This is a genomic window from Actimicrobium antarcticum (assembly GCF_039536745.1).
In the GTDB taxonomy this organism is placed as follows: Bacteria; Pseudomonadota; Gammaproteobacteria; order Burkholderiales; family Burkholderiaceae_D; genus Actimicrobium; species Actimicrobium antarcticum.
The window spans coordinates 57,672-113,870 of sequence record NZ_BAAAZE010000010.1 but is presented as its reverse complement, the minus strand read 5'-3'; the positions used below and the strand labels follow the sequence as shown (position 1 = coordinate 113,870).

Genomic DNA, 56,199 nt, shown 5'->3' with positions numbered 1-56,199 from the left:
TCAGAAACCGCAATGATCGCAATCCGGGCAATTCACACCGCAATTAAAAAAACGGGCACCTCGCGGTGCCCGTTTTTTTATGCAGATTTTTAGGCAAAACGTGTCAGGACTTTTGTCGCCGACGCACTCGCCACCAGCACCAGCTTCAGGCTGGCCCGCGTCATCCCCACAAATAATTTGCGGATCGTGCGTTCATCCAGTTCCTGGAAATCGATCTCGGTAAAAATCACCGCCGGCGCCGACTGACCCTTGAAGCGATACACCGATTCAGCCAGCAAGCCGCCTTTGCGAAACACCGGATTACCCAGCAAATCGTAGGCCCCCGTGAACGAGTGCAGCGCATGCTGACCCAGGTGGTCGAGCTTTAGGATGGTGGATTTTTCGCGTCCCTTGAATGACAGCAGCACGATATCGTTGCGCGCAAATCCGGCCGACAGGCAATGTGTCACGGCTTCCTTGGTGGCTTCCAGCAGAGCGTCCTGATCACCGTCGGCATACGTGAATTGCGTCAGACCTGCACTGACAAACGGACTGGCTGCGATTGCCGGTGCATGGCCGTCGGTGATGGCGTCGAGCAGATCGACAATTTCACGCGGGTTGCGGTAGTTGGTGTTGACCCGCAGCGTGACCCAGTCTGGCAGATCGACCGGGGCGCGTCCGTACAGGTTCTGCATCGGATCTTCCAGCCACAACACGCGGCCCGGTGCGCGCACCAGTTTCAGTACCGCATCGCGCCAGTCCTCCGAAAAATCCTGTCCCTCGTCGATGATGACCACGTCGTGCTGCCAATGTGCTGGCACGTCACCGTGATCGAATACGGTTTCCATGCTTTGCCAGGTGTTCGGGTTGCTGTAATCAGGCGTCGAGCCGGCTTCGCGGCCGTAGGCATCGCACAGCATGTGGAAGTTGGCGACGCGGCCTTGCGGGCCAAGCAGGGCGCGCATGTGGTCGGCCAGCGGCCGGTTGTAGCAGACGTACAGCGGATGCAGACCGGCTGCAACGGCGGCGCGGAATTCGGCCATCGCCAGTTGGGTCTTGCCGCTGCCTGCAGTGCCGATCACGCGCAGGCGAAATGGCGTGAATTCGATTTGCCGCGCCCAGGTCGCCAGCCCGTCGGCCAGTCGCGTCACCAGCGCATCGGCGCGTCCGACCATGGCGCTGGGGTCCGGAATCAGGCGCAGCGTGTCATTGAAAAAACGGCTGACCGCTGCGCGCTGCGGCGTGGCGTCGGACAGCGGCAGCAATTGACGGATGACCGGGATCAGCCGGTCGGCATTGCTGGCGTCGACGATGCGCGTTGGGTCCAGCCCGGCCAGCGCGGGTTGCGTCACGCGGTAATCGGGGCAGTACAGCAAGTAATCGATGTCCAGCGTGCCACCAGTCTGGGCAAAGCGGCTGCGCAAGGTGCCGATGGTGCGGATCAGTGCGAGGTGGACTTTTTCTGTGCGGCCGGGATAGCGCTTGATCAGGCCATCGTCGGTCTCTGTCAGAAAACCGGATTTTTGTTCGATCACCAGCACCCGGCCGTTGGGGGCGACCACGATGAAATCGATTTCGCCATAGACCGAATAACGGTCTTCGATATTGGTCCAGTGCACGCCATGAAAAATCAGATAGTCGGTATCAAGGCCATCGGCGAAACGTGTCAGCGTGGCGATTTCCCGGGAGGCGGCGCCAGTGGTCGCCAGTTCGCGCCAGCCGGAAGGAACGATATTGGTCATTGAAATCAACACGATCTGCAAGAAAGTGAATCGGAAAAAGCAATCGGAAAAGCGATCCGATTGTAGGCGATTTAATCTCGCGTGATGCTCGCTCAGGTCGTAGGGTCAGGGTAAATGCAGGCAGGTTTGGTTTCCTAGTCCGAGGCAACTTGCCCGGGGAGTTCGCATTTCAGCCGGTATTCAGATGCTGTCTGATGGCGTCGGGCTGGATGCCGGGCTTGATGTCGAGTTCGATACCGAAGCACCAAATTGTTACAGGCGCGGGGCAACGTTTGCCGCGTGAAAATTCGTCCCGTCAGCTTGCGCAGTTCGCTACAGATCAACGCCACGTTTGCCGTAGCCGCGCACATCAGTCACTGGTCCGGCGCCAGTGGTGCCGTACCGAAGCCAATGTTCAGGAAAGGCAGGTGCGCGATCGCCACCTGCAACAGCAACCAGAGCGCGAGGGCGCCCCATAGCCACCGGTTGGCGAACAGTCCGGTGAATGCACTCGCAATATCCGGGCGCGCAGTAAAACAGGTGATCAGGCTGGTCAATCCCAGCACCATGTAGCCGGCGGTGCGGGCCGTGGTCAGGTCGCCCGTGCCGGAGATCAATCTGCCCGGCAGATAGAAATCCATCGTCAGCAAGCTTGCTACCGCAATCACGAGGTCGATCTGAATTACGCTAGACCACATGCAGACATCGATCAGCCGGTCGTTCACATGCCGCGGCGTGCGGGCCATTTAATCATCGGTGCTGGGGTCTACACCCATTGCGAGCGCGGGGGGCGATTCGGTGATGAGCTTGCGCCGCACGGGCTGCGTGGCCAGCAGCGGCAGCACCACGGTTGCCGCCGTCGGTGGCTTTCAGCCTGATCACTCCGGCTTCCACCAGGCCCGGAAAAACGGTCAGCACCTCGCCCATGTTCGAGGGCAGCTGGTAGCGCAAAACCTTGTGGATGTTGTCGAGGATGGCGCGCCCTTCGCGCATCGCGACGACGATGGTGGCGAAGTTGTCGTCGGCCTGTAATGCGTCGAATATGCGCAGCTTGTACCCAGGCGCGAAGCCGGCATAGGCCGACGTGCTGCGTACCGTCACGGCCAAAGCAGCGTCGCCATGCACATTGGATTTGTCAGGTGTCAGCGGCTGCAGGCTACCGTCAGCGCCGCGTCGTCCGCTTTGGCTACCTGCTCATGGCCGATGACGCTATCGAGCAGCATGGCCGCAGCGCTCACGATGACGCCTGTTGGTCAACCGGTGCGCACTGCAACCCGCCAGGCAATCAGTGGCCGGCCGATCAGGGATACTGGAACCGCGCGGGCGTTCGACTAAGAGATTCCGGTCATTTTTTGCGAGGCGGCGTGCGGCTTCGGTTGCGCTGAAACCCGTAGCAGGATGTGGCCCAAGTGCTGCCAGTCAGCTGGAGTGCCAACGGTCGGTTGCGTAATACGCTTGAAGCATGTTCGTTTTTGCGCAGAATGAGCAAGTGCAGCGCGCCAACTTTGCGGAAATCTCCCTCGCAATGCTGAACCCGGTTTCGCCGCAATTGCAGCTTTCATTGATGCTCATGGCGGTCTCCTGATGGTGTTTGTGGTCATTCCTGTCGAAACCCGCCCGACCCATAAGATTCACGCGCTATTTGCCTTGGCGGCATCCATCCAGAAAATCTCCCACACGTGGCCGTCCGGGTCTTGTATCGAGCGGCCAAACATGAACCCGTGGTCTTGTTTGGGATTGGGGTCGGCTTGTCCACCGGCTGCTGCGGCACGGGCTATGGTGGCATCAACCTCGTCGCGGAGATCGACGTTCAGCGCGATCAACGTCGCGCTGGTCGCATGCGTATCTGCAATTGGCCTGGACGTGAAGATGCGATATTTTTCATGCGTCAACAGCATCACGTGAATCGTGTCGGAAAACACCATGCAGCAGGACGTTGCGTCCGAGAAGACTGCATTTTTGGTGCCGCCAAGTGCTTCGTAAAAAGCAGTCGACCCGGCGAGATTGGCAACGGGCAGATTGACAAATATCATTTTTGGCATGGAAGTCTCCGATGTGCAGCATGACTAACGTTAAGTGACGTGAGCTTGGCAAAGTCGGCCATCGATAAAGCAGAGAGCTAGCTGGCGCGCTCGCCGGGAGTGCCAAGATTACGCGTTTTTGCCTCGCTGAACACCATCGCTTTTTCGACGCAGATCGTCTATGCGTTGGGTGCCAGACGCCGCAGCTTCGCCCTTTTATGGGCGTTTGCAACGCGTAATCGCAAGCGACCAGTCGTTATCGGCAGCAACAGAATGTGCGATTTGGCTGGTTCACGCAACGTACTCGCAGTTCAGCGCGGTAAGGTCGCCAACGAAATACAACTTGCTGTCGTTCTCGATCTGGCATCGGGTTAGCATCCTCATGGTGCCGCGGCGTGCCGCCATGCCAACAAACGGTGATCCTGACAATTTACGCCATCAGCACCAGCCGCAAAACACCCGCCACCACCAGCAAGGCCAGAATGCAGCCGGCCCAGATCCCGGCCATCCAGAGTAATCGTGCTGACAGCCGGGCCTGATGCGCACCCGGCGGTGGCGGTACGATATCGGGCCATTTGAGCTTGGGCAGCTTCACGAGTGATACCCGTCTGCATTGACCTTGCCGCGAAATACCCAGTAAGCCCAGCCGGTGTAGGCAAGGATTAACGGGACGACGATGGCGGTGCCGAACAGCATGAACACCTGGCTGCTTGGCTCTGTCGCTGCGTCCCAGATTGTGACTGCGCCCGGAATCACATACGGAAAGACACTGATGCCAATTCCAATGAAGCACAGAAAGAAAACGAATAACGTCAGCAGGAATGGCGCCAGTTCGCGGCCCGACTTCAGGCTGCGTGCGAAGGCATAACTTGCCATGGCGACCAGAATCGGTATCGGTGCGACCAGCAAGATGTTGGGGTAGGTCAGCCAGCGGTCGAAATAATTTCCTTTCAAAAATGGCGTGACCAGGCTCACGACAATCACCGCCAACAGCGTGATGGCACCCAGTCGCCAGGCATGGCGCACGGCTTGCTGTTGCAACGCACCTTCGGTTTTGAGGATCAGCCAGGTACTGCCGATCAGCGCATAGGCCACCACGACCCCAACGCCGGTGAGCAGCGAAAACGGCGTCAGCCAATCCCACCAGCCGCCCGCGTAAGCGCGTCCGCTAATGCTCACGCCCTGCAGCAGCGCACCCAGCACCACTCCCTGCGACAGCGCCGCAAGAAATGAGCCGCCGGTAAATGCCGCATCCCAGAAAGCCCGATGGGCCGGATCACGCCAGCGGAATTCAAACGCAACCCCGCGAAAGATCAGTGCCAGCAGCATGGCGATGATCGGTGCGTACAACGCCGACAGGATCAGGCCGTAGGCTAGCGGAAATGCCGCCAGTAGGCCGCCGCCACCAAGTACCAGCCAGGTCTCGTTGCCATCCCAGAGCGGCGCGATGCTGTTCATTGCCGTATCGCGGTCATGCCCCACCGCGAAGCTCGGAAAAAGTATGCCAATACCCAGATCGAAGCCGTCCATCACGACGTAGACAAAGACAGCGAACACGATGATGCAGGCCCAAATGATAGTGAGGTCGAGGGTCATGATTGATGGCTCCCCTGGGGCGACGCAATAGCCGGCATGATCGCCGCTGCCGGCGTGATGCCAGCGGTACGTACCGGGATATGGGGCGGTTCCGGTTCATGCGCGCCTGGCGGTTTGGCCATCAGTTTCAGGATGTAGACGATGCCGGCGCCAAAGACCGCAAAGTAGACCAGCACGAACGCCACGAGTGATGCCGCCACTGCCGGGGCCGCCAGCGGCGACGCCGAGTCGACCGTACGGAGCAGCCCGGTAATGGTCCAGGGCTGGCGACCAACCTCGGTCGTGACCCAGCCGGCCAGGACCGCGATCAGTCCGGACGGTGCCATCAGCAAGGCGAACCGGTGCAGCCCGGTCCAGTGGTACAGCTTGCCGCGCGCCCTCGCGTACAGGCTCAGCAGTCCGAGTCCTGCCATCAGAAAGCCCAGGCCAACCATGATGCGAAATGACCAGAAGACGATACCGACCGGTGGTTGATTTTCTTTCGGGATGGTATCGAGCCCGGCCAGCGGCGCATTGATATCGTGCTTCAGGATCAGCGAGGACAGTTTGGGGATTTCGATGGCGTAGTCGACGCGGTTCCGGGCGCTATTGGGAATGCCGAACAGGATCAATGGCGCACCATTGGCGTGGCTTTGGTAGTGGCCCTCCATGGCCATGACTTTGACAGGCTGGTGTTCCAGCGTATTGATGCCGTGCATGTCGCCGAGTACGACCTGCATCGGCGCGAAGATCGCTGCCATCCACATCGCCATCGAAAACATGATGCGCGAACGCGGGTTCTCGCGATCCTTCAACAGGTGCCAGGCGCCGACGCCGCCGACCAGAAAAGCCGTCGTCAAATAGGCCGCCGAGACGGTATGCATCAACCGGTACGGGAAGCTGGGGTTGAAGATGATGGCCAGCCAGCTGCCCGCAGAAATGAACTGGCCATTGGCATTGAGTGCATAGCCGGTCGGCGTTTGCATCCAGCTGTTGACCGAGAGGATCCAGAATGCCGAGACAAACGTACCCAGCGCGACCATCAGCGTGGCCGTGAAATGGAGGCGTTTGCCGACCCGCTGCATGCCGAACAACATCACGCCGAGAAAGCCTGCTTCCAGAAAGAACGCCGTCAGTACTTCATACGCCATCAGCGGCCCGATGATCGGTCCCGCCTTGTCAGAAAAAACGGCCCAGTTGGTACCAAACTGGTATGACATCACGATGCCCGAGACCACGCCCATCGAAAACACCAGTGCAAAAATCTTGACCCAGTAGCGAAACAGATCGAGGTAGGCCTCGCGACCGGTCTTGAGCCAGAGACCCTCCAGTACAGCGAGGTAACTGGCCAGGCCGATGGTAATTGCCGGGAACAGGAAGTGAAAGCTGACGGTAAAGGCAAACTGTAGACGTGCAAGCAGCAGTGCTTCGGGTAACACAAACATGATGTTCCTTTGACGGGTCAGGAAACCGGCAGCGCCGACGTCGCGGTCGATGCAGTGCGAGTTCCATGATATCGGTAGTGGTGCTGACCAGTAACACCGGCGGAAGATCGGTCAAGACCACCAATTGACGCGGTGTCGCAGGGTTGCGGAGCACGGTCCGCCCAGGTGAAGATACTCGCCTTCCTGGTTGCGTGGCGAATTCATTGCTGGTTAATTAATCGAATTCGGGGATCAAGTCGCGTTGACGTCCAACCGTTCATGCAATCGGACGTCTTTGTCAAGAATGCAGAAATTGTGGTTAAAAAATATTTCCCGTAAAACTAGCAAAAGTAATTAATTGGATAGAATGTTTGTCGTTGAGCAAGCATTTCCTGCGGAAACATGCTTGCCACAAGCCAAATTCCAGTCACTGCGGATCCAGGGCGGGTACTGACTCACTTGGGGCAGTCAATGCACATCACTTGGAATTGGCAAGATTACCTGGACGACGGTACCAGAATCTGAAGACGCACAACGCCGAAGCCCGCTGCGGCGTGCACATCATCGACCTGCGCAGCGGCGATATCGTCCACTGGATTCGTATCGAAGGAATGATCGATGAACTCTACGACGTCATGTCAATACCCGGTGTGCGCTGCCCGATGGCGCTGGATTTCAAGACCGATGAAATCCGCCGCGTCATCAGCATCGATGAGTAGCGCCCGGGCCGCGCCGCCGCGCATCGCCTGCGTGCACCCTGCATGAACCTGGCGCAGATCGCCGCTTACCGGCAGACACTTCAACCGCGACGTGCACTTTGCGACGATGTCGGCCTCGGCGGTCAACACGCCGGCCGTGAACAATTACGCTGCTGGGTCGTGCTCATGGAATGCAATGGCCACGAGACCCCGTACCTGCATCCGGATGGCAGCATCAGTGGCGTGTATTACGTCTGCTTGCCGGACGTGATGGACGCTGCCGACACCACCCACGCCGGCTGGATCGAATTCGGTCAACCCGATCCGAGCTTCTCTACACGCAGTCTGGTGCCGACGCTGCCGGTACGCCCGCAAGCCGGACCGATGCTGCTGTTCCTGTCGTACTTCTGGCACCGCACGATTCCGTTTCAAAGCGATCAGCCACGCTTGAGCATTGCCTTCGACCTGTGCCTGTCGGGGCGCGGCTGACACATGCGGCAGCACTTGTTCACACCTTGTTTTTTCGGGAGCCACGCCGATGTCGCATGACGACTGTTTTGCTGAACTGAAGCGTTTTACCGACCGTGCTGGCCTTCAGCGAAGCGGCCTTTTTTGCCGAGGAACGGCTGCCGCAATTCGCCGACTATCTGCGCCAGCGCTTCGACCTCGCCGCGCAGCGCACGCATATTCAGACCAGCATGCCGCCATTGCCGGCAATGGCCGTGCCGATCGATCTGCTGTTCTCCGACTTCATGCACGGGCCCAACGACATCCTGCAAATTCTGGGAACCTGCCTGTCCGGCATGGCAGCGCCGAGCTCGATTTTCAGCTACTCGGCCTCGACCTCGTTTCCGTCGTATGCGTTGCTGGAATTGCTGGTGCCGCAATTGAATCAGGGCAGGCTGCCGCGCATGCTGCTGGAGTTCGTGCCGCAGGAAAAACGCGCTGCCACCGAAGCCTTCGTGGCTGTCAGTCGCTTCGACCTGATCCACATGACCGAGTAAAAGCGCCGTGCGCAAAACAGCACCGCGTGGATCAAGATCCAGCCACTGGATTTGCGTGCGTATCCGCGCACGGTGTTTCACTGAGGCCGAACCGACATTTTTACCCGGGCTTTGGGCCGCGAACAAAATTTTGATGGCTGGGTTTTTCAATCCGGCCTGCGGGCTGCTGCGCCTGAAATAATAAATAACTGTGTGAAGCAGAGCGAATATGAAAAATAATTATTCGGGCGGCATTAGTCTGTTTAATTATTAAAAAGTTCAATACGAACAAGTAAATTATTCGATACGCTGGAATATGTCGTTTCATTCTTGTTCGCTGTGAGCTAATTTTATCCATGCTAAGATAATCAATGAATTTAAATTAATCGGATTAAATTCAATAGTTATTTGCTTGATGTAAATAATTATCCCTTTTAATTAAATAAGGCAACAATGAAAAAATTATTAATCGTCACTGCTGTTGCAGCATCTTCTTTCGCAGCGCCACAGGCATTCGCTCAAACCAGGAACTTCGAAGGATTCAGCGCCGGCATCAACGCCAATTACGCAAAATCCCGCGCCACGTTCAATTCTGGCGGCCAATCTGCCAGTACCGAAGACAAGTCCTCCAACGGCAGCATCCAGGGAAGTTACGGATTGCCGCTGAATGACAAGTTCGTCTTGGGCGTTGGCGCAAATGCAGGGCTGGGCGACCTCGACGCCGGTGCATCCAATGGTATTTCGGTCAAGGCAAAAGATATGTATTCGGTCTATCTGGAGCCGGGCTACCGCGTCACCGACACCACTCTCGTGTATGGCAAAGTGGCCTACCAGAGCATGAAAGGTGAAATCGCCGGTGCCGGCGGATCGGCCAGCGATACATTCAATGGTTATGGCGTGGGCGTTGGTGTGCGTTCAATGATTAGCAAGAATGTCTATTGGCAGGCCGAAATCACCGAAGTCGATTACCGTTCAAAATCATTGAATGGGGTTGATGTTGAACCGAAACAAACGCTGGGAACGGTAGGCGTTGGTTATCAGTTTTAATTGACTGGTATTTAAAAAGTAAAAAGCCGCATGATGTTCATGCGGCTTTTTTTAATGATCGGATTTTGTGTTGGCAGGCAATGTCATTATGTCGGCAATGCTGGTTTGTATCGATGAAAAATCAAATCCCGGTCTATCCGGTCAAGCCGTTTTGACTTGCGCTTCCAGATCAAGTTTCAAGTTTCGTAGGTTGGGCTGCGAAGCCCAACATGCGTCAGGTTGCGGTGCGGCTTTCGATAGTTGCCACGGTTTGTGCCTGGTCACGACGGTGCGCGAACCGTTTTAGTTGGCCATGACCGTACAGGAAGATTGACGCATGCTGGGCTTTGCAGCCCAGCCTACGAGGTTTCAAGCCGCCTTCACCTGCGCTTCCAGTTCAAGTTTCAAGCCTTCCGGCAGGCGCAATTGCCGCGCCAGCTCATCAAGGTAAGCACGTTCCATGAAACTGGTCTCGTCGGCCACCAGCAGGCTGACCAGGTACATTTCGCTGGCAAGCTCGGGCGACGTTGCCGGCAGCGCCACTTCGGCCGGGTCGAGCGGACGACGCAACTGGTCGTCGAACCAGCGCCGTGTATCCGCGTCGGCTTCGCGCCGGTTGAGCTCGGCCTCGACCAGGCCACGCTCGCGCTCATCGAGGTGGCCGTCCGACTTGGCCGCAGCAATCATGGCTACCAGCACGCCGACACAGTGCTGTTCGACCTCGGCGGCCGGCAACAGATCCACTGTACGGACCGGGCCCATGACGGCGGCGTTGAACCGGTCGCTGACCGGAGCGGCCTGCGGTTGGCTGACCGATCCTTGCGTGGCCTGCTTTTCTTGCCATGCGCTGAATGCCTTGAAGGCGACCACTCCCAGCGCTGCCACGCTGCCGTATTTCAGTGCTTGGCCGCCGATGTTCCGGCCACCTTTGCTACCCAATAGCAAGCCGAGTATTCCGCCGGCGGCGGCACCGCCACCGAATTGACCCAGGCCTTGCGGCATCTTGCCGGCGCCGGTTGCGGAACCCGTTGCCTTGCCATCCAGCATGGACATTCCGGATTTGAATAAGTGTTCCAGCATTGATTTCGCGTTCATTGCGTGTTCCTTTCCAGGTGTGCGGTTGAGGTCATTGTCTTGAATTTCATGGCGCCAGGCGGATGGCCGGTGTCGTCAGGCGGCGCTGGCCGGCGCTGATCAGCAGCGTGATGGCGGACCCGAACAGCAGTATCAGCAACCCGCCGACAGCCCACAGTACCCAGACCATCGGCGACAGCCAGGCCTCCAGCCCGGGTGCCAATCCGGGCAGGGGCTCCAGCATGGGCGTCAAGGCCGTCAGCATGCTCGTCCACATTGCCTCCGCACTTTGCGGCAGCCAGAGCGCCAGCCAATCCGGACTGCGCCAGAGCGCCAGTTGCGCCGGCAAGTCCGTCAATCCGTCACTGCGATCACCGGTCCAGCGGACCAGTGCATGCAGCGTCCAGGCAGCCACGGACCAAAGAGCAAGCAGAAACGCCATTAGCATCCAGGTGATCGCGTGCAGCATTGGTATTTCCTTAACGATGTCAGGGAGCCCATGGTCAGCCAATTTTGACTTCTGAACAACCTGCGATTGGGTGTTCTTAACTTCTGTTTTTCGGAAGTGAGATGGTGCTGCTATGTTGGCGGAAAGCAGGGGGGAGGGGGAAGCAGGATGGCGCGAACGCAGCGCCGTCGGCGGGCTGTGCGGGAATAGCGGATGACAGGAAAGGCAGCTCGGTGGCCGATCACGAATCAGGCGAAGTGCGGCACGGCGACCCGGTCAAACCGGAGCGCCGGAGGGAGCCTGGCTCAGGGTTTTTTCTTTTGCCGTACGCGTTGTTGCTGTTTTTTCTGGGTCTGCTGGCGGTTCTGTTTTTGTTCGAACAGCGTGACGGCGTCTTTTTTGGCCTGCTCTTCGGTGCACATGTCGGGCACATCGTCGTGGACGCTAAAAAATTCGGCTTCCTGCGCATCCATCACCAGTTTGATCGCGGCTTCATCATCCAGTTCGTACAGTTCGGTCAGCAGCGTTGTGACTTCATCCAGGTATTCTTCGTACTTCATGCAAGGCTTTCAAGTTGATCTGGCGGGAGTGCTTCCCTGAAGTCCGCATAGTACAACAGCACCACGTGGCCGAGGCAAATCAACGCCACTCCTCCTGCAGCGCCGCCCGACAGCAGATAGCCACCCACCGCCATCGGGTTATACAGCGCTGCCTAAATAAACAGCAGTGCCAGAACATGGCTCTGACATTGGCTTGCGAGAGAGTCCATGTCGGTTATGCACAAAGTTACCCACATAAACCGGGCATAAGTTTTGCACAAAAAAGTGGCACAATCGACGCGTAAAATCCGTTTCAACATACCTGTTCGACCAGCGGCGAGTCCGTAAAAATCGCCTGCAACGCGCGGTTCCGTCCAGCCCGTTTTGCCAGATACAGGGCCTGGTCGGCGCGCTCGAACGTGGCGCGCACACCGTCGCCGGTGGATCCTCCGCGACACGCATAACCGACCGACATCGTGAACGAGGCCATCCTGTTATCCCGCAAACGCACCGTGAGCTGGCTGGCTTCAGCCACCGGGCGTTCGGCAAACCGTGCTGCCTCCTCTGCGCCACAATCCCGCAACAGGATGCAGAATTCCTCGCCGCCATAGCGTGCCGCGATATCCGTCAAGCGCACCGAACGGGCGATCAGCTGCGCGGTCTGCTCGAGTACCGTATCGCCGGCGGCATGGCCGAAGCTGTCATTGATGCTCTTGAAGTGGTCGAGGTCGATCATCACCATGGCGTAGGCGACCGGTTCTGTATGTCGGTCGATCTGGTCGGCCATCTCGAAGAACGCCGATTTGGTGTAAAGGCCGGTGAGTCCGTCACGACGGGCGCGCTCGGAAGCTGCGTAACGCCGCCGTGCATCCACCATCGACAGGTATCCGATGGTGGTCGCAACGATGCATAGCGCATCGATCATCAGCATGCCGGCATGGCCCCCTCCTGCCAGCAATGGCTGTATTGCCGCGAGCGTACTCATCGCGCCGATGAGGCCGGCAGTGACCAGCGATGCCCGAGCCGGTTGGCGTGGCAAGACGCGCACGATCATGGTCGCTGCCAGCCCGAGCAGAAGCGAGCCAGCCGACGCACACGTAATGAGCGCCATTTGCCGTGGCATGTCGACAACCGCTGTTGCCAGAGCGCCGCTCATGCCGAGCCCGCACAGAACGCCGATAGTCCTGCAAGGCGCCGCGCGATCGCACAGCCTGGCCACTGCCGCAGGTAATGCAGGTAACCGCAGCGCCAAGGCCATCGTGCAATGCATCAGGCTCATGGCGCGAGCCAGCGACCCGGCTTGCCAATAAAATAATTTTTGCGCTACCTGCCGGCGCCGGTTGATCGACTGTTTGGACCAACTTTAGGTTGTTAATATTGCCATTGCGCTATAGTCTCGCGGCCTACATGATGACAATATGGCTGACAAGCTCATGGACAGAACCGAACGTTTTTATCGTATCGAGCAGTTGCTCGTCGAACGCCAGGTGGTGTCGCAAAGTGACTTCCTGCGCGAGCTCGAAGTCTCGAAAGCCACCTTCAAGCGCGACCTCGAATATTTGCGCGACCGGCTCAATGCACCGATCATCTGGGATCGCGATGCTGGCGGGTATCGCTTTGAAAAGGGCGGCGTCGGCAGCAAGTTTTCGTTACCCGGCCTGTGGTTCAGTGCCTCTGAAATCCATGCACTGCTGACCATGCAGCAGCTGCTGCAAAGTCTCGGCCCCGGCTTGCTGACACCGCATATCGAGCCGCTGCTGGTGCGCCTGCGCCTGCTGCTCGACAGCGAGCAGGTGCCGCTCGACACTTTCGACAAACGTATCCGCATCCAGCGCCTGAAAGCCCGCAGCTACGAGCCGGAACACTTCCTGCCGGTGGTCACGGGCGTGCTGCAAAAGAAGCGCCTGATCATCGAACATCACAATAAATTTCGGAATGAAACGACGCGCCGCGAAGTCTCGCCGCAGCGCCTGAATCATTATCAGGAAAACTGGTACCTCGACGCCTGGTGCCATGTCCGCAACGAGCTGCGCCGCTTCGCGCTGGACGCGCTGCGCAGCGTGCAGATCACGCCGCAAGCAGCGCTGGATATTCCGGAGGCCGAATTGCTGGCCACGCTAGATACCGGCTACGGGATTTTTTCAGGAGCGCAACTGGAATGGGCCGAGCTGGCCTTCAGCGGCGAACGGGCACGCTGGGTCAGCAAGGAAATCTGGCATCCGGCGCAGACCAGCTGGGAGGCCGACGACGGCACCTATCACCTGAAAGTGCCGTTCACCGACAAGCGGGAATTGTCGATGGATATCCTGCGGCACGTGCCGGAAGTATCGATCATTTCGCCCGCGTGGTTGCGGGATCATGTGCGGGAAATTTTGCAGAAAGCGCTGGTGCGGCTGTAGTGGAAGGGCGTCCTGTTCTCTGCAGCCGTCGATGGCGGCAGTAACAAATCCGATCCTTGTTCATGCTTCGTTAAGCCTGAAGAATGGCTTGCACCGTTTTGCATCCTGTTTCAACGAGGACCAAAAAACCTTGAGAAGGCTAGCTTCGCAATTCAACCGACGAATCTGATCGCCGCGACAGGTGCCGCTGTCACGTATCAGTCGATCTGGTCAGACGATTCTTTCGGTTGCTCTTGCGGTGTCAGGTCACGTGCCGCCATCGCAGCGCCAATCATCATCAGCACGGGACCACTGCACTGCGCCAGTCCTGCTTCGAGCTGGCTCAGTGGCAGGCGCAGGATATGCTCGTCGGCCCGGCTGCAGTTTTCCACCACCAGTACCGGGGTATCTGCAGGATGACCGAGCGCCAGCAAATGGCGCGCTGTCTTGACTGCCTCACGACCACCCATGTACTGCACCAGCGTGTCGCAGGCCGGCAGCGTCGATTGCTCGGGCATGTCGGGTGCGGTGCTGGACGTGAAGAAGGCCACGCTGCGGGCGACACCGCGGATGGTCAGTGGTTGCTTGCTGGATGCCGCCGCGGCCATTGCTGCGGTGATGCCGGGTACGACGGCGCAGTCGATGCCGTGCGATTCGAGGGCGCGCAGTTCTTCGTCGGCGCGGCCGAACAGCATCGGGTCGCCACCTTTCAGACGCACTACGCGCCGGTACTTTTTTGCCGCGTCGATGATTTGCCGGTTGATCTCCAGCTGGGCCATCGAACGCTGCGCACAGCGCTTGCCGACCGAAATCAGTACCGCTTGCGGACACAGCGCCAGCATGTCGTCGGTGACGAGGGCGTCGTACAGCACCACCTCGGCCTCGGACAGCAGGCGCGCACCGCGCACCGTGATCAGGTCGGCGGCACCGGGACCGGCGCCGACCAGCCAGACCTTGCCATAAATGCTGGCGGTTTCTTCATGCAGCGACATACGGTCTCAGTCGAGCCGGATCATGCCGGCTGCAACCGTCTGGTGCGTCACTTCATCGATCAGGATAAAGGCGCCCGTGGTCCGGATTTCATCGTAGGCATCGGCGGCCAGCGGTTGCTGTACGGTCAGCCGGATGCGGGCGATGTCGTTGAGCGCGAGGCCGGTGGCAGGGCGTTTTTCCTGGGTGTTGATGTCGAGTAGCGTCTCGACACCGGTGACTTTGGCAGAGACCTGGCGGGTGGTGTGCTTGAGCCAGTATTTGCGGCGCATGTCGAGCGGTTCTTCGGACAGCCAGCAGACATCGGCCACCACGTTTTTCAGCAGCGTGGCAGGCCGGTCGGCGCTGACCAGCATGTCACCGCGCGAGATATCGACGTGCTCTTCCAGCAGCAGCGTGATCGATTGACCGACCACGGCCGTGGCCAGTGACCCATCCAGCGTGACGATGTCTTTGACGGTCGCGCTCTGGCCACCCGGTTGCACCGTCAGCTTGTCGCCGACGCTGACTTTGCCGGCTTCGATCCGCCCCATGTAACCACGGAAGTCGTTGGCTTCGTGGCCGGCATGACGCGCCACCAGTTGCACCGGAAAGCGCAACGGCTCATCGTGCGATTCATCGTAGACGCTGAGCGACTCCAGCAACGCGATCAGGGTCGGGCCGGTGTACCACGACAGCTTGTCGCTGGCGGTCACGACGTTGTCGCCGGCCAGTGCCGAGAGCGGAATCGGCTTGATGTCTTTGAGGCCCAGCGTGGCGGCGAATTCCTGATACGCGGCGACGATGCGGTCGTACACGGTCTGGTCGTAGTTCACCAGATCCATTTTGTTGACGGCGACCACCACATGCTCGATCTGCAGCAGATGCGCGATGGTCGAATGGCGCTTGGTCTGGATCAGCAATTCCACGCTGCCATCGTCACCCAGCTTCACTTTCGAGACATCGATCAGGATGATGACGGCGTCGGCAGTCGATGCACCGGTCACCATGTTGCGGGTGTATTGCTCGTGGCCCGGGGTGTCGGCGATGATGAACTTGCGTTTTGGCGTGGCGAAATAGCGGTACGCGACATCGATCGTGATGCCTTGTTCGCGTTCGGCTTCGAGGCCATCGGTCAGCAGCGACAGGTCGATGGTGTCACCGACGGTGCGCTTGTGCTTGGCACGCGACATGGCATCGAGCTGGTCGGCGAAGATGCCCTTGCTGTCGAACAGCAGGCGGCCGATCAGCGTGCTCTTGCCGTCATCGACCGAGCCGGCCGTGATGAAGCGCAGCAGGCCGCGTTCGGCGCTATGGGTGGAGTGCGGGGTGGCTGGAGCGACTGCGGCATTCATCAGAAATATCCTTCTTTTTTACGTTTTTCCATCGAGGCTTCCGAGGTCTGGTCATCCATGCGGGTCGCGCCGCGCTCGGTGATCTGGGTCACGGCGGTTTCGGCGATGATGGCTTCGACCGTGGTGGCGTCGGAGGCGACCGGACAGGTGCACGAAATATCGCCGACGGTACGGAAGCGCACCATCTGCGTTTCGATGTGTTCGCCGTCGCGTGGCGGGGTCAGGTCGGTCAGTGGCACCAGCAAGCCGTTGCGCGGAATGACCTGGCGCTCGTGGGCAAAATAGATCGGTGGCAGTTCGAGTTTTTCGCGGGCGATGTACTGCCAGACGTCGAGTTCGGTCCAGTTCGAGATCGGGAAGACACGCATGTTTTCGCCGGGATGCACGCGGGTGTTATAGAGGTCCCACAATTCCGGGCGCTGTGCCTTCGGATTCCATTGGCCGAACTCGTCGCGGAACGAAAAGATGCGCTCCTTGGCGCGGGCTTTTTCTTCATCGCGACGGGCGCCGCCGATGCAGGCGTCAAACTTGTATTTGGCGATGGTTTCGAGCAGCGTAACGGCTTGCGCCGCGTTGCGCGAATCGGTGGCCGGATTGCGCAGGCGTACGGTGCCGCGCTGGATCGAGTCTTCGACCGAACCAACGATCAGGCGCTCACCGAGTTCGGCCACGCGCTTGTCACGGAAGGTGATGACTTCGGCAAAATTGTGGCCGGTATCGATGTGCACCAGCGGGAATGGAAAGGCGCCGGGGCGGAAGGCTTTTTCGGCCAGGCGCAACATCACCACCGAGTCTTTGCCGCCCGAGAACAGCAGGGCAGGATTGGCGCATTCGGCCGCGACTTCGCGCATGATGTGGATGGCTTCGGATTCGAGCCAATCGAGATGACGGCTGCTGGCCGTATCCAGAAAAAGTGTGTCGACTGCTGGGTTCATGGTGTCTTTGAAAAAGGTAATTGTGTGTTCAGTGAGCCGATGTCAGGTCGCCGACTTGATGCGGATGAGCTTGCCATCGACCACATGCAAACCGCATTCCTTCGAGTCCGGGTTTTCCCACCACCAGCGACCGGCGCGCACATCTTCGCCCGGCTCGACAGCGCGGGTGCATGGCTCGCAACCGATCGACGGATAACCGCGATCATGCAGCGGGTTGTACGGCACCTCGTTGTCGCGGATGTACTTCCAGACATCGGCTTCCGACCAGTCGGCCAGCGGATTGAACTTGGTCATGTCGTGCGCTTCGTCGCGCTCCTGCACATCGAGTTCGGCGCGGGTGCTGGACTGGGCGCGGCGCTGGCCGGTGACCCAGGCGGTATTGCCGGCCAGGGCGCGATTGAGCGGGTCGACCTTGCGGATGCGGCAGCATTCCTTGCGCAGTTCAACACTGTCATAGAACCCGTTTAGCCCGTTGTTCTCCACGTACTGTTCGACCGCACCCGGATCCGGACGCAGACGCTCGATGTCGTAGGCGTAGCGTTCCTTGATGGTGTCGAGCATGCCCAGCGTTTCGGCGTGCAGGCGGCCGGTTTCCAGCGTGAAGATGCTGATCGGCAGGCCGGTACGCAGGATCATGTCGGTCAGGACCATGTCCTCGGCGGCCAGGCTGGAGGCGAAGACAGCCGGCGAAAAATCGACGGCAATCCGGCCCAGCGTGGCTTTGGTGGCTGCCACCAGATTCTCGTAGTCGGTGGGTGGCGTGTTCATGAGGCAGCTGCCGGACGGTGGGCACGGCGAAACAGCGGCGTCTTCTGGTCCAGCGAGGTCTGGTACGACTCCGAAAAATCGGTCAGGCCTTTTAACGCATCGTGGATGTTGCGGTCTTCGCGGGTGGCGAAGGCATCGAAGCCGACCCGGCTCATGTAAAACAACTGGTCACGCAACACGTCACCGATGGCACGCAGTTCGCCGTCGTAACCGAGGCGCGCGCGCAGGTTGTAGGCAATCGAATAGCCGCGTCCGTCGGCAAATTTCGGGAAGTCGACAGCGACGACTGCGAAGTGGGCGAGGTCGCCTTTCAGGGCTTCGGGGCGGTCGCTGCTGGCGAGCCAGACACCGAGTTCAGGGCGCGCGGCCAGCGTCTCGCGCTGTGCCTGCCAGACGGCCAGCGGCACGATGATTTTGCCACTTGGAACGGTGATGGTTTCGGCAGCGTCGCCGTCGGCCATGCGCAGCACGGTCCAGTCATCGCTGACAACTGCGCGGTGTTTGATGATGTCACGCATGAGCGTCTTCTCCGGCAATGTGATGTTTGGTCTTGATCGGCGTGGCGTAGACATGGTCCTTGAACGGTGCCACGCCAATCCGGCGGGTGGTATCGATGAAGCGTTCGTCTTCAAAACGGTCGCGTACATAGACTTCCAGCAGGCGCTCGATGACGGTGGGCATTTGCTGTGCCGAGAACGACGGGCCGATGATCTTGCCGATCGCGCTCTGGTTGCCCTGTGCGCCGCCGATCGAGACCTGATACCACTCGGCACCATCCTTGTCGACACCGAGTATGCCGATATTGCCGACATGGTGGTGACCGCAAGCGTTGATGCAACCCGAGATATTGAGTTCGATCTCGCCGATGTCATGCTGGAAATCGAGGTTGTCGAAGCGCTCGCTGATGGCGGCGGCAATCGGGATCGATTTGGCATTGGCTAGCGAGCAGAAGTCGCCACCCGGGCAGCAGATGATGTCGGTCAGCAGGCCGATATTGGGCGTGGCCAGTCCGTGCGCCTTGGCTTCCTTGAACAGGGCAGGCAAGTCCGATTGCCTGACATCGGCCAGTACCAGATTCTGTTCATGCGTGACGCGGATTTCGCCAAAACTGAAGCGCTCGGCCAAGCTGGCGACAAAGTCCATTTGCTCGGCAGTCGCATCGCCCGGCGGAACACCGGTCTTCTTCAGCGACAGCAGTGCGATGGCGTAGCCCGGCACTTTGTGCGCTTTGACGTTGCGGCGCGTCCAGGCACCGAATGCCTTGTCGCTGGTTTTCAATGCGGTGATCGCTGCATCGTCACCGGCGAGCGTGTCGTAGCGGTGTGGCACGAAATAGGAGGCGACGCGATCGAATTCTTCCTGCGTAATCGTACTCGGATCGTCTTTCAGATCGACCCACTCGGCCTCGACCTGACGGCGGAATTCCTCGATGCCGATCGCCTTGACCAGTATCTTGATGCGGGCCTTGTAGATATTGTCACGACGTCCGTGCTGGTTGTACACGCGCATGATGGCTTCGGTGTAGGTCAGCATGTGCTGCCATGGCAGGAAGTCACAGATCACGCTGCCGAGGATAGGCGTACGACCCATGCCGCCGCCGACCATGACGCGCAGGCCGAGTTCGCCAGCGGCATTTTCCAGTACCGTGAAACCGATGTCGTGCACGGCGGTGGCTGCACGGTCTTCGACGGCGCCATTGAATGCCAGCTTGAATTTGCGCGGCAGGTAGGCGAACTCGGGGTGGAAGGTGCTCCACTGGCGCATGATTTCGGCCAGCGGACGCGGGTCGATCAGTTCGTCCGCGGCGACGCCGCAGTATTCATCCGAGGTGATATTGCGGATGCAATTGCCCGAGGTCTGGATCGCGTGCATCTCGACCGTCGCCAGGTCGGCCAGAATCTGCGGTGTGTCTTCGAGGTTGATCCAGTTGTACTGGATGTTCTGGCGCGTCGTGAAGTGGCCATAGCCGCGATCGTACTTGCGGGCGATGCTGGCGAACATGCGCATCTGGTCCGAGGACACCATGCCGTATGGCACGGCCACGCGCAGCATGTACGCATGGCGTTGCATGTACAGGCCATTTTGCAGGCGCAGCGGTTTGAATTCTTCTTCGGTCAGTTCGTCGGCAATGCGGCGGCGGACTTGATCCGCATATTGCGCGATGCGTTCCGTGACGATCTGACGGTCGTATTGGTCGTAGTGATACATCGTGAATCCTGACTTGAATAAGGGGTAGACATTTTTTGTGCAGTCACGGGATGACTCCCTGACTGCATCCTTCAGAACACCAGCTTGTAGGCAACGCCGGTCAGTGTTACCGCCAGCAAACCGCGCAGCAGGCGGGCTGGCACGGCCCGTGCCGCCAGCGAGCCGAGGGTGATGCCGGGGATAGAGCCAAGCAACAACATGGCCAGCAATTCCCAGTTGATCGAACCGATCCACCAGTGTCCCAATGCAGCAATGGCGGTCAATGGTACGGCATAGGCAATGTCGGTGCCGGCAATTTCGGCGGGTTCCAGGTGCGGATACAGCAATACCAGCAGGGTAGCGCCAACGGCACCGGCACCGATCGATGAAATCGTGACCAGCGTTCCCAGCACCACGCCGGCAATGATGGTGGCGGCGGAGAGACGGGTGCCGTGTAACTGGCGCTCCGGATGGGCGGCAATCCAGCGCTGCATGCGGGTACGAAACAGGATCGCGATGACGGTCAGCATGACCGAACCGGCGATCGAATAGCGAATGATTTGTCCGATGGCCTGGTCCAGTCCGCCGAAATACTTCAGCAACAGCGTGGCCACGATGGCAGCTGGCAGCGCGCCCATACAGAGGCGGCGCACGATGGTCCAATGGATATTCTGGCGATAGCGATGGGCGAACGTGCCAGCCACTTTAGTGACCGAGGCGAAGGCGAGGTCGGTGCCGACCGCTACCGTCGGCGAGATTCCGAACATCAACGTCAACAGCGGTGTCATCAGAGAGCCGCCGCCAACACCGGTCAGTCCGACCAGTATGCCGACCGCAAAACCTGACAGTACATAAGAAATAGTCATGACATCCTAATCAAAGTAGGCCGAATCGTAATAAACTTCGGGCCGGATGCCAACAACAGAGTATCTATTTGCTTATGCGGTTACTGCACAAAGCGGTTGGCATCAGCCAATACAAGAAGCGACAAGAAGCGAAAAGAAGCGACAACGAGCGACGATCTGTTCCTTCTGACGCGTGACTCCATAGAAAGTCCCCCATGAATTTGCATCAATTCCGCTTCGTGCGCGAAGCCGTGCGCCAGAATTACAACCTGACCGAGGCCGCCAAGGCCTTGTTCACTTCACAGCCTGGTGTCTCGAAAGCCATCATCGAACTCGAAGAAGAGCTCGGCGTCGATATTTTTACCCGACACGGCAAGCGCATACGCGGCCTGACCGAGCCCGGTCGCGCGGTACTGAAAGCAGTCGAAGTCATCATGCAGGAAATCGACAGCCTGAAAAGCATCGGCAAGGAATTCGCCGCGCATGATAGTGGCAGTTTCACGATCGCCACCACCCATACCCAGGCACGCTATGCGTTGCCGAAAGTGGTACAGGCGTTCACGCAGCGCTTCCCGAAAGTGCGCTTGTCTTTGTTGCAGGGCAATCCAAAGCAGGTCGCTGATATGGTCTTGTCCGGCCACGCTGACATTGCACTGGCGACCGAGGCGATCACCACGGTGACAGGCCTGGTTTCGATCCCGTGTTATCAGTGGGAACACGTGGTGGTGGTGCCGCCCGAGCACCCGCTGCTGAAATCGAAGTCGCTGACACTGGAAGAAATCGCCGCCTATCCCCTGATTACCTATGACAGTGCGTTTACCGGTCGCGTCAAGATCGACCATGCGTTCCAGTTGCGCCATCTGAAACCGGACGTACTGCTGGAAGCCATCGATGCCGATGTCATCAAAACCTACGTCGAACTCGGTCTGGGCGTTGGCATCATTGCCGGCATGGCGTACGATGCCGAGCGCGACAAAAACCTGCGCATGCTATCGGCCGGCCATCTGTTCGGCACCAACGTCTCGCGCGTTGCGCTCAAGCAGGGCGCTTATTTGCGCAGCTATGTCTATACGTTCATCGAACTGCTCGCACCCACGCTGAACCGCAAGCTGATCGAGCAGGTCATGAACGGCGAAAAAGAAATGTATGAACTGTAATTTGAATATCGAGGTCACCCAATGAGCGTCAAAACCAACATGGCCGAGTACTACGCAAAGCGTGCGGTCAACTATGAAAACGTCTACGCCAGGCCCGAGCGGCAGGCCGATCTGCCGGTCGTGCGTGACTGGTTATGCAAGGCTGTTGCCGGCCAGCGTGTGCTGGAAATCGCCTGCGGCACCGGTTACTGGACTGCTGCCGTCGTCGAGACCGCCGAGCATGTCGTGGCGACCGACATCAATCCCGAAGTCATTGCGATCGCCAAAGCCAAGAATCTGCCTGCCGACAAGGTCAGTTTTGCGTTGGCCGACGCATTCACGGTCGAGGCAGATCAACCGTTCACGGCATGCTTCGCCGGTTTCTGGTGGTCGCACGTACTGCGCGAACAGCAGGATGGATTCATGGAGCGCCTGCGTGAACAGCTGGGCAAGGATGCGCTGGTGGTGATGATGGACAACGTCTATGTCGAAGGTATCAGCACCTCGATTGCCCGGACGGACTTGCAGGGCAATACGTTCCAGATTCGTCGTCTTGAAACGGGTGAGCGGTATGAAGTGCTGAAGAATTTCCCGAGTGATAGCGGCTTGCGCAAACGTTTGTCGCCGCACCTCAAGGACATCCGCATCCAGCGCATCGCGCATTACTGGATGCTGACGGGGCGGCTCAAGTAGCACGTCCCGGAGCTCGTTTTCAGGCGGCAGTCAACTCGCCATAGAGCGCTGAAAATTCAGTGCTCAGCTTGTGGTTCTTGTCGAGATGGATCATTGGCAGGCACTTGCCGTGCGACTCCCGGATCACGATCGAGCTGGACAGCTTGCTGTTGAGGACCGGCAAGCCCTCGGCAATCAATTCGTTGACCAGCCGTTGCGGCAAATTCGCGCGCGGCTGAAACTGGTTGACCACGATGCCTTCGATGACCAGTTCAGGATTGTGGTCGGCGCGGATCTCGGCCACGTTGTTCATCAGCGTGTAGAGCGCCTCGCGTGAAAAGTCATCGCAATCGAACGGGATCAGGCAGGTGTCAGCCGCAATCAGTGCCGACATCGTGAAAAAATTGTAGGCAGGGGGGGTGTCGATGATGATTTCGTCGTAGTCCTTTGCCAGTTCATTGAGTGCATCGCGCAACTTGTAGATCTTGTGGCGCGATTCCAGTTTGGATTGCAGGTCGCCCAGCGACGGGTCGGACGGCAGCAGGAACAGATTCTCGAATGGCGTCGGATGGACATACGTGCTGGCGGGTTTGGGATAAAAGCTGAAGCCCAGCAGTTCCTCGAAAAATACGGCAATCGTTGGCGCCACTGCCTTGGCTGCGTCGCCCAGCAGGTAGCGGCTGGAATTGCATTGCGGGTCGAGGTCAATGAGCAAAGTCTTCTTGCCATGATGCGCCGCCACGGCCGCGAGGTTGACTGCAATGGTCGATTTTCCGCAACCGCCTTTTTGATTAAAAATTACGCGCTTCATCCGCATTACCCCGTGGTTTTATTGAAATTGACAGACCCGACCCGATGGCTGCGGCTGCGACGATTGGTCATTTGCGGCAGTGCATCATGAATGCTGGTCATTATGGCAAAGAAAGGTGGCCGCATCGCTCCCCATCAGCAATTCCGGAAATATTTTTTATTGCAGGTGCCGGATGTTTCGACGCCGACATCATCTGCGTTACATTCGACGCCTTTAAATTCTTTTTCCAATAATCACATTGCCATGAAGCTAGCCACCCTGAAAGACGGTACCCGCGACGGCATGCTCGCCGTTGTGTCACGTGACCTGAAGACCGCTGTCCTGGCTGACACGATCGCGCCCACCCTGCAACGTGCGCTCGACGACTGGACCTTCATCGCCCCGCAGCTGGAAGATCTGTATCTGCAGCTCAATGCCGACCGTGCCTTGCGCTCGTTCGCCTTCGATCCGAAACAATGCATGGCACCGCTGCCGCGCGCTTTCCAGTGGGCCGATGGTTCGGCTTACGTCAATCACGTCGAGCTGGTACGCAAGTCGCGCAATGCCGAGATGCCGGCCTCGTTCTGGCATGAGCCGCTGATGTACCAGGGCGCATCGGATGATCTGATCGGGCCGACCGACGACATCGTGCTGGGTTCGGAGGAATGGGGCATCGACTTCGAGGGTGAGGTGGCGGTGATCACCGGCGATGTACCGATGGGCTGCGATGCCGACGAGGCCGGCAAGCAAATCCGCTTGCTGATGCTGGTCAACGATGTCTCGTTGCGCCACCTGATTCCGCCGGAGCTGGCCAAGGGATTCGGTTTTGTGCAATCGAAACCGGCTTCGAGCTTTTCGCCGGTGGCGGTGACGCCGGACGAACTCGGTAGCGCATGGAAAGCCAGCAAGGTCCATTTGCCGTTGCGCACCAGCTGGAACGGCACCGTCGTCGGCCAACCGAATGCCGGTGTCGATATGGTATTCAGTTTCGCGCAACTGGTCGAACACCTGGCAAAGACCCGTAATGTGCGTGCCGGCAGTATCGTCGGCTCGGGCACGGTATCAAACAAGGACGCCAGCAAGGGATATACCTGCATCGCCGAAAAGCGCTGCCTCGAAGTGATTGCCGGCGGCGTCGCCACCACACCCTTCATGCAGTTCGGTGATACCGTCAAAATCGAGATGCTCGACGCGGCCGGCAAGTCGATCTTTGGCGCGATCATCCAGCAAGTCAAACAGGCGCCACCGATGATCAAGCGCGGTCGTGCCGCCTGACCCCGTCTACACGAAGGAATGATCATGAATTCACTGAGCACAACAGCGACCGGGCAACTGGCAGCGCTGCCCGTGGCCACCCCGATCAACGGGCTGCATCACTTTGCCTACCGCTGTCGCGACGCTGAAGAGACCCGCCATTTTTACGAAGACATCCTGGGCTTGCCGCTGTTTCATTACATCCGCGCGGATGTGGTGCCGTCGACCGGCGAGTACTGCCCGTACGTGCATATTTTTTTCCGCATGACGGATGGTTCATGCCTGGCATTTTTTGATCTGGGCGATAACCAGCTGGCAGCACCTTTGCCGAACACACCGGCCTGGGTTAACCACATCGCGCTGCGGGTCGCGTCCGTCGACCAGTTGGAAGCGATGAAGCGCCGGATCGAAGGCCACGGCATCGAGGTATTGGGCGTGACCGATCACCGCATTTTCCGCTCGATTTATTTCTTTGACCCGAATGGCATCCGGCTGGAATTGTGCGCGCAGCTCGCCGGCGAGCCGCAGATGCTGGAGGAAAAGGTCGGCATCCATGCACGGCTGGATGCCTGGTCGGCGGAGAAGGCGTTGCGGTTGGCGGCGACGACATAGGCTACTGATCATTTGCTGCGCCGAGCCTGTTTTCATCAGGTCGGCATCGCTTGGTGCGTCGCGTGCGGTATCCTCCCGTCATTCAATTGACAATCGCCGGGATCTTCAATGCGCATGCCTTCACGTTTTTTCTTCGCTACCGTTTCACTGGGCTTGCTGAGTAGTTTTTTCGGTACCGCCCACGCGCAAATCCGCATCGGCGTCACCATTTCCACCACCGGCCCGGCTGCCGCGATCGGGGCTCCGACCAAAAATGCCATGCTGCTGTGGCCAAAAGTCATCGCCGGGCAAAAAGTCGAGTACATCATTCTCGATGACGGTTCCGACGTGACCAACGCCGTGCGCAATACCCGCAAGCTCATCAGCGAAGAAAAAGTCGACCTGATCATCGGGCCCAACACGACGCCGAACGCATTGGCGATGCTCGATGTGGTGGCGGAAAACGCCACGCCACTGATTGCACTGGCCGCCTCGGCAGCGATTGTCGAACCGATGGATGCCAAGCGGGCATGGGTCTTCAAGATGCCGCAAAACGATTCGCACATGGCGACCATCCTCACGCAACACATGGCCGATAACGGCATCAAAACGGTGGCCTTCATCGGGTTTTCGGATGCCTATGGCGAAGGCTGGTGGCGTGAATTTTCCAAGTTGGCCGAAGTGCGCAAGCTGACCATCGTGTCCAGCGAACGCTATGCCCGCAACGACACCAGCGTGACTGGCCAGGTTCTGAAAATGATGGCAGCCAGGCCGGACGCGATCCTGATTGCCGGCTCGGCCACGCCAGCGGTCCTGCCGCAAAAGACGCTGGTCGAGCGCGGTTACAAGGGCCGGATTTACCAGACCCACGGCATCGGCACGCTGGACTTCCTGAAGGTCGGCGGCAAGGATGTCGAAGGCACCTTGTTCCCGACCGGGCCGGCGGTGGTGGCGCGGCAGTTGCCTGATTCGAATCCGGTCAAAAAAGTCGCCCTGCAATTTACCGCGCTGTACGAAGCCGCCTACGGCGCGAACAGCATGACCCAGTTTGCCGCCGATGCCTGGGGTGCGTACATGCTGGTAGCGAACGCGGTTCCGCAGGCACTGAAAAGTGCCAGGCCGGGCACCCGTGAATTTCGCAGTGCCTTGCGCGATGCGCTGGAAAATACCCGCAACCTGACAGTGCCGCAGGGCGTCATCAACATGAATCCGAAAGACCATGTGGGCCTCGATCAGCGGGCGCGCGTGATGGGAAAAATCGAGGCGAATAAATTCGCTTACGCGTTTGGTGGCTGATGTGCGTGGCATGCGTCAGGTCGACTGCATGACGCATGCCAGCGTGCGCGTGGCCTGCTGCGCGCACTGCCAACCGATCCGGTAACAGCATGGAAAACACAACACTCTGGTTCACCCTCGTTGGCACGCTGCTGATCGCGATGGGATTGCTGGAATCGCTATTGCACAAGCTGCCGTTCAGTCCGGCCATGATCTACCTGCCGGTGGGTTATGCGCTGGGGCCAGCCGGCCTGGGACTGGTCAATCTTGATCCCGTACGGCACGCTGCTTCGCTGACGCTGGTCACTGAAATCGCCTTGCTGATCTCGCTATTTACGGTGGGCCTGAAGCTGCGTCTGCCGCTGTCCGACCGTCTCTGGTGGTTGCCGGTGCGACTGGGTACGGTGGCCATGTTGCTGACCATCGGCCTGCTGACTGCGGTTGGCGTGATCGTACTGGGCTTGCCGCTGGGACCGGCGGTGCTGCTGGCCGCCATCATTGCGCCTACCGATCCGGTGCTGGCCTCGGTTGTGCAGGTGCAGGACCCGGGCGACCATGACCGCTTGCGCTTTAGTTTATCTGGCGAAGGTGGCATGAACGATGGCACCACGTTTCCGTTTGTGATGATCGGATTGGGGCTGATGGGGTTGCCGCTGGCGCAACGCTTCACCGGCCTGACGGCGATCGGCAGCGTGGTATGGGGTATCGCGGGCGGGCTGCTGTGTGGCTGGCTGGTGGGACGGCGGGTAGGACGACTGGTGCTGTATTTGCGCAGTCGTCATCGTCTTGCTCTGGGCATGGAAGAGTTCCTGACGCTGGGTCTGATCGCGCTCTCGTTTGGTCTTGCGGAACTGATCCACAGCGTCGGATTCGTGGCGGTATTTGCAACCGGCGTGGCGATGCGCCGGATCGAGCACAAGGCCAGTGGCAGCAACGCAGTGCCCGAGGCAACCGTCGCGACAGCGATACCATCGCGTGAAGAAGGTGCCGCCGACCGCACGGTCGGGGCGGCTCATATGACCGAAACCGTGCTCGGCTTCAATCAGCAGCTCGAACGCCTGGCCGAGTTCGTGGTGGTACTGATGCTGGGCATCCTGTTGTCCGGCTGCGGCTTTTCGGCGGAAGGGGTGCTGGTCGCGCTGGTGTTGCTGATCCTGGTACGGCCGATTGCCGTGAACCTGTCATTGCTCGGTGCCCGCGTCACACGCTCGCAACGGGCCCTGATAACCTGGTTCGGGATTCGCGGCATTGGTTCGCTTTACTATCTGATGTTTGCGCTGCAATATGTCGCCGCGGCACGTCTGGGCAGCCAGTCACTCAGCGAACGTTTTGTGCCATTGGTGCTGACAGTTGTTGCCGTCTCGATTCTGATGCATGGCGTGACATCGACACCGCTGATGCAGTGGTATCAACAGCGGCGACGCAAACAGAAATAATTCGATTCAAGGAAATAAAGCATGCATCACCTTGTTCACCTTATCCGGCTTGCGCTGCGTCGCGCAATCCGCTGTTTGCCACATTCGCGGGTGCGCGCGTGATCCCGGCCCGGAAATCGCTCGACGGCATGGCCGTCGGTGTGATGCTGTTGCTGTGTATTTGCTGGGGCTTGCAGCAGGTCGCCATCAAGGTGGCAGCACCGAGCATGGGCACCGTATTGCAAACCGGCGTGCGCTCGTTGATTGCGACAATGCTGGTCTGCGCACTGATGCTGTGGCGCGGGTCATCGTTCTCGATGCGCGACGGGACGTTCGTGCCGGGCTTGGGCGCGGGGATACTGTTTGCGTCCGAATTCCTGTGCATCGCGCTCGGCCTGACCATGACCACGGCATCGCACATGGTCGTGTTCCTCTACACGGCGCCGATCTTTACCGTGCTTGGCCTGCACTGGCTGGTGCCGGGCGAGCGGTTGCGCACCGGCCAATGGGTCGGCATCATCGCGGCGTTCATCGGTATCGCGCTGGCGTTTGCCAGTGGCTTCGAGGCCGGCGGCACGCTGCGCTCCGTGTTGGGTGATGCGCTGGGTATCGTCGGTGCGCTGTTGTGGGCAGCTACCACGATCCTGATCCGCTGTTCCAGTCTGTCGGAAGCGGCACCGACCAGAACCTTGCTGTATCAGCTGGGCGTGTCGGCGCTGTTATTGCTGCCACTGGCAGGCGCATTGGGGCAGATCGGCACGGTCTCGATGACCGGCATTGCATGGATGAGTTTGCTGTTCCAGTCTGTAGTTGTCACGTTCGCCAGCTACCTTGCGTGGTTCTGGATATTGCGAAAATACCTGGCGTCGCGGGTCTCTGTATTTTCATTTCTGACGCCATTGTTCGGTGTTGGTTTTGGCGTGTTGCTGTTGAACGAAGTCGTCGGACTGCGCTTTGCGATCGGCGCTGCATTGGTTCTCAGCGGAATCGTGCTGGTGAACCTGCGCTGACGGATTGCCACCGTTGCAGATAATTCCGGTTCTGTGCAGGCGATGTCCTCCACATCGTGTGCCAGTAATCGTTTCTTCCTTTTCAGAGAGTGCGCTGCATTGAATCTCCGCTGACTTCAGCGTGATCGCCTCTACTTTCTGTATCTGTCCGTTCGGACGCCGCTGTTTCGCCATCATGTGCGAAATCTCCACAATTACTAATAATCAAATATCAATAACTACCATTAAGTAGAAACTTTCTTTTTGTTATTGCATACTTTATTTACTGCTTTTTGGAACTTTCTGGTGTGCCGACAAACGTCAGCCCTGCCGTGATCCGGAACGCAATCAGGGTCAGTGCGGGAGCAGATCTTCCTGACGTGGCACGCATGCACGGCGGTATCCACTGAACGTGTCCCCGATGCTGTTTCGGCGATCGGAACGTAGTTATTCATGAAAGAGGCTAATGAAAAATCGCCCGTTTTCTGTAATGGTCCTGGTGACATTTGTGCTGTCGATGCTGTCGACATCGATCGTGTCGGCAGCGGATACAGCCACCGAAGTACCTGCGCAATCGCCAGCAATGAGTGCGACTCTTCCCGCAGCAACGTCACCCCCGCCAGCACCAGTGGCTATGCCGGTAGCTACCCCAATGACTGCACCCGGATCGATCGACGCTGCAAAAATCAGTGCTGGCGACACTGCATGGATGCTGACCTCCAGCGCTCTTGTTCTGCTCATGACCATTCCGGGGCTGGCACTTTTTTATGCCGGCATGGTACGCAGAAAAAATGTCCTGAGCATCATGGGGCATAGCGTCGTGACGACCTGCATCGTGACGATTCTTTGGGTGATGATCGGCTACAGCCTGGCATTCACACCCGGTTCGATGTATCTCGGAGGGAGCGAGCGCTTCATGCTGGGCGGACTGGTCTTTCTGAAAGAGACCGGCAAACTAACGGTCAGCCACATTGCACCGACGATTCCCGAAAGCGTATTTGTGATGTACCAGATGACCTTCGCCATCATTACGCCGGCATTGATTACCGGTGCCTTTGCCGAGCGTATCAAGTTTTCTGCCTTGATCCTGTTCATCGGGCTGTGGTCATTGCTGGTGTACGTACCGATTGCGCATTGGGTGTGGGAGCCGGCTGGCTGGTTTGCGCTGCACGGTGTACTCGACTTTGCTGGCGGCACCGTCGTCCACATCAGCGCTGGCGTATCCGGTCTGGTGGCGGCGGTCATGGTCGGACGTCGTGTCGGCTATGGTCAGGAAGCCATGCCTCCCCATAATCTCGTTCTGACTGTCATTGGTGCGTCGCTGCTCTGGGTTGGCTGGCTCGGTTTCAATGGCGGTTCTGCGCTGGCCGCGGACGGACGCGCCGGGTTGGCAGTGCTGGTCACACAAGTGGCGACTGCCGCAGGCGCGCTTTCCTGGATGGCGGTCGAATGGCTGCGGCGTGGTGCGCCATCGGTGCTCGGGCTGGTATCGGGTGCCTTGTCGGGCATCGTGGCGATCACGCCGGCATCGGGTTTTGTGGATATCCAGGGTGCCCTGGCCATCGGTGCGGTTGCGGGCGTTGCCTGCTATCTGGGGGCCACTGTGCTGAAGAGTTTTCTGGGCTACGACGACTCGCTCGACGTCTTCGGCGTGCATGCAATCGGTGGCGTCGTTGGTTCGCTCCTGACCGGCGTGTTCGTGGTCGAGTCGATCGGCGGCGTTACGACCACTGTCGGTATCCAGGCGTTTGGCGTCGGTATCACCGCCGTCTATGCCGCGTTCGTGACGATGGTGATCTTGTATGTCGTGAACAAGCTGGTCGGCTTGCGCGTCACAGAGAAGGAAGAGGCAGAAGGGCTGGATATCGCGCAGCACGGCGAGACGGTCAGCTGAACGCCGCCACAGGTGATGATGTTGGCGCACCGGAAGGCGCAGCAAACCTGCTTCAATTAAATGGTGGAATCATGGATGACTTCAACAGTACCAACCTCGACTATTTCGAAGCGGATCAGCTCAAGTACGCCGTGCAATTGTGGAAAGTGAACAAGAAAGCCGGTGGTCCTGATTTCGATGTCCTGAAATTTGGCCGTGAATGGCATTTTGCCGAGACCGTTTTGGGGCAGGCACTGATTGCCGATGATGACGCGGTGTCTGCCTGTGCCCTTCAGTTGATGCAGTTGCGGCTGTTTTTTTTGCAGCGACATCCGATGCGTGCCCAAAAATTAGGCGCATCCCTCGTTGAGGCTTCGGCGAGCGCGCCGGAAACCAGCGCACCAAGCAATCCGCAACCATCCATTTCCAATGGAAAACTGCCTGATTCCGAGCCACCGAAACAGCGCTATCTGAAAGGAATTCGATAGCGCAGCGCAGGTTGTTCATGAGGTGATTCCAGCGGAATTTTGTAGGCTGCTTCTTCGTGGATAAAACTGATCGTTTGCCAATAAAGTCAAGCTGAAAGTTACGCACAGATTTTGTGGATAACTGTGTGAACAAGAGGGTAGGCTATTTTTAACCAATTGATTTATATAGCAAAAATTGACTGCCTATAAATGATGCACACGTAAAATTCGGGAATGTTCCGGCGAATTTTTTGCAAAATCTTTGGTGCTTGGCAATGATTGGGCGACGCAAAAATGCCGGTAGAAAATGATCGCGCATGCGCTGCAGAAGCATCATCGACGTTGATAAATTACAGCCATTAATACGATGTAGTGCAAGGAGTTTGAAGTGCCGCATCCCCTGAATCGGGCGATGGACGATGTCGCATTGTTCGACAATAAAAACAGGTCAGTGGGGCGACCGACGGGGCTCGAACCCGCGACAACCAGAATCACAATCTGGGACTCTACCAACTGAGCTACAGCCGCCACTGATGAAGACTTCCCCTGCTGTTGCTTTGAGGAAGACGCGAATTATACAAAGTTGTCGCGCCTCTGGCAAATGAATTCCGCCTCTGGCCGGACACTATTGTGTGTCGTCACGGATGACGCGTACCTGCATGCCAAGCAAACGCAAAAAAGCAGCTTCCAGCAAGGCCGTTTCACCGCTGGTCGCACCGCCGACCTCGCCGTTGCCATGGTCACACAAGAGCTCTCGATCAGCCAGCAGCTGAGACAAACGACGCGCCACCGCGGCTCCCGTATCGACCAGCGTGACAGCCTGCTCGGCATGGTCACGGACGATGGTTGCTATCTGCGTTTTTACAAAAGGGTAATGTGTGCATCCGAGTACCAGCGTGTCTGCACCTTGTTCCAGCAGAGGCACGACATAGCGCATCAACAGCGCCAATGTGTCGGGCGAGTCCAGTTGACCCTGTTCGATGCGGTCTGCCAGGCCCGGACAGGCTTGCGTTAAAAACGTCGCGGATGTCGCTGCCGAAATCGTCTCGTGCAAATGCGCAAAACGCTTGCTGGCAAGCGTCGCTTCGGTCGCGAGGACGCCGACGATTTTGGTGTGTGTCAACGCCGCCGCCGGTTTCAGTCCCGGCTCGACACCCACCACGATCAACGACGGGTACGCGCGACGCAGCGCCGTGATGGCAACGGCCGTCGCCGTGTTGCAGGCGACCACCAACGCCTTCACGCAATGCCGCGTCATGAATGCGCCGACTGCCAGCGCGCGGGCTTCGATAAATTGCTCTGGCCGACCGCCGTACGGTGCGTGACGGGCATCCGAAAAATACAGCAGCGATTCGCGCGGCAATGCTGCATGAATATGCTGCAGCACCGACAGGCCGCCGATGCCGGAATCAAAAACGCCGATGGGCACAGAAGCGGCCATCGGCGTCGGTGCTGATATCAGGCGCAAGCCAGCCTCAGATCGTGGTGACCTGAATTTTGCTCAGCGCGCTGTTGGCAATCTTTTCTTTCCACTCTTTCGGGCCGGTGTTGTGGACCGAAATGCCGCTCGAATCCACCGCGACCGTGACCGGCATGTCCTGCACGTCGAACTCGTAAATCGCTTCCATGCCGAGGTCCTCGAACCCAACCACGACCGCCGACTTGATGGCTTTCGAGACCAGATAAGCAGCGCCGCCGACCGCCATCAGGTACGCCGACTTGTGTTGCCTGATCGATTCGATGGCTTCCGGTCCGCGTTCGGCTTTGCCGACCATGGAAATCAAACCGGTTTTTTCCAGCATCATGTCAGTAAACTTGTCCATCCGCGTGGCGGTGGTCGGGCCGGCCGGACCCACTGCTTCGTCGCGCACGGGATCGACCGGACCGACGTAATAGATCACGCGGTTGGTGAAGTCGACCGGCAGGGTTTCGCCTTTGGCCAGCATGTCCTGGATGCGCTTGTGGGCGGCGTCACGGCCGGTCAGCATTTTGCCGTTCAGCAGCAGGGTCTGGCCCGGCTTCCAGGACGCGACCTCTTCTTTGGTCAGTGTGTTGAGATCGACGCGCGTGGATCGTTCGGTATCGGCGACCCAGTGCACATCCGGCCAGCTCGACAGCAGCGGCGGTTCGAGGTACGTCGGGCCGGAACCATCCAGCACGAAATGCGCATGGCGGGTCGCTGCGCAATTCGGGATCATGGCCACCGGCTTCGACGCCGCGTGGGTCGGATGCATCATGATCTTCACATCAAGTACCGTGGTCAGGCCGCCCAGACCCTGCGCGCCGATACCGAGTGCGTTGATCTTGTCGCACAGTTCGATACGCAATTCTTCGGTCTTGTTCTGCGGGCCGCGCAGGCGCAGCTCGTGCATGTCGATGTCCTCCATCAACGATTGCTTGGCCATCAGCATCGCGCGCTCGGCGGTGCCGCCGATACCGATACCGAGCATGCCGGGGGGGCACCAGCCGGCACCCATCAACGGCACCGTCTTCATGACCCAGTCGACCAGCGAATCGGATGGATTGAGCATCACGAATTTGGATTTGTTTTCCGAACCACCACCTTTGGCCGCGACCTGCACATCCACTGTATCGCCCGGGACCAGTTCCATGTGCACGACTGCAGGCGTGTTGTCCTTCGTATTCTTGCGTTCGAAATGCGGATCGGCCACGATAGACGCACGCAATTTATTGTCAGCAAAGTTGTACGCACGGCGCACCCCTTCATTGACGGCATCGGTCACCGAGCCGCTGCCAAATCCCTCGAAGCGCACATTCATGCCGATCTTCAGGAACACATTGACGATGCCGGTATCCTGGCAGATCGGCCGCTTGCCTTCGGCGCACAGGCGCGAGTTAGTCAGGATCTGCGCGATCGCATCCTTGGCCGCCGGGCTCTGTTCGGTTTCATAGGCGCGTGCCAGATGCGCGATGTAATCCGCCGGGTGGTAATAGCTGATGTACTGCAGCGCGGCAGCGACGGATTCGATCAGGTCTTCCTGCTTGATGATGGTCATGGTGGTCTCGATGCTCAGTGAGGAGAATTGCGGGAAAGGTTTTGCGTGTCGGTCATGATGCGGTCGCAATAGGCAATCGCCAGCGCCGACAGCAGGAACACCATGTGAATACCGGTCTGGGCGAACAGCGTCTTGGAATCGTAGTTCGCCGCGTTGATGAAGGTCTTGAGCAAATGGATCGACGAAATACCGATGATGGCCATCGCCAGTTTGACCTTCAGCACCGAGGCGTTCACATGCGACAGCCATTCCGGCTGGTCCGGATGGGTGTCAAGATGCATGCGTGAGACGAAGGTTTCGTAACCACCGACGATGACCATGATCAGCAGGTTCGAAATCATCACGACGTCAATCAGGCCCAGTACCACCAGCATGATGGTGGCCTCGTTGAGTTTGGTAGGACGCACTGAACCCACGGTCGAAACGGCATCCAGAATATGTTGTAGCGCGCTTTCGTTACCGAGCACCGCGCCGATCAGGTCGGTCAGTTCGACCCAGAAATGAAATACGTAGACGCATTGCGCGAGAATCAGTCCAAGATACAGCGGCAGTTGCAACCAGCGTGTCGCAAAGATGAACGATGCCAGCAGATTGATGGTTTTTTTTGCCGGGTATTTAACGTTATCGTTATCGCGGGAGGGAGATGACATGAGTGTTGGATGCGTTCGTTACGTTGAAGAAGGAAGCCGCATTTTACACGCCGCATCGGCCCGCGGAATCAGTCCTTCTTGCATAAAAAAAATGAATTAAGCTGCGTGTAAGGCTGAGGTAAGTCAGTCCGCTTATCTTTTCAACAAATAAAATTTTACCAATCCGGAGACAAGCCATGGCTGATATTGAGACACTCAAGCAGGAAACCCGCGTTTTTAACGCATCCGATGCCTTCAAGGAGAACGCCACCATCTCCGGCATGGACGCCTACAACGCGATGTGCGCAGATGCCGCACAGGATTACGAAGGTTTCTGGGCCAGCCTGGCCCGCGAAAACCTGGAATGGAAAAAGCCCTTCACCCAGATCCTCGACGAATCCAACGCCCCCTTCTACAAATGGTTCGATGATGGCTTGCTCAACGTCAGCTACAACTGCCTCGACCGCAATCTTGAAAACGGCAACGCCGACAAGATCGCCGTCATCTTCGAAGCCGATGGCGGCCAGGTCACCAAAGTCACCTACCGCGAATTGCATCAGCAGGTCTGCAAATTTGCCAATGGTCTGAAATCGCTCGGCATCAAAAAGAGTGACCGCGTCGTCATCTACATGCCGATGTCGGTCGAAGGCATCGTCGCCATGCAAGCTTGCGCACGAATCGGCGCCACGCACTCGGTCGTCTTCGGCGGCTTCAGCGCCAAGTCGCTGCAGGAACGCATCATCGATGCCGGCGCCGTTACCGTCATCACCGCCGACCAGCAAGTCCGTGGTGGCAAGCATCTGCCGCTGAAAATCATCGTCGATGAAGCACTTGCCCTCGGCGGTTGCGAAGCTGTCCGCAATGTCATCGTGTATCAGCGCACCGGTGCCGATGTGGGCGTCACTGCCGGCCGCGATCTGCTGATGAGCGAACTCGTCGCAAGCCAGTCCGATGTCTGCGAACCGGAATGGGTCAGCGCCGAACATCCGCTGTTCATTCTCTACACCTCGGGTTCGACCGGCACGCCAAAAGGCGTCCAGCACTCGTCCGGCGGCTACCTGCTGTGGGCGATGCTGACGATGAAGTGGACCTTCGACATCAAGCCGGACGACATTTTCTGGTGTACCGCCGACATCGGCTGGGTCACCGGCCACACCTACATCGCGTACGGGCCACTGGCCGTCGGCGCCACCGAAATCGTCTTCGAAGGCATCCCGACATTCCCGAACGCCGGCCGTTTCTGGGACATGATTGCGCGTCACAAAGCCACCATTTTCTACACCGCGCCAACCGCGATCCGTTCGCTGATCAAAGCTGCCGACGCCGACGAAAAAATCCATCCGGACCGGTACGATCTGTCCAGCTTGCGCCTGCTCGGTTCGGTCGGCGAGCCGATCAATCCGGAAGCCTGGATGTGGTACTACAAGCATATCGGCCGCGAGAACTGCCCGATCGTCGACACGTTCTGGCAAACCGAAACCGGCGGCCACATGATCACGCCGTTACCAGGTGCCACACCGATGGTACCGGGCTCCTGCACCCTGCCGCTGCCAGGCATCATGGCCGCCATCGTCGATGAAACCGGTGCTGACTTGCCGAACGGGCAGGGCGGTATTCTGGTCGTCAAACGGCCGTGGCCATCGATGATCCGGACCATCTGGAATGATCCGGAGCGCTTCAAGAAAAGTTATTTTCCGGAAGAGCTGGGCGGTAAAACCTACCTCGCCGGCGACGGTGCAATTCGCAGCGCCGAGACGGGCAACTTCACAATCACGGGTCGCATCGATGACGTGCTGAACGTCTCGGGTCACCGCATGGGCACGATGGAAATCGAATCCGCACTGGTCGCCCATCCGCTGGTCGCCGAAGCCGCAGTCGTTGGCAAGCCGGACGAAACCACCGGTGAATCGATCTGCGCGTTCGTCGTCTTGAAGCGTTCCCGTCCGACCGGCGACGAAGCCAAGCAGATCGCCAAGGAACTGCGTGACTGGGTCGCCAAGGAAATCGGCCCGATCGCCAAGCCGAAAGAAATCCGCTTCGGCGACAACCTGCCGAAGACCCGCTCCGGCAAGATCATGCGGCGGTTGTTGCGCTTGCTGGCCAAGGGTGAAGCGATCACGCAGGACATCTCGACCCTGGAAAATCCGGCCATTCTGGATCAGTTGAAAGATGCACAGTAAGGCTTGATGAATCGTCCTCTGCCTGCTGACAATCGCAGGCAGAGGACGTATTTGCAGCTGGATTTTGTGGTCACCGGTTTTTTTTGCCGGAATCTGCGAATGTGCATTCGGAACTGGTATTTGTAGCGTGTTTATTGCTATACTTCGGCGCTTCGCTGGTAGGTGGTACCGCTGGCGAAACGCAAGTGCAGGAGAGATGGATGAGCGGTTGAAGTCGCACGCCTGGAAAGCGTGTATAGGTTAATAGCCTATCCGGGGTTCGAATCCCCGTCTCTCCGCCAGAAACATGTTTTAAGAAGTCCAGTAACGTTCAATAACCCGCCTCACGCCTAGTGCTGATGCGGGTTTTTTGTTGTTTGCGGTGTCAGTGCGGGCTGTGAATTACGTTGTGGGCCGGTTGGCCGCGTGGAATGGGTTGATGCCAATATCGCCGTGTACAGTTTCAGGTCTGAATTTCTGACCGATCTGCTGGAGCGTGCGCTCAAACCAATTTGATGACTGCGTGCATCCGCCGAACTGATTCAGTCCATCGTCAAAACACCACACGGCGGCCTCACGTCGACCCCGCTCCTAAACGCGATCATCAACAACCCAAACCACGTTCGGCGAACGATGGTCTGGTCCGTCAAGACAACAGTTACGTCGTACCAGAACAAACGGTCAGGTCCAGTCGGAGTGATTCATCACGTTCATCCGGATTGTCCAGCGAACCTGGCTAAGTCACCTCCATGCAGGATCAGTACCGTCTGTATTTATTGCAGGATGGCCGACGTGCCCGTGCCCTCCAGGTTTAATTCCCGCGGTAGGTCGAGAATCCGTACGGACTCAGCAGAAGAGGGATGTGGTAGTGCGGCACGGTGCCATCCACAGCAAACACCACGGGTACCTCAGGAAAAAATGTCGCAGTCTTTTGCGCCATGAACCACTCGCCGGTTTTGAAGGTCACGCGGTAGTTGCCTTTGTCGAGCGTCTTTCCCTCGGGGTACAACGCAGGAATGCGTCCTTGTTCGTTGGTTGTGCCGCGGCTGAGCTCGGTCCAGTGATTGCCGTCCTGTTTTTCCAGCAAAACCTTGACGCCTGGGGAGGGTAGGCCGTCTTGCAAGTTGAGAACGTGAACGCTCAGCGGGTTGCCCGCGGCAAAGGCGATGGCGGAGGCGCCACACAGCGCAATACCGGTACACAATGATTTAAAAGTCAGCATGGTGAAAAGTCCATTTCTTTCAGTTGGTGGAGGAAGCTTGAGGGAAAACCTGGTTGATTGCGTTGATTGCGCAGGCCTCGTCGTGGGCTGCGCCACCGGAGCCGCCCACGCCGATGGCGCCAATGACCTCCTTGCCTGCAATGAGCGGAACACCGCCGCCTATGAGCAAGAGTGAGCTCACCGTATTGAGGTTTTGCGACTCGGGGTTCGCCTGTGCGTTGGCTGCCAGCAGGCGTGTTGGGGTTTTGGTAGACAGGGCCGTGAATGCTTTGCGCTGGGCTGCTTCAGTGTTGTGCGGACCCACGTTGTCGTCGCGCTGCACCGCAATCAAGTTGCCACCTCGGTCGACTACGACGGCCACGGCAGAGCGACCATTCGCATGGCAGGCAGCCAGGGTGGCGCTGATCAGTGCATTGGCCAATGCCAGCGACACGTTGTCTTGTTTGAGAAGGGAGAGAGGGACAGGCGTTGGCGCTGCCGCTGCCGCCGACACGCTGGAGGCAGTGCATAGCGCCAAACCGATAACGGTCAATGCTGCGATTGGGTTGCGATATTGCATCGGGTTTCCTTGGTTGATTCAGAGTCGCCATTGCAAGCGAAGGCCTTCATGATGCGGCGCGAACGCCGCCAAAACGATGGCCGGCAGATTACAAAGTTGTCATGTAAGCGTGCTGCATTTACGTTTAGGATTGAGGCTTGAGGAGCACTTACATGCGCATACTGGTGGTCGAAGACGAAGTGAAGGCAGCCGACTATTTACGCAAAGGGCTGGGGGAATCCGGCTATATGGTGGAGGTGGCGCATACCGGCATTGATGGCCAGTTTCTGGCGCAGGAAAGTGATTTCGATCTGATCATTCTGGACGTCATGCTGCCGGGTATCGATGGCTGGCAGCTGCTACAGATCATCCGGCGCAAGAGCCAGGTTCCGGTGTTATTTTTGACCGCGCGCGATGCTGTCGAAGACCGCGTCAAAGGCTTGGAGCTTGGCGCCGATGACTATCTGGTCAAACCATTTTCTTACGCCGAGCTGCTGGCCCGCGTGCGCACGCTGCTGCGTCGGGGTGCGCCGCGCGAGGTGGAGCATTTCAAGGTGGCCGATTTGCAGCTGGACGTACTGCGTCGGCGTGTGGTGCGCGGTGCGGAGCGCATCGTGCTGACGAACAAAGAGTTTGCGTTGCTACAATTTTTGATGGAGCGCAGCGGCGAGGCGCTGTCGCGTACACAGATCGCGTCGCAGGTGTGGCAGATGAACTTTGACAGCGACACCAACGTGGTGGACGTGGCTATTCGCCGCCTGCGTGTCAAGGTTGACGATCCGTTCAGCATCAAGCTGATCCATACCGTGCGCGGAGTTGGCTACACGTTGGCGGTGCCTGAATGATGGCGCGTTCGCATTGGCCATGGCTTCGCGTACTGAGTCTGCGCTTGGCGCTGATGTTTGCGTTGGTCAGTGCGCTGCTGCTGGGCGTACTGGGGTTATACCTGTATCAATCGCTGACGCGCGAGATTGCCTGGCGTGACGATCAGGCTCTGGAGGGGCGCGTCGAGCGCATGTCCATGCTGATTGGCGATAGCGACAGCATCGAGGCGCTGCGCAAGCGCCCGCAGCTTTACGCCAATATGCTGGGCAACCGCGATAGCCTGCTGTGGGTGCTGGACGCAGCAGGACAACCGCTCATTGAGATCAATCCCACGCATTTGCCAGTACCGACTCTGCCACCAGGCATGGGCATACAGCTGCAGGACATGGATGGCAACAGTGGCGCAGGCGCCGACCCCGCCCGCCTCGCCTGGCGGCAAGTCACATACGCAGGCAACGTGCTGACGCTGGTTGCGGGCAAGCGGTTGGCCGAGCGGGAACAGATGCTGTCTGCCTATCGGCTCAAACTCTGGCTGGCGCTCTGCAGCGGTTCGCTGCTGGCCTTCTGCCTTGGCTGGATGGTAAGCCAGCGCGGCCTGCGACCGGTGCGCACGCTGGCGGCGCAGGCTGCGGCCATTGACGTGCAACATCTGCACATGCGGGTGGAGGACGTAGAACAGGTGCAAGAACTGCAGCATCTGGGTGCTGCGCTGAACCAGATGCTGGTACGTCTTGAAGATGGCTTTGGTCGCTTGTCGCGCTTTTCTGAAGACCTTTCGCATGAGATGCGCACCCCGCTGAACAACTTGATGGGCCAGACCGAACTCGCTCTGCGCAAGCCGCGCAGCAGCGACGAATATCAAGCGCTACTGGCTTCCAATGTCGAAGAGTACGAGCGGCTGGCGCGCATGGTCGACAACATGCTCTTTCTGGCGCGCGCCGAGAAGCCCGATGTGGTGTTGCATCGCGAAGCGATCTTGCTGCATGAGGCGGTGGCACAGTTGTGCGATTACTTCGAGGGCATGGCCGAGGAGTGCGGTATGACCTTGGTAAATGAAGGCGCTGGCAGCCTGGCAGGTGACCCGCAACTGCTACGGCGGGCGCTGGCCAACCTGATCGCCAACGCGCTGCGTTATGGCAGTGCCGGTGGTGCGGTGCGCATCAGTAGCAAAGTGCTCGATGGGGTTACCGAGTTAAGCGTCTGCAATCAGGGCGAGCCCATCGCGCCCGAGCACTTGCCGCATCTGTTTGACCGTTTCTACCGATGCAATCCGGCACGCAGCCAGCCCGGTGATTCGGGCGGTCTGGGTTTGGCGATCGTCCGTTCTATCGTGCAGATGCATGGTGGCTCGGTGCGGGTGGAGAGCAATGCGGTACAGACTTGCTTCACTTTGTGCTTGCCATCGCGGCATTGATAGAGCGCTGCCTGACTGCTTGTCATCATAATTCGGCCGCTGTCCGGGGTTGCCAACCTTGAAGCAAATGGGGACAACCTCGAGAGATGGATACGTCTACCCTGTCCCGAAATAGTACTGCCATTGGCCGTCCTGCCTGCCAACAGAACCCCCCTTCAAGAAATTTTCTTGTACGGATTTCAGAAGATTGACGCTTCATACTGATCGATCCATCCAACCTCGTTTTGTTGCTTGCTGCTGCTTTTATGGCGGGTATACGCAATGTAATCGCCGGTGGGAGTGGTTTTCTGACACGTCCAGCGCAGGCTTTCACCGGAATGCCACCGGTAATCGCGAATGCCACAGGCACTGTGGCGCTCTTGCCCGGATATGTTTCCGGCGCCTTTGGTTTTCGTGAAGACCTGGAGGTACCGCCCGGCGTGTGGTTGTTGGCACTCATCTGTCTGAGGTCGGCCAGACTGAGCGATTCATTGTGACAGCGCGTCGAGCGGTCGGTCAGCAGTGCTACGCATGCTTTCAGGCCCTCGATAAATCAGCGGGCCTCCCACTTGCGGCGCGTTGCCCCCATAGCACCCACTGAGCGGCCAGACGCTTTTGCACTCTCGGCACCAATAGCGGATGTGAGTGGCCTGCCATTCACAATGATTACGTGGGGATAGCGTTGAATCCGTAAATTTGCTATCGGGCGGGCGTTGCACTGGGACAGCTACTGGAGATGCGTGTCCAGCGTTCTTTGCGCGTTATCTCCATCGTCGGTTTTTTGCCGCCATAGTTTTCCAATGCCGACCGTATCCGCCCGGCCTCCTCTGGTGATTTCGCTTCCCGCTCGGCCTTCGCATACATGTCCATTACCGCTAACTGCTGCTGAGTCATTTTCTTTTGCAACTGTGGCATCGCAGATAGCTGCTTCACTGCCTTTTCGCGATCAGCTAAGTTTGGGGCATTTTTTGCCATGTTTTCTAACATGGGCCGCATGCTGCTTACATCCGGTCCACCGGCAGGCTGGGTCATCGAGACGGTGTACTCATATTCCCAGGTTGTCAGATTGATTTTGCGAATTTTCGCCGTGATCGCTCCCGATTTGCAAGTTGCATGCATCACCAGTGCATCCCCAGTCACGGTATGACTTTGATCATGGCAATTTGCCAGTAACGGGGCTGCAGCGATCGTCGATTCGGCTGGCGTCGGTGCGGGCTTTACGCACCGGCTCATCTGCCCTTCACCTTTGTATTGACGATCACTACCTGCATTTTCTTGCGAATAGGTGCGTCCCACGATATTGCCGGACGCGCCATCTTCACTTGATTTCACGCCAGTGCCATTCTGCAGGTGGGAAACTGCCGATTCGCTATCGACCATGTAAAGACCCGTTGGTGGAAAGTGCTCGATTACGCTTTTTGCATCGGAGGCACGGGTTGAAATCAGCAGCATAGTGGCGATAAAAATGCCACTCCAGGCAGGAGTTTTTGTTTGCATGCTTGATTCCTATTGTTGGATATCGTTGTGCTGATGCGCATGTTCGCCATCCAATAGTGCGATGCCGGGTTGAAGATTCATATCAAGCGTCATTTATTAATTTGTAAAAATAAATTTTGTTAACAGCAACTTCTATCCGAACATACATGAAGTAACTATTACTTCAATATTTGAGACCATATGAAAAATATTTCCGTAAAAATCGTATTTTGTATTCTACAAGTGGTCAATGCGCATATGTTTGACGGATATCATTGATATTCGGTATACACACGCAGGGACTTAGATAACCGTTTTTTTCAGCGCAGCATTAATCGCGATCGTGACAAGCGCTGCAGCAGGCCAGTGCTCGTCACGCGAAATGCATGCGTCAGTTCGTTAGCACTTCATCGCCCAAATATACTTGGCGTTGCGGTGATTTTCTTTGTTTGTATCCGTTGATAACGGAGCCCCTTCAAGCTGAAATGGCGCCTGCTTGATGGCGAGGATGCGACGATGCAATTTCCGGCAGCGCGAACAGCAGTGCGCCGACCGCAGTCACGCGTGGAAACTTGGAAATATCCACGCCGAAACGCTCTGCGCCGATCAAATGGCTAGCAAGGGCCAGGTCGGCCAGACTGAGCGTTTCATTGTGGCAGCGCGTCGCGCCGTCGGTCAGCAGTGCCTCGTACGCTTTCAGTCCTTCGATAAACCAGTGTGCCGCCCACTCGCGGCGGGCTGTCTCGGTCGCGCCAAATTGCGCGGCCAGACGCTTTTGCACTCGTGGCACCACTAGCGGATGCGTGTCGGCCGCCGTCAGCAGGAACATTGCCCGCACGCGCGCCCGACCGGCGGCATCTGGCGGCAGCAGCGGCGTTGTCGGGTACGTTTCTTCCAGCCATTCCAGGATTGCCAGACTTTGTGTCAATGGTTCGGGTGTGCCGCCTTCCAGTGCAGGCACGGCGCCAGCCGGATTGACGGCGCGAAAGGCGGCCTGATCCTGATGTCCGCTCAACAGATCATGCATGCGCTCCTCGAAGGCCACCCCTTTGAGTTTGAGCGCGATGCGCACGCGGTACGTTGCCAGCGACAGCCAATAACCATGGAGAATAAGCATGAAAGTTCCTAGCGTGGAGTAATTGTTGGAGGGAAGTGTAGCCGCGTGATCGGGTGCGATGCAGACCCGATCATATCGCGATGCGGCAGGGCGACGAACCGAAAAATGCGTGCCTGTCGGTTGCCCCGGGTTTTTAAACTGGCTCCTGATTGGCGCATGACAGGATTGCCAATCAAACCATAACGCGCCTAACTTTTCGGCGGTGTTCCTTCAGCGTTGGATACGACGGCATCAATTTGGATTAACGCATCTCCAGGCAAAGCGTATACGCCAATTGTGCGTCTCGCAGGAATTCCGTTCGGGAAGAATGTGGTGTAAATCTCGTCTACTGCATCAATGTCTAAAATATTTCCAAGGGCGATATTAATTTTAACAACATCACTCATTGCGTGATCAACACTCTCAATAATTGCCTTGATATTTTTCAAGCACTGTTTAGTCTGTTCTTTTACGCCGCCAGCTACGATGTTGCCTGTAACAGGATCTATTGGTAATTGTGCTGAAATATGGTTGTAATGAGAAAAGGCGACTGTTTGTGAATACGGGCCTTGTGGCGCATCTTCGGTATTATTTACTTCAATGACGATATTGCGGGCGTCTTCAGGCGGTTGCGGAGGGGTGCCATCCCCGTGGGACACGACTGCTTCGATTTGTACCAATGCATTCATCGGTAACGCTTTAACGGCAATCGCTGTTAAGGCGGGAACATAGCCTGAGAAATATTCCGTATGAACTTGTTTGACGCTGTCGATATCGGAGATATTTTTAACGAACAGGGTGATTTTCACAATATCGTCCATGACATGGTCGATACTTTCCAAAATCGCTTTGATGTTGTTGAAGCACTGACCCGCCTGCATTTTTATGCCGCCACTTACCAGTTCACCGGATTTCGGATCAATAGGTAATTGAGCGGAAATATTATTGTAGTGAGAGAACGCGACTGTTTGCGCTGAGAATGAGCTCTGTGGAGCATTGTTCGTATTTCGTACCGCTTTGACGAGGTCACCTGCCTGTGGTGCTCCTGGTATCGTGCCTTCGCCGTGTGATACGAGTGCTTCAATTTGTACCAGCGCATTCATGGGTAACGCTGCAACGGCTATTGTGGTTCTCGTAGGAACATAGCCTGGGAAGAACGTCGCAAATACTTCATCAACAGCGCCAATATCTGCCATGTTTTGAACGAAGACAGTCAATCTCACGATATCGTCCATATCGTGGCTGCTACTTTCAATAATCGCCTTGATATTTTTGAAGCATTGCTCCGCCTGCTCTTTTATTCCGCTAGTGACCAATTCACCGGATTTCGGATCGATAGGCAATTGAGCTGAAATATTATTATAGTGAGAGAAAGCGACTGCTTGCGAATACGGACCACTGCTTTTTGGGGCGTTTGTTGTATTGCTTGCTGATATGGCGTTATGGTGACTCATGATGATCTGTATTCCCAATATTGTATTTGGATATCTGATTGATGCGACTTGATGTGCATGTCCGCACAGTCGTCAATCCATCTCCGCGTGACATCCTTTAACTGAATAAACGGAATGTAGTCGAGGTGATGAATTGCACGGTTGCAGAACCTGCCCATTCAACGGCAATGTCTGGAGTCGCGTTTTTTGAACTGATGCTGAGGCTTCATGAAGAGAGGTAACGATCACGAACCATCAGCCTGCACTGCTGTGATCCAGAGGTTTTCCGCTCTGGTTGAAATCAATGCAACAAATCAAATAGCGTCCGTGCGATGACTTTGGTGGCACGACGGAGATCGTCAAGCGAGATATGTTCGTCGGCGCGCTTGGCATTACTTTCCAGTACGGTGCGTGGTCCGCAACCATAGAGCACGGCAGGAATGCCACGTTCGCAAAAAAGGCGTGCATCCGTGTAAAGCGGCGTGCCGGAAGCCTCGATGGTCTCGCCAAACACGGTACTGGCGTGCTGGCAAAGCGCATCGACCAGAGGTTTGTTGCCCGGAAGCGGCTGCAGCGCAAGGGACAACAGCATGGTCTTCACGTCAACCGTGATGCCCCTGGACTCGGCCACGGCTTCTTGTATGATCCGGCGCAACGTAGCCTCGACATGGACCGGGTTTTCTTCGGGGATCATGCGGCGATCAAGCTTGAGGACCACTTTGCCTGGCACAACGTTGGTGTTGGTGCCACCCTGAATCAACCCGACATTCAGGTAGGGATGGGTGATGCCCTTGACCTGGCTGCTGATCTTTTTGTACAGCGTGTTCTGGTGATAGAGCACATTCAAAATCAGCGTCGCCGCCTGCAAGGCATCGTCGCCGGTATCAGGAACTGCAGCGTGGCCCATCTTTCCGTGCACGGTGACCTCCATTTGCAGGCACCCGTTATGGGCAGTAATCACCTGGTAGCTGAATCCGGCTGCGATCAACAGGTCCGGCTTGATCAAGCCTTTGCCGAGCAACCAGCCCGGACCGAGTTCGCCGCCGAATTCTTCGTCGTAGGTGAAGTACATTTCCACTCCACCTTTCAACGGCAGCTTGAGGGACTCGATCGCGCGGGTAGCGAAGGCAAAGGTGGCAAAGTCGCACTTGCTCACGGCGGCGGCACGGCCGTACAACTTGCCGTCGGCTACTTCGCCGCCGTAGGGATCATGTGTCCAGCCTTCGCCGGGTGGTACCACGTCGCCATGGGCGTTGAGTCCGATCGTCTTGCCTTCCCCATACTGGCGGCGCACGACCAGATTCGTGATGGATTGCAAGCCGGCGTTGTCGACGTCCTGAGCAGGCACTGCATGTCGTTCAACCTCGAAACCGAATTCATTCAGTAAATCAGCAGTGCGCTCTGCATGCGGTGCATTGTTGCCCGGCGGCGTGTCGGTCGGCACGCGTACCAGCTCCTGCAGAAATTGCACCTCGTCGTCGAAATGGGCGTCAACCCAGGCGTCAAGAGCGTCGTACGAAGAGGAAGAAGTCATGAAAGTTCCATTGCAAGTTGGTCAAGTAAATTCTGGAAGGCACGGACGCACATTTCTGTGTCGTCATTAGTAATTGCCTCTAGCGGGTTGTGGCTGATGCCGGCGTTCAGTCCGCGCATGAACAGCATTGCCTGCGGCATGGCTTCATGCAGTTTCATCGCATCGTGGCCGGCACCACTGGGCATGCGGTACTGCGGCAGACCTAGCGCTGCGACAGCGCGTTCCCAGCGCTGTTGCCAGTCCGGTGCGCTGGGTGCTGCTGCGGCACGCATCGTTTCTTCGAGCTTGAAATGCAGACCGCGACGCTCGCAGATCGCCTGAAGCTCGGCGCAGAGGTCGTTGGCGCAAGCGTCTCGTACCTCATTGGTGGTTGCGCGGATGTCGAGGCTGAATGTGCAGCGGCCCGGCACCACGTTGATGGAGCCGTTCGGTACTTCGAGCATGCCCATCGTGGCAACGAGATGCGGCACGGAACCTCCGCGTTGCTCGACCGCCAGCGCTAATTCTGCAGCGGCGGTAGCGGCATCCCGTCGCCGATCCATCGGTGTGGTGCCGGCGTGGCTGGCCATGCCCTTGATTTCGCCGACATAGCGCACGCTGCCGTTGATCGATGTGACGATGCCCAGCGGCAGGTCCAGCTCATTGAGCACCGGCCCTTGTTCGATGTGTACCTCCACAAAACCCAGATAGCGGTTCGCATCCCGTTTCAGTTTGGGGATGTCGTCGGGACACAGCCCGGCATGCAGCATGGCCTCGCGCATCGTGACGCCATCGGCATCCTTCTGGTCCAGCCAGGCGGTATTGAAATGGCCGGTGAGGGCGCCCGATCCAAGGAACACCGCCTTGTAGCGCTGTCCCTCTTCCTCGGAGAAACCAACGACCTCGATACCAAACGGCAGACGGCGACCCTGACGGTGCAATTCACGCACACACGCCATCGGCGCCAGGATGCCCAGCCGGCCATCGTACTTTCCGCCATTGCGCACGGTGTCGTAGTGCGAGCCGGTCAGGAGTCGTTTTGCCTGCCGGTCGGTACCGTAGTAGATCCCGACGACGTTGCCCACCGCGTCGATCTCCACTTCGTCGAAGCCGCAATCGGCCCGCATCCAATGGGACAGCCGTTGCGCACAGGCACGGTGAGCGTCCGTCAGATAGGTCACGGTCAGTTCGCCACGGTCTGCATAGCCAACGTCGCTATTGGTCGCCAAACGCTCAGCCCAGTCCCATACGTCGTTGCCAAGTTCGGGCACATGACCCAACTTGTCGTTGAGCCGGATCTCCGCGATGCGATGTATGTTGCGCAGACACTCGGCCAGTTCGAAGTCCGGATGGTTGAACATCCGACGCTCCAGCGTGGCGATGATCTCGCTTTTGCTCAGCCCCAGCCCACGCGGACCGCGCACAGCCAGGATGAAGGGAAAACCAAACCTGCCGTTGTACTCCGCATTGAGCCGCTGGATGCTGTCGAACTCCGCCAGCGTGCAGTCGGTCAGCCCGGCTTTGCCTTGTTCGTTGGTGGACTCCGCCGTCAGTGACTTGGCTACCATCGCCTTGCCGGCCAGCTCGGGATGCGCCCGGATCAGTTCCAGTTGACGCGCTTTCGGCGCCTCGCGGACGACGTCAACCAGCGCCAGCTTCAGTTGCGCCAGACTGCTGAATGGTCGCTTGTCCCAGGCTTGGTCTGCAATCCAGGATGAATGCTCATAGACGCCATCCAGCAGTCGAGTGAAGCCCGCCTGATCGGCGTCGTTTAAAAAATCAAGGGTCGTCATGGTTACTTCCAGGCGAAAGCGTTGTTCGGGTCAAAGGGGTGTGTTGCCTTCCAGTGACGTGCAATATCGAGGCGTCGGGTGACCCAGACGCGATCATGTTTTTCGATGTGATCAAGAAAGCGCTGCAGAGCACGCATCCGGCCAGGGCGTCCGAGGATGCGGCAATGCATGCCGATGCTCATCATCGATGGACGATCTTCACCTTCGGCGTAGTGAACGTCGAAGGCGTCGCGCAGATACTCAAAAAATGCATCGCCGTTCGAGAAACCCTGTGGCAGCGCAAAGCGCATGTCATTGCAGTCCAAGGTGTAGGGCACCACCAGGTGTGGACTATCGGTGCCATCCGTCTTGCGAACGCGCAACCAGAAAGGCAAGTCGTCACCGTAATAATCACTGTCGTATTCGAAGCCGCCAAAATCGGCGACGAGGCGTCGGGTATTGGGGCTGTCTCGCCCGGTGTACCAGCCCAGCGGCCGCGAACCTGTCAGGCGTTCGATGGCCGCCATGCCAAGCGCCATGTGTGCTCGCTCCGTCGCTTCATCCACATGCTGATAATTGATCCAGCGCCAGCCGTGGCAGGCAATCTCGTGGCCGAGTTCCCGAAACGCGGCGGTCACTTCCGGGCAGCGCTCAAGCGCCATGCCAACGCCGAAGACGGTCAATGGCAGGCCGCGTTGTTCGAACTCGCGCAATAGTCGCCAGACACCGGCGCGCGCGCCGTACTCGTAAATGCCTTCCATGCTCAGGTGCCGCTCCGGATAGGCGGGGGGATTGAACATTTCGGACAGAAACTGTTCGCTTCCGGCATCGCCGTGGAGCACGGAATTCTCGCCGCCTTCTTCGTAATTCAAAACGAATTGCACGGCCACGCGAGCGCGACCTGGCCAGTTTGCATCTGGCACGTGCGGGCCATAGCCCTTGAGGTCTCTGGGATAAGTGTGAGTCATGGTGGTTCAGGCTTTCAGAATTTGGGCCAGATCGAGACTGTGCGGGTCCAGATGCAAGTTGATAAGAACGTTGTCGAGATGCTTGCCCATCAGGCGAAGTGCGTCCTTGACATCACGTTTTTCCAGGGCGTCCACGATGGCGACGTGCTCGCTCAACGAGGCTTCGGCAGAGTGCGAAGACTGGTACATCAGCGCAATCAGTGAAGAACGGATGAGCAACTCGCTCAGCATTTCCACCAGAACCTGATTACCCAGCATCTGCGCCAGAACGATATGAAAGTCAGCCAGCAAACGCGTGCGTCCCGACACTTCGTTATCGCTCACAGCCGAGCGCTCGATTTGCAGGTGATAGCGCAGTTCCTTGATCTGTGGATCGGTGATTACCGGGCACAGTTGCCTGATCACCGCAGCCTCCAGAATGTCGCGCACCGCAAAAACATGGCGCGCTTCGGCCACCGTGGGCATCGCCACGAACGCGCCACGCGCGGGCTCAAGTACCACCAGTCGATCACGGCTGAGCTGGTTGAAGGCTTGCCGCACGACTGTTCGTGACACGTTGTAGATGTCGCCCATCTTCTGCTCGGACAACTTCGTCCCCGGCATTAACCGGCGTTCTGCAATGGCAGTGGTGACGGAATCGACGATGCGCTGTGTCGAACCTGATTTGGCTGCAGATTTGCCACTGGCTGTTACGCGGGTCTTGCGGGCGGTGGGCTTGTCAGCTTTGGCAGGATCAACAATTTTTAGGGTGGAAACGCCTTTGGACATGATGTCGTTACCTCTGTGCGGTTGACTTTAAGCACTTATTGTATACACTTTTGCGCAGGACGGAATCGATTTCAGCAATGTCGTCCGGTTGTTTTCAATAATCGGGACAGGCGGCCCGGACCGGCGTCTGATCCGCTACACCAACAAAAAGGATCTTATGGGACATCTCAGCACCCACGTACTCGACATCATGCATGGCTGCCCGGCAGCGGGCATGTCCGTGACGCTACAACGTATCAGCGGCACCGATGTGCACTCCCTGCGAACGCTGACGCTGAACGCGGACGGCCGCACCGACGGCGGTCCGCTACTCGACGCGCAGACGATGGCAGCAGGGCGATACAGGCTCGTATTTGCAGTGGCGGCGTATTTTCGGAGCAAGGGCGTGGCGTTGCCTGACCCACCCTTCATCGATGAAGTGCCGATCGATTTTGGCATCGCCGACCCGGACGGTCACTACCATGTGCCGCTGTTGGCGAGTCCCTGGACGTATTCGACCTACCGCGGTTCCTGATCCTCAGAAGGACTCTCGCATCAAGTCAATTACAGCGATAAAAATTTGTACACTCTCTGTGTTTTCATCGTATACAATTAATGCACATCGCCGCGGAGCCGTCGACAGGAAACCGTTCGGGTTTCCTGTTGATGCTTGCGATGTTCGCCCTTTAGAGAGCCCGCTGTGGTGAAGGGAAAGTGAAGCGTCCTGTACGCGACACTTTCTTTTTGCTTGAGGCTCAATGGAAAACTACTTGCTCGACTGGGTCAGCCTGTTGCTGCGCTGGACCCACGTCATCACCGCGATCGCCTGGATTGGGTCGTCGTTCTATTTCGTCTTTCTTGATAACAGTCTTTGCAAACCGACCGATCCCGTGTTGATCGACAAGGGTGTGGGCGGGGAACTGTGGGCTGTGCACGGTGGCGGTTTTTATAACCCGCAAAAATATGTCGTCGCGCCGCGCATCCTGCCGGAAAATCTGCATTGGTTTTATTGGGAAAGCTACTCGACCTGGATCTCGGGTTTCAGCTTGTTTACCGTCATGTACCTGTACAACGCGGGCAGCTTCCTGATCGATAAAACGGTCTACGACTGGTCTGCTGCGGCGGCCATCGGGTCGGCACTGGGTTTCCTGGTCGTTTGCTGGCTCGTCTACGACACCATTTGCCGCGCATTCGGGCAGCGTAAAAACGGCGACGCCATTGTTGGTGCCTGCGTCTTTACGTTCATCGTCTTCGCCGCATGGCTCGCCTGCCATTTGTTCGCGGGTCGCGCTGCATTTTTGCTGGTCGGCGCAATGCTTGCGACCACGATGAGCGCCAACGTTTTTTTCTGGATCATCCCCGGCCAACGCAAAGTGGTGGCGCAACTCAGAGCGGGCATCGCGGTTGATTCCGTGCACGGCTGGCGCGCCAAACAGCGCAGCGTGCACAACACGTATTTCACCTTGCCCGTCCTGATCGCGATGCTGTCCAACCACTACGGCTGGCTGTACATGGCCAAGACCAACTGGCTTGTGCTGGTGGTACTGATGCTGGCTGGCGCGCTGATTCGTCACAGTTTCGTTGCTGCTCACAAAGCGCGTGCGCAGGGCAAGCGTCCCTCCTGGATGCATGCAGCGGCGGGTGTGGTGGCATTGCTCGGGCTGGTGTTCTGGATGGCGCCACCGCCGCCGTCGCCGGAATCGCTGGTTGTCAATATGCAGCCGGTCAGTTTTGCGCAGGTCCAGGGCGTGGTTGAAAACCGCTGTGTGATGTGCCACAACGCGCAAGTACAAAACAAGGGTGTCGCCTTGCATACGCCTGCGCTGATCAAGCAGCATTCGGCGCAGATGTATCAGCAGGTCGTCGTGCTGAAACTCATGCCGTACAACAACGCCACGCAAATTACCCAGCAAGAGCGGGATCTGATCAAGCGCTGGTTCGAGGCAGGGTCAACGACAGAGTAGGTTTTCATTCGACAGGTTGTCATTCGATAAGCGCCCGACCCCGGCAGCGCTCGTCACAAAAACAGCGCGAAGTTGCTGGTATTGAAATCAAAAGAGATTCACCAAAAGGAGATAGACATGAATCAGGAAATCGTCCACCCGGTCGACGAAAAATTACCCATTGTGCGGCTGAGCGCACTCGGGCTGCAGCACGTGCTGGTCATGTATGCGGGTGCAATTGCCGTGCCGCTGATCGTTGGCCGGGCACTCAAGCTCAGCCCTGAACAGGTCACCATGCTGATCTCGGCAGATCTGTTCTGTTGCGGCCTGGTGTCATTGATCCAGTCGTTTGGCATGACAAAATGGTTTGGTATCAAATTGCCCGTGATGATGGGTGTGACCTTCGCTGCAGTCGGGCCTATGGTGGCGATCGCCAATGCCGTACCCGGTGTTGACGGGGCACGCGCCATATTCGGTGCCGGCATTGGTGCCGGTATCTTGTCGATGTTGCTCGCGCCGTTGATGAGCAAGATGCTGCGATTTTTTCCGCCGGTGGTGACGGGAACGATCATCGCCATTATTGGTATCAGCCTGATGCGTGTCGGCGTTAGCTGGGCCATGGGAGGCCCGGACTTCCTGTCGCAAAGCGTCGATGTGCCCAAGCTGATTTCCATGATCGATGGTGTCAAGTCGTCGGCCGCTGCGGTGGCATCCTCGGTGCAAGCGGGCGTGCCACTGCCGGCACTAAAACTGCCGGGCCCGATCCCGATGCTGCCCAACGCATCCTATGGCGCGCTGGATAATCTGGCCATTGCAGGTTTCGTGCTGGTCTTCATCCTCTTGCTTGTGAAGTACACGCGTGGCTTCGTGTCGAACATTTCTGTCCTGCTCGGCATGGTTGCGGGTTGTGCAGTCGCGATCGGTCTGGGCAAGATGAACTTCGACAAGGTCGGCAAAGCGCAGTGGTTCGATCTGGTGACACCGTTCGCCTTCGGCATGCCGACCTTCGATATCGTGATGATCCTGACGATTACGGTGGTCATGATTGTCGTCATGATCGAGTCGACCGGCATGTTCCTGGCGCTCTCCGACATGACGGGCAAAAAAATCAATCAGGAGCAATTGGCGGCCGGCTTGCGCACCGATGGTCTGGGCACACTGATCGGTGGCATTTTCAATACCTTCCCGCACACCAGCTTTTCCCAGAACGTCGGACTGGTTGCCGTAACAGGCGTCAAAAGTCGCTGGGTCTGCGTGACCGGCGGCATCATCATGATCGTTCTGGGGCTGCTGCCAAAAATGGCCGCACTGGTCGAATCCATTCCACAGTTCGTCCTTGGTGGTGCCGGACTGGTCATGTTCGGTATGGTGGCAGCCACCGGTATCCGCATTCTCTCCTCGGTGGACTACAAGGGGAACCGGTTCAATCTCTACATCGTCGCGCTGTCGATCGGCTTCGGTTTGATCCCCTTGGTCGCACCGCACTGGGCACAGCAAATGTCGCACAGTCTGCATCCGCTTCTGGAATCCGGAATCTTGTTGACCGCGATATCTTCAGTCGTACTCAACCTGTTCTTCAATGGCACCAGCGATAACACGTCGGCGACGTCAGCCGGCGTAAAAGCTGCAGAACATTGACGCGTTCGTACTAGCCGATATCCACGCTGACTTTTCAACATGCATTCCCTCTGCGTCTGGTGACCAGCGCAGAGTTCTTCCAACCGTAGCACCTCAGGTGATGACAATGAAATTTAAAACAAGAAACCGTATCTTGATGGCCAGTCTCGTCTTCAGCGCAGCATCGTCAGCGTACGCTGCCGATTGGAGTGACACTTCATTAGGTATGCGTACAGGGAAAAGTTTTTCGGAGCCGTTCAATACCAACGATATTCAAAAGAATATTTTTGATCTGAACCATGTCAGCGGCTACAAGTACGGTACCAATTTTTTCAATGTGGACTTTTTGCTGTCGAATAATAAAGATCCAGCCGGCGCGGGTTCCAGTAATGGTGCGCAAGAAGTCTATGTTGTCTATCGTCATACCCTGGACCTGGAAAAAGTTACCGGGCAATCATTCAAATATGGTGTGGTGCGCGGTCTGGGTATCACTGCAGGGTTTGATTTCAATACCAAAACGGATGCGGGCTACAACTCCAAGAAGCGCATGTACGTGGCAGGTCCGACGGTCATGCTCGACGTTCCCGGTTTTCTGAATATCGGACTGCTCGCCCTGTGGGAGAGCAACGCGCCCTACAACACGTTCAGCAAGGTTTCAACACCACGGTACAGCTATGACGTGCACCCGATGCTGACAGCAGCATGGGGCATCCCGCTGGGTACCAGCGGCTGGTCGGTCGAAGGGTTTGCCAACTTCATTGCCGCAAAGGGCAAGAATGAATTTGGCGCAAAAACGGCAGTCGAGACCAACATCGATATGCAAGTCATGGTTGACTTGAGTTCGGTCGTAGGCGCCAAGCCAAAAACCGTGAAGGTTGGTCTGGAATACCAGTATTGGAAAAACAAATTCGGTAACGACAGTTCCGGTCCGGCCGGCCCGGGTGCGATTGCCAATACACCCATGATCCGCGCCGAGTACCATTTCTAACGTAGTGTCAGAAGTTTAGGAAAAAAGCCGTACGCAAGGTCTTCCGCGCAAACCACTCACCGGTCGCGCGCGAAGATTGTGCGTCCGGCTGCCCGCCTCGCAGCCAGAATAATCACATCCGGTGCATGGCAGCTCAGTCGCACGAGTGCTCCCACCGAATCGGCCGATACCCGGCCGCGACAGGCGAATGAATGCGTTACACCGCTTCGAACGGTCCGGAGTTGACAGCACTGCGCATGGCGATTCAAGGCCATCCGCAGAGGCCATATTGCGAATGCTGACGGGGTGGCCCTGAAGTGGCGCGCCCCCCCAAAAACCATCAGACGATGGCGTCGCTAATCGTGGCAATCCTCAACAGGTTGGTCGTTCCCGGTTCGCCAAAGGGCATCCCGGCCGAGATCGTGATGCTCTGCCCTGGCAGCCCGAATCCTTCTTGCCGTGTCACGGCAACGGCGACTGACACCATGTCTTCGACCGACGTCACATCGGCGATCACTGTGGCGTGCACGCCCCATGTCAGCGCCATTTTTCGCGCTGTCTGGAGATTGGGCGTGATGCACAGGATAGGCGCACTGGGACGCTCTCTGGCGGCGCGCAAGGCAGTGTGTCCGGAGAAGGTATAGCTCACCGACGCGACCGCATTGATGATACGGATGACGTCTCGCAACGCCGAACAAATTGCATCGGCATGCGTAGGCAGTGGCGGCTGTTGTTGCGCATCCAGCATGGTTCTGTGCAACGGGTCGCTTTCGACTTCTTCGATGATCCGGTTCATCATCGATACCGAGGCGAGCGGATAGTTGCCGCTGGCGGACTCGGCCGAGAGCATCACGGCGTCCGCGCCATCGTAAATCGCGGTGGCGACATCGGACGCTTCTGCGCGTGTCGGTACCGGCGATTCAATCATCGATTCCAGCATTTGCGTCGCCACGACGACCGGTTTGCCATGCTTGCGTGCGAGGCTGAGGATACGTTTTTGCTCACGTGGTACGCGCTCGGCGGGTAGCTCCACGCCGAGGTCGCCGCGCGCCACCATGACGGCATCACTGGCGCGAATAATGTCGTCGAGCTGCTTCAGTGCGGCCGGTTTTTCAATCTTTGACAAGATGCCCGCGCGTTGGCCAACGATGGCACGCGCTTCCAGAACATCCGATACCTGCTGCACGAACGACAGCGCAATCCAGTCGACGCCAAGCGACAGCGCGAAGTCGAGATCGCGCCTGTCCTTGTCTGTCAGCGCCGGAATCGGCACGATGACGTCCGGTACATTCACCCCCTTGCGATTGGACAGCATGCCGCCGACAACGACTCGGGTAACGATGCGGTTACCGTCTGATTCTTCGACTGCGAGGCGTAATTTTCCGTCATCGAGCAACAACGTTTGACCCGGCGTGATCACGGCAAAGAGTTCGGGATGGGGCATGCCCACGCGTGTGGCATCGCCCGGTTGATCGCTCTGGTCCAGAACGAAGCGCT

The 56,199-nt window shown here is 57.8% G+C and carries 56 protein-coding genes, 2 tRNA genes and 1 pseudogene (2 of these 59 running past the window's edge); 25 read left to right on the top strand and 34 right to left on the bottom strand.

The window, feature by feature from the left end:
- A protein-coding gene (locus ABD720_RS13480) for a YXWGXW repeat-containing protein (RefSeq protein WP_344763854.1) crosses the window boundary here: on the top strand, window positions 1-47 show its 3' portion. 415 nt of this gene lie to the left of the window's left edge; 47 of the gene's 462 nt are visible here — the last part of the coding sequence; the start codon falls outside the window, past its left edge; its stop codon occupies window positions 45-47.
- Between the two features lie 42 nt (window positions 48-89).
- Here ABD720_RS13480 and ABD720_RS13475 read toward each other — a convergent pair whose 3' ends face one another.
- From ABD720_RS13475 to ABD720_RS13440, 8 genes are all read right to left on the bottom strand, one after another.
- On the bottom strand, window positions 90-1,721 hold the full coding sequence (locus ABD720_RS13475; RefSeq protein ID WP_344763853.1) for an ATP-binding domain-containing protein: 1,632 nt from the start codon (window positions 1,719-1,721) through the stop codon (window positions 90-92).
- Window positions 1,722-2,074: 353 nt separating this feature from the next.
- Window positions 2,075-2,446, bottom strand: coding sequence for a cation transporting ATPase C-terminal domain-containing protein (locus ABD720_RS13470; protein ID WP_344763852.1), 372 nt, complete (start codon window positions 2,444-2,446; stop codon window positions 2,075-2,077).
- A 4-nt stretch (window positions 2,447-2,450) separates the two neighbouring features.
- Window positions 2,451-2,825 carry a hypothetical protein gene (locus ABD720_RS13465; protein ID WP_344763851.1) on the bottom strand — a complete coding sequence of 125 codons (375 nt, stop codon included), beginning with the start codon at window positions 2,823-2,825 and terminating at the stop codon, window positions 2,451-2,453.
- Between the two features lie 294 nt (window positions 2,826-3,119).
- Window positions 3,120-3,272 carry a hypothetical protein gene (locus ABD720_RS13460; protein WP_344763850.1) on the bottom strand — a complete coding sequence of 51 codons (153 nt, stop codon included), beginning with the start codon at window positions 3,270-3,272 and terminating at the stop codon, window positions 3,120-3,122.
- Between the two features lie 59 nt (window positions 3,273-3,331).
- Window positions 3,332-3,742 (bottom strand): VOC family protein, encoded by a 411-nt coding sequence (locus ABD720_RS13455; RefSeq protein ID WP_344763849.1) that lies wholly within the window; start codon window positions 3,740-3,742, stop codon window positions 3,332-3,334.
- A gap of 409 nt (window positions 3,743-4,151) precedes the next feature.
- Complete coding sequence (locus ABD720_RS13450; RefSeq protein WP_344763848.1) at window positions 4,152-4,316, bottom strand: DUF2474 family protein; 165 nt, start codon at window positions 4,314-4,316, stop codon at window positions 4,152-4,154.
- Window positions 4,313-5,317: a cytochrome d ubiquinol oxidase subunit II gene (cydB, locus tag ABD720_RS13445; RefSeq protein WP_344763847.1), complete on the bottom strand. Its 1,005-nt coding sequence runs from the start codon at window positions 5,315-5,317 to the stop codon at window positions 4,313-4,315. Before cydB ends, ABD720_RS13450 begins: the two co-directional genes overlap by 4 nt.
- Window positions 5,314-6,741 (bottom strand): cytochrome ubiquinol oxidase subunit I, encoded by a 1,428-nt coding sequence (locus ABD720_RS13440; protein ID WP_344763846.1) that lies wholly within the window; start codon window positions 6,739-6,741, stop codon window positions 5,314-5,316. The genes cydB and ABD720_RS13440 overlap by 4 nt, the downstream gene beginning before the upstream one ends.
- Window positions 6,742-7,202: 461 nt before the next feature.
- Between ABD720_RS13440 and ABD720_RS13435 the strand changes: the two genes are divergently transcribed.
- The 4 genes from ABD720_RS13435 (at window position 7,203) to ABD720_RS13420 (ending at window position 9,448) form a co-directional block, all read left to right on the top strand.
- A complete protein-coding gene (locus ABD720_RS13435) occupies window positions 7,203-7,439 on the top strand; it encodes a DUF4915 domain-containing protein (RefSeq protein ID WP_344763845.1) in 237 nt (78 codons plus the stop codon).
- Window positions 7,440-7,481: 42 nt separating this feature from the next.
- Complete coding sequence (locus tag ABD720_RS13430; RefSeq protein WP_344763844.1) at window positions 7,482-7,907, top strand: putative 2OG-Fe(II) oxygenase; 426 nt, start codon at window positions 7,482-7,484, stop codon at window positions 7,905-7,907.
- A 95-nt stretch (window positions 7,908-8,002) separates the two neighbouring features.
- Window positions 8,003-8,422 carry a hypothetical protein gene (locus ABD720_RS13425; RefSeq protein ID WP_344763843.1) on the top strand — a complete coding sequence of 140 codons (420 nt, stop codon included), beginning with the start codon at window positions 8,003-8,005 and terminating at the stop codon, window positions 8,420-8,422.
- 432 nt (window positions 8,423-8,854) lie between these two features.
- Complete coding sequence (locus ABD720_RS13420; protein ID WP_344763842.1) at window positions 8,855-9,448, top strand: outer membrane protein; 594 nt, start codon at window positions 8,855-8,857, stop codon at window positions 9,446-9,448.
- Between the two features lie 348 nt (window positions 9,449-9,796).
- Here the strand turns inward: ABD720_RS13420 and ABD720_RS13415 are convergent, their stop codons facing one another.
- From ABD720_RS13415 to ABD720_RS13400, 4 genes are all read right to left on the bottom strand, one after another.
- On the bottom strand, window positions 9,797-10,522 hold the full coding sequence (locus ABD720_RS13415; RefSeq protein ID WP_344763841.1) for a tellurite resistance TerB family protein: 726 nt from the start codon (window positions 10,520-10,522) through the stop codon (window positions 9,797-9,799).
- Between the two features lie 46 nt (window positions 10,523-10,568).
- Window positions 10,569-10,970 (bottom strand): hypothetical protein, encoded by a 402-nt coding sequence (locus tag ABD720_RS13410; protein ID WP_344763840.1) that lies wholly within the window; start codon window positions 10,968-10,970, stop codon window positions 10,569-10,571.
- 284 nt (window positions 10,971-11,254) lie between these two features.
- Complete coding sequence (locus ABD720_RS13405; RefSeq protein WP_344763839.1) at window positions 11,255-11,509, bottom strand: hypothetical protein; 255 nt, start codon at window positions 11,507-11,509, stop codon at window positions 11,255-11,257.
- Window positions 11,510-11,801: 292 nt separating this feature from the next.
- Window positions 11,802-12,767: a GGDEF domain-containing protein gene (locus tag ABD720_RS13400; RefSeq protein WP_344763838.1), complete on the bottom strand. Its 966-nt coding sequence runs from the start codon at window positions 12,765-12,767 to the stop codon at window positions 11,802-11,804.
- A 139-nt stretch (window positions 12,768-12,906) separates the two neighbouring features.
- Between ABD720_RS13400 and ABD720_RS13395 the strand changes: the two genes are divergently transcribed.
- Window positions 12,907-13,887, top strand: coding sequence for a helix-turn-helix transcriptional regulator (locus ABD720_RS13395; protein WP_344763837.1), 981 nt, complete (start codon window positions 12,907-12,909; stop codon window positions 13,885-13,887).
- Window positions 13,888-14,084: 197 nt separating this feature from the next.
- Here ABD720_RS13395 and cobA read toward each other — a convergent pair whose 3' ends face one another.
- The 7 genes from cobA to ABD720_RS13360 form a co-directional block, all read right to left on the bottom strand.
- Entirely contained in the window at window positions 14,085-14,858 is a 774-nt protein-coding gene (gene cobA, locus ABD720_RS13390) for a uroporphyrinogen-III C-methyltransferase (protein ID WP_344763836.1), read from the bottom strand.
- A gap of 6 nt (window positions 14,859-14,864) precedes the next feature.
- Window positions 14,865-16,190 (bottom strand): sulfate adenylyltransferase subunit 1, encoded by a 1,326-nt coding sequence (locus ABD720_RS13385; RefSeq protein ID WP_344763835.1) that lies wholly within the window; start codon window positions 16,188-16,190, stop codon window positions 14,865-14,867.
- A complete protein-coding gene (gene cysD / locus ABD720_RS13380) occupies window positions 16,190-17,125 on the bottom strand; it encodes a sulfate adenylyltransferase subunit CysD (RefSeq protein WP_344763834.1) in 936 nt (311 codons plus the stop codon). The genes ABD720_RS13385 and cysD overlap by 1 nt, the downstream gene beginning before the upstream one ends.
- A gap of 42 nt (window positions 17,126-17,167) precedes the next feature.
- On the bottom strand, window positions 17,168-17,893 hold the full coding sequence (locus ABD720_RS13375) for a phosphoadenylyl-sulfate reductase (RefSeq protein WP_344763833.1): 726 nt from the start codon (window positions 17,891-17,893) through the stop codon (window positions 17,168-17,170).
- Window positions 17,890-18,411 carry a DUF934 domain-containing protein gene (locus ABD720_RS13370; RefSeq protein WP_344763832.1) on the bottom strand — a complete coding sequence of 174 codons (522 nt, stop codon included), beginning with the start codon at window positions 18,409-18,411 and terminating at the stop codon, window positions 17,890-17,892. The genes ABD720_RS13375 and ABD720_RS13370 overlap by 4 nt, the downstream gene beginning before the upstream one ends.
- Window positions 18,404-20,101 (bottom strand): nitrite/sulfite reductase, encoded by a 1,698-nt coding sequence (locus ABD720_RS13365; protein ID WP_344763831.1) that lies wholly within the window; start codon window positions 20,099-20,101, stop codon window positions 18,404-18,406. The genes ABD720_RS13370 and ABD720_RS13365 overlap by 8 nt, the downstream gene beginning before the upstream one ends.
- Before the next feature lie 71 nt (window positions 20,102-20,172).
- Entirely contained in the window at window positions 20,173-20,946 is a 774-nt protein-coding gene (locus tag ABD720_RS13360; RefSeq protein ID WP_344763830.1) for a sulfite exporter TauE/SafE family protein, read from the bottom strand.
- Between the two features lie 194 nt (window positions 20,947-21,140).
- Here ABD720_RS13360 and ABD720_RS13355 point away from each other — a divergent pair, with 194 nt between their 5' ends.
- A complete protein-coding gene (locus ABD720_RS13355) occupies window positions 21,141-22,082 on the top strand; it encodes a CysB family HTH-type transcriptional regulator (RefSeq protein WP_344763829.1) in 942 nt (313 codons plus the stop codon).
- 21 nt (window positions 22,083-22,103) lie between these two features.
- Window positions 22,104-22,754 (top strand): class I SAM-dependent methyltransferase, encoded by a 651-nt coding sequence (locus ABD720_RS13350; protein WP_344763828.1) that lies wholly within the window; start codon window positions 22,104-22,106, stop codon window positions 22,752-22,754.
- Between the two features lie 19 nt (window positions 22,755-22,773).
- Here ABD720_RS13350 and ABD720_RS13345 read toward each other — a convergent pair whose 3' ends face one another.
- Entirely contained in the window at window positions 22,774-23,544 is a 771-nt protein-coding gene (locus ABD720_RS13345) for a ParA family protein (protein ID WP_344763827.1), read from the bottom strand.
- 44 nt (window positions 23,545-23,588) lie between these two features.
- Here ABD720_RS13345 and ABD720_RS13340 point away from each other — a divergent pair, with 44 nt between their 5' ends.
- From ABD720_RS13340 to ABD720_RS13305, 8 genes are all read left to right on the top strand, one after another.
- The gene (locus ABD720_RS13340; protein WP_344763826.1) at window positions 23,589-23,777 is read left to right on the top strand and encodes a hypothetical protein; all 189 of its coding nucleotides are present in this window, start codon (window positions 23,589-23,591) and stop codon (window positions 23,775-23,777) included.
- 10 nt (window positions 23,778-23,787) lie between these two features.
- Window positions 23,788-24,798 carry a fumarylacetoacetate hydrolase family protein gene (locus ABD720_RS13335; RefSeq protein WP_344763825.1) on the top strand — a complete coding sequence of 337 codons (1,011 nt, stop codon included), beginning with the start codon at window positions 23,788-23,790 and terminating at the stop codon, window positions 24,796-24,798.
- Between the two features lie 24 nt (window positions 24,799-24,822).
- Window positions 24,823-25,389, top strand: a complete 567-nt coding sequence (locus ABD720_RS13330; RefSeq protein WP_344763824.1) for a VOC family protein — start codon at window positions 24,823-24,825, stop codon at window positions 25,387-25,389.
- Window positions 25,390-25,503: 114 nt separating this feature from the next.
- The gene (locus ABD720_RS13325) at window positions 25,504-26,664 is read left to right on the top strand and encodes an ABC transporter substrate-binding protein (RefSeq protein WP_344763980.1); all 1,161 of its coding nucleotides are present in this window, start codon (window positions 25,504-25,506) and stop codon (window positions 26,662-26,664) included.
- Window positions 26,665-26,753: 89 nt separating this feature from the next.
- A complete protein-coding gene (locus ABD720_RS13320) occupies window positions 26,754-28,079 on the top strand; it encodes a cation:proton antiporter (protein ID WP_344763823.1) in 1,326 nt (441 codons plus the stop codon).
- Window positions 28,080-28,207: 128 nt separating this feature from the next.
- Entirely contained in the window at window positions 28,208-29,068 is an 861-nt protein-coding gene (locus tag ABD720_RS13315) for a DMT family transporter (protein ID WP_344763978.1), read from the top strand.
- A gap of 445 nt (window positions 29,069-29,513) precedes the next feature.
- Window positions 29,514-30,941 (top strand): ammonium transporter, encoded by a 1,428-nt coding sequence (locus tag ABD720_RS13310; RefSeq protein WP_425547977.1) that lies wholly within the window; start codon window positions 29,514-29,516, stop codon window positions 30,939-30,941.
- 71 nt (window positions 30,942-31,012) lie between these two features.
- Window positions 31,013-31,408, top strand: coding sequence for a hypothetical protein (locus ABD720_RS13305; RefSeq protein WP_344763822.1), 396 nt, complete (start codon window positions 31,013-31,015; stop codon window positions 31,406-31,408).
- Window positions 31,409-31,839: 431 nt separating this feature from the next.
- Here ABD720_RS13305 and ABD720_RS13300 read toward each other — a convergent pair.
- The 4 genes from ABD720_RS13300 to ABD720_RS13285 form a co-directional block, all read right to left on the bottom strand.
- Window positions 31,840-31,915, bottom strand: a tRNA-His gene (locus tag ABD720_RS13300).
- A gap of 97 nt (window positions 31,916-32,012) precedes the next feature.
- Window positions 32,013-32,855: a glutamate racemase gene (murI, locus tag ABD720_RS13295; RefSeq protein ID WP_344763821.1), complete on the bottom strand. Its 843-nt coding sequence runs from the start codon at window positions 32,853-32,855 to the stop codon at window positions 32,013-32,015.
- Window positions 32,856-32,862: 7 nt separating this feature from the next.
- Entirely contained in the window at window positions 32,863-34,404 is a 1,542-nt protein-coding gene (locus tag ABD720_RS13290; RefSeq protein ID WP_344763820.1) for a fumarate hydratase, read from the bottom strand.
- Window positions 34,405-34,418: 14 nt separating this feature from the next.
- The gene (locus tag ABD720_RS13285; RefSeq protein WP_344763819.1) at window positions 34,419-35,054 is read right to left on the bottom strand and encodes a YqhA family protein; all 636 of its coding nucleotides are present in this window, start codon (window positions 35,052-35,054) and stop codon (window positions 34,419-34,421) included.
- 176 nt (window positions 35,055-35,230) lie between these two features.
- Here ABD720_RS13285 and acs point away from each other — a divergent pair, with 176 nt between their 5' ends.
- Together acs and ABD720_RS13275 are read left to right on the top strand one after the other, a co-directional pair.
- The gene (gene acs / locus ABD720_RS13280) at window positions 35,231-37,213 is read left to right on the top strand and encodes an acetate--CoA ligase (RefSeq protein WP_344763818.1); all 1,983 of its coding nucleotides are present in this window, start codon (window positions 35,231-35,233) and stop codon (window positions 37,211-37,213) included.
- Window positions 37,214-37,403: 190 nt separating this feature from the next.
- Window positions 37,404-37,494 (top strand) — tRNA-Ser (locus ABD720_RS13275).
- A 509-nt stretch (window positions 37,495-38,003) separates the two neighbouring features.
- Here the strand turns inward: ABD720_RS13275 and uraH (ABD720_RS13270) are convergent.
- Together uraH (ABD720_RS13270) and ABD720_RS13265 are read right to left on the bottom strand one after the other, a co-directional pair.
- Window positions 38,004-38,414: a hydroxyisourate hydrolase gene (gene uraH, locus ABD720_RS13270; protein WP_344763817.1), complete on the bottom strand. Its 411-nt coding sequence runs from the start codon at window positions 38,412-38,414 to the stop codon at window positions 38,004-38,006.
- 19 nt (window positions 38,415-38,433) lie between these two features.
- Window positions 38,434-38,973, bottom strand: a complete 540-nt coding sequence (locus ABD720_RS13265) for a GlcG/HbpS family heme-binding protein (protein ID WP_344763816.1) — start codon at window positions 38,971-38,973, stop codon at window positions 38,434-38,436.
- 152 nt (window positions 38,974-39,125) lie between these two features.
- Here ABD720_RS13265 and ABD720_RS13260 point away from each other — a divergent pair, with 152 nt between their 5' ends.
- The 3 genes and pseudogenes from ABD720_RS13260 to ABD720_RS13250 all read left to right on the top strand — a co-directional run.
- Complete coding sequence (locus ABD720_RS13260) at window positions 39,126-39,797, top strand: heavy metal response regulator transcription factor (protein WP_344763815.1); 672 nt, start codon at window positions 39,126-39,128, stop codon at window positions 39,795-39,797.
- Window positions 39,797-41,191, top strand: a complete 1,395-nt coding sequence (locus tag ABD720_RS13255; RefSeq protein WP_344763814.1) for a heavy metal sensor histidine kinase — start codon at window positions 39,797-39,799, stop codon at window positions 41,189-41,191. Before ABD720_RS13260 ends, ABD720_RS13255 begins: the two co-directional genes overlap by 1 nt.
- A 203-nt stretch (window positions 41,192-41,394) precedes the next feature.
- Window positions 41,395-41,637 (top strand): annotated as a pseudogene (locus ABD720_RS13250) (TSUP family transporter); the annotation flags it as partial.
- 232 nt (window positions 41,638-41,869) lie between these two features.
- Here ABD720_RS13250 and ABD720_RS13245 read toward each other — a convergent pair.
- From ABD720_RS13245 to ABD720_RS13215, 7 genes are all read right to left on the bottom strand, one after another.
- Entirely contained in the window at window positions 41,870-42,667 is a 798-nt protein-coding gene (locus tag ABD720_RS13245) for a hypothetical protein (protein ID WP_344763812.1), read from the bottom strand.
- Between the two features lie 454 nt (window positions 42,668-43,121).
- A complete protein-coding gene (maiA, locus tag ABD720_RS13240) occupies window positions 43,122-43,763 on the bottom strand; it encodes a maleylacetoacetate isomerase (RefSeq protein ID WP_344763811.1) in 642 nt (213 codons plus the stop codon).
- A gap of 188 nt (window positions 43,764-43,951) precedes the next feature.
- Window positions 43,952-45,196 (bottom strand): RidA family protein, encoded by a 1,245-nt coding sequence (locus ABD720_RS13235; RefSeq protein ID WP_344763810.1) that lies wholly within the window; start codon window positions 45,194-45,196, stop codon window positions 43,952-43,954.
- 280 nt (window positions 45,197-45,476) lie between these two features.
- Window positions 45,477-46,709, bottom strand: coding sequence for a M20 family metallopeptidase (locus tag ABD720_RS13230; protein WP_344763809.1), 1,233 nt, complete (start codon window positions 46,707-46,709; stop codon window positions 45,477-45,479).
- Window positions 46,706-48,481 carry a 2-oxo-4-hydroxy-4-carboxy-5-ureidoimidazoline decarboxylase gene (gene uraD / locus ABD720_RS13225; RefSeq protein WP_344763808.1) on the bottom strand — a complete coding sequence of 592 codons (1,776 nt, stop codon included), beginning with the start codon at window positions 48,479-48,481 and terminating at the stop codon, window positions 46,706-46,708. The genes ABD720_RS13230 and uraD overlap by 4 nt, the downstream gene beginning before the upstream one ends.
- A 2-nt stretch (window positions 48,482-48,483) precedes the next feature.
- Window positions 48,484-49,428: an allantoinase PuuE gene (gene puuE, locus ABD720_RS13220; RefSeq protein ID WP_344763807.1), complete on the bottom strand. Its 945-nt coding sequence runs from the start codon at window positions 49,426-49,428 to the stop codon at window positions 48,484-48,486.
- 6 nt (window positions 49,429-49,434) lie between these two features.
- Window positions 49,435-50,196, bottom strand: a complete 762-nt coding sequence (locus tag ABD720_RS13215) for a GntR family transcriptional regulator (protein ID WP_344763806.1) — start codon at window positions 50,194-50,196, stop codon at window positions 49,435-49,437.
- 157 nt (window positions 50,197-50,353) lie between these two features.
- On the opposite strand from ABD720_RS13215, the gene uraH (ABD720_RS13210) reads away from it, so the two are divergent.
- The 4 genes from uraH (ABD720_RS13210) to ABD720_RS13195 all read left to right on the top strand — a co-directional run bounded on the left by uraH (ABD720_RS13210) (window position 50,354) and on the right by ABD720_RS13195 (window position 54,723).
- The gene (gene uraH, locus ABD720_RS13210; protein ID WP_344763805.1) at window positions 50,354-50,710 is read left to right on the top strand and encodes a hydroxyisourate hydrolase; all 357 of its coding nucleotides are present in this window, start codon (window positions 50,354-50,356) and stop codon (window positions 50,708-50,710) included.
- Between the two features lie 223 nt (window positions 50,711-50,933).
- The gene (locus tag ABD720_RS13205) at window positions 50,934-52,139 is read left to right on the top strand and encodes a urate hydroxylase PuuD (RefSeq protein WP_344763804.1); all 1,206 of its coding nucleotides are present in this window, start codon (window positions 50,934-50,936) and stop codon (window positions 52,137-52,139) included.
- A 117-nt stretch (window positions 52,140-52,256) separates the two neighbouring features.
- Window positions 52,257-53,756: a nucleobase:cation symporter-2 family protein gene (locus ABD720_RS13200; protein ID WP_344763803.1), complete on the top strand. Its 1,500-nt coding sequence runs from the start codon at window positions 52,257-52,259 to the stop codon at window positions 53,754-53,756.
- A gap of 106 nt (window positions 53,757-53,862) precedes the next feature.
- Window positions 53,863-54,723, top strand: a complete 861-nt coding sequence (locus ABD720_RS13195) for an outer envelope protein (RefSeq protein WP_344763802.1) — start codon at window positions 53,863-53,865, stop codon at window positions 54,721-54,723.
- 319 nt (window positions 54,724-55,042) lie between these two features.
- On the opposite strand, the gene pyk is transcribed toward ABD720_RS13195, so the two are convergent.
- Window positions 55,043-56,199, bottom strand: the 3' portion of a protein-coding gene (gene pyk, locus ABD720_RS13190; RefSeq protein WP_344763801.1) for a pyruvate kinase. Its footprint extends 271 nt past the window's final position; 1,157 of the gene's 1,428 nt are visible here — the last part of the coding sequence; its start codon lies beyond the right edge, outside the window; the stop codon is at window positions 55,043-55,045.

Bases quoted from the DNA above. Each gene is read 5' to 3' on its own strand.
- ABD720_RS13475 (WP_344763853.1), bottom strand. From the start codon at position 1,721: ATGACCAATATCGTTCCTTCCGGCTGGCGCGAACTGGCGACCACTGGC.
- ABD720_RS13470 (WP_344763852.1), bottom strand. From the start codon at position 2,446: ATGGCCCGCACGCCGCGGCATGTGAACGACCGGCTGATCGATGTCTGC.
- ABD720_RS13460 (WP_344763850.1), bottom strand. From the start codon at position 3,272: ATGAGCATCAATGAAAGCTGCAATTGCGGCGAAACCGGGTTCAGCATT.
- ABD720_RS13455 (WP_344763849.1), bottom strand. From the start codon at position 3,742: ATGCCAAAAATGATATTTGTCAATCTGCCCGTTGCCAATCTCGCCGGG.
- cydB (WP_344763847.1), bottom strand. From the start codon at position 5,317: ATGACCCTCGACCTCACTATCATTTGGGCCTGCATCATCGTGTTCGCT.
- ABD720_RS13440 (WP_344763846.1), bottom strand. From the start codon at position 6,741: ATGTTTGTGTTACCCGAAGCACTGCTGCTTGCACGTCTACAGTTTGCC.
- ABD720_RS13430 (WP_344763844.1), top strand. From the start codon at position 7,482: ATGAACCTGGCGCAGATCGCCGCTTACCGGCAGACACTTCAACCGCGA.
- ABD720_RS13420 (WP_344763842.1), top strand. From the start codon at position 8,855: ATGAAAAAATTATTAATCGTCACTGCTGTTGCAGCATCTTCTTTCGCA.
- ABD720_RS13415 (WP_344763841.1), bottom strand. From the start codon at position 10,522: ATGAACGCGAAATCAATGCTGGAACACTTATTCAAATCCGGAATGTCC.
- ABD720_RS13410 (WP_344763840.1), bottom strand. From the start codon at position 10,970: ATGCTGCACGCGATCACCTGGATGCTAATGGCGTTTCTGCTTGCTCTT.
- ABD720_RS13405 (WP_344763839.1), bottom strand. From the start codon at position 11,509: ATGAAGTACGAAGAATACCTGGATGAAGTCACAACGCTGCTGACCGAA.
- ABD720_RS13400 (WP_344763838.1), bottom strand. From the start codon at position 12,767: ATGAGCCTGATGCATTGCACGATGGCCTTGGCGCTGCGGTTACCTGCA.
- ABD720_RS13395 (WP_344763837.1), top strand. From the start codon at position 12,907: ATGGCTGACAAGCTCATGGACAGAACCGAACGTTTTTATCGTATCGAG.
- cobA (WP_344763836.1), bottom strand. From the start codon at position 14,858: ATGTCGCTGCATGAAGAAACCGCCAGCATTTATGGCAAGGTCTGGCTG.
- ABD720_RS13385 (WP_344763835.1), bottom strand. From the start codon at position 16,190: ATGAATGCCGCAGTCGCTCCAGCCACCCCGCACTCCACCCATAGCGCC.
- cysD (WP_344763834.1), bottom strand. From the start codon at position 17,125: ATGAACCCAGCAGTCGACACACTTTTTCTGGATACGGCCAGCAGCCGT.
- ABD720_RS13375 (WP_344763833.1), bottom strand. From the start codon at position 17,893: ATGAACACGCCACCCACCGACTACGAGAATCTGGTGGCAGCCACCAAA.
- ABD720_RS13370 (WP_344763832.1), bottom strand. From the start codon at position 18,411: ATGCGTGACATCATCAAACACCGCGCAGTTGTCAGCGATGACTGGACC.
- ABD720_RS13365 (WP_344763831.1), bottom strand. From the start codon at position 20,101: ATGTATCACTACGACCAATACGACCGTCAGATCGTCACGGAACGCATC.
- ABD720_RS13360 (WP_344763830.1), bottom strand. From the start codon at position 20,946: ATGACTATTTCTTATGTACTGTCAGGTTTTGCGGTCGGCATACTGGTC.
- ABD720_RS13355 (WP_344763829.1), top strand. From the start codon at position 21,141: ATGAATTTGCATCAATTCCGCTTCGTGCGCGAAGCCGTGCGCCAGAAT.
- ABD720_RS13350 (WP_344763828.1), top strand. From the start codon at position 22,104: ATGAGCGTCAAAACCAACATGGCCGAGTACTACGCAAAGCGTGCGGTC.
- ABD720_RS13345 (WP_344763827.1), bottom strand. From the start codon at position 23,544: ATGAAGCGCGTAATTTTTAATCAAAAAGGCGGTTGCGGAAAATCGACC.
- ABD720_RS13340 (WP_344763826.1), top strand. From the start codon at position 23,589: ATGGCTGCGGCTGCGACGATTGGTCATTTGCGGCAGTGCATCATGAAT.
- ABD720_RS13335 (WP_344763825.1), top strand. From the start codon at position 23,788: ATGAAGCTAGCCACCCTGAAAGACGGTACCCGCGACGGCATGCTCGCC.
- ABD720_RS13330 (WP_344763824.1), top strand. From the start codon at position 24,823: ATGAATTCACTGAGCACAACAGCGACCGGGCAACTGGCAGCGCTGCCC.
- ABD720_RS13325 (WP_344763980.1), top strand. From the start codon at position 25,504: ATGCCTTCACGTTTTTTCTTCGCTACCGTTTCACTGGGCTTGCTGAGT.
- ABD720_RS13320 (WP_344763823.1), top strand. From the start codon at position 26,754: ATGGAAAACACAACACTCTGGTTCACCCTCGTTGGCACGCTGCTGATC.
- ABD720_RS13315 (WP_344763978.1), top strand. From the start codon at position 28,208: ATGGCCGTCGGTGTGATGCTGTTGCTGTGTATTTGCTGGGGCTTGCAG.
- ABD720_RS13310 (WP_425547977.1), top strand. From the start codon at position 29,514: ATGAAAAATCGCCCGTTTTCTGTAATGGTCCTGGTGACATTTGTGCTG.
- ABD720_RS13305 (WP_344763822.1), top strand. From the start codon at position 31,013: ATGGATGACTTCAACAGTACCAACCTCGACTATTTCGAAGCGGATCAG.
- ABD720_RS13290 (WP_344763820.1), bottom strand. From the start codon at position 34,404: ATGACCATCATCAAGCAGGAAGACCTGATCGAATCCGTCGCTGCCGCG.
- ABD720_RS13285 (WP_344763819.1), bottom strand. From the start codon at position 35,054: ATGTCATCTCCCTCCCGCGATAACGATAACGTTAAATACCCGGCAAAA.
- acs (WP_344763818.1), top strand. From the start codon at position 35,231: ATGGCTGATATTGAGACACTCAAGCAGGAAACCCGCGTTTTTAACGCA.
- uraH (WP_344763817.1), bottom strand. From the start codon at position 38,414: ATGCTGACTTTTAAATCATTGTGTACCGGTATTGCGCTGTGTGGCGCC.
- ABD720_RS13265 (WP_344763816.1), bottom strand. From the start codon at position 38,973: ATGCAATATCGCAACCCAATCGCAGCATTGACCGTTATCGGTTTGGCG.
- ABD720_RS13260 (WP_344763815.1), top strand. From the start codon at position 39,126: ATGCGCATACTGGTGGTCGAAGACGAAGTGAAGGCAGCCGACTATTTA.
- ABD720_RS13255 (WP_344763814.1), top strand. From the start codon at position 39,797: ATGGCGCGTTCGCATTGGCCATGGCTTCGCGTACTGAGTCTGCGCTTG.
- ABD720_RS13245 (WP_344763812.1), bottom strand. From the start codon at position 42,667: ATGCAAACAAAAACTCCTGCCTGGAGTGGCATTTTTATCGCCACTATG.
- maiA (WP_344763811.1), bottom strand. From the start codon at position 43,763: ATGCTTATTCTCCATGGTTATTGGCTGTCGCTGGCAACGTACCGCGTG.
- ABD720_RS13235 (WP_344763810.1), bottom strand. From the start codon at position 45,196: ATGAGTCACCATAACGCCATATCAGCAAGCAATACAACAAACGCCCCA.
- ABD720_RS13230 (WP_344763809.1), bottom strand. From the start codon at position 46,709: ATGACTTCTTCCTCTTCGTACGACGCTCTTGACGCCTGGGTTGACGCC.
- uraD (WP_344763808.1), bottom strand. From the start codon at position 48,481: ATGACGACCCTTGATTTTTTAAACGACGCCGATCAGGCGGGCTTCACT.
- puuE (WP_344763807.1), bottom strand. From the start codon at position 49,428: ATGACTCACACTTATCCCAGAGACCTCAAGGGCTATGGCCCGCACGTG.
- ABD720_RS13215 (WP_344763806.1), bottom strand. From the start codon at position 50,196: ATGTCCAAAGGCGTTTCCACCCTAAAAATTGTTGATCCTGCCAAAGCT.
- uraH (WP_344763805.1), top strand. From the start codon at position 50,354: ATGGGACATCTCAGCACCCACGTACTCGACATCATGCATGGCTGCCCG.
- ABD720_RS13205 (WP_344763804.1), top strand. From the start codon at position 50,934: ATGGAAAACTACTTGCTCGACTGGGTCAGCCTGTTGCTGCGCTGGACC.
- ABD720_RS13200 (WP_344763803.1), top strand. From the start codon at position 52,257: ATGAATCAGGAAATCGTCCACCCGGTCGACGAAAAATTACCCATTGTG.
- ABD720_RS13195 (WP_344763802.1), top strand. From the start codon at position 53,863: ATGAAATTTAAAACAAGAAACCGTATCTTGATGGCCAGTCTCGTCTTC.